Source organism: Tropicimonas aquimaris (genome assembly GCF_042676185.1).
Classification (GTDB): Bacteria; Pseudomonadota; Alphaproteobacteria; order Rhodobacterales; family Rhodobacteraceae; genus Tropicimonas; species Tropicimonas aquimaris.
Window position 1 is genome coordinate 615364 of record NZ_JBHTJT010000008.1, and the last position, 56605, is coordinate 671968.

Annotated in this window: 52 protein-coding genes (2 of these 52 running past the window's edge); 23 read left to right on the forward strand and 29 right to left on the reverse strand. The window is 66.5% G+C overall.

The window, feature by feature from the left end; genetic code table 11:
• Together ACFQ2S_RS09380 and mfd are read left to right on the forward strand one after the other, a co-directional pair.
• On the forward strand, positions 1 to 1515 hold the 3' portion of the coding sequence (locus ACFQ2S_RS09380; RefSeq protein ID WP_386074174.1) for a hypothetical protein. The gene continues 519 nt to the left of window position 1, outside the view; only the last 1515 of its 2034 coding nucleotides appear in the window; its start codon lies beyond the left edge, outside the window; it ends in the stop codon at positions 1513 to 1515.
• 123 nt (positions 1516 to 1638) lie between these two features.
• A complete protein-coding gene (mfd, locus tag ACFQ2S_RS09385; protein ID WP_386074176.1) occupies positions 1639 to 5097 on the forward strand; it encodes a transcription-repair coupling factor in 3459 nt (1152 codons plus the stop codon).
• On the opposite strand, the gene ACFQ2S_RS09390 is transcribed toward mfd, so the two are convergent.
• From ACFQ2S_RS09390 to ACFQ2S_RS09400, 3 genes are all read right to left on the reverse strand, one after another.
• Positions 5098 to 6342 (reverse strand): multidrug effflux MFS transporter, encoded by a 1245-nt coding sequence (locus ACFQ2S_RS09390; RefSeq protein WP_386074311.1) that lies wholly within the window; start codon positions 6340 to 6342, stop codon positions 5098 to 5100.
• An 84-nt stretch (positions 6343 to 6426) separates the two neighbouring features.
• Positions 6427 to 7059, reverse strand: coding sequence for a DsbA family oxidoreductase (locus tag ACFQ2S_RS09395; RefSeq protein WP_386074177.1), 633 nt, complete (start codon positions 7057 to 7059; stop codon positions 6427 to 6429).
• Between the two features lie 282 nt (positions 7060 to 7341).
• On the reverse strand, positions 7342 to 8856 hold the full coding sequence (locus ACFQ2S_RS09400; protein ID WP_386074178.1) for a class I adenylate-forming enzyme family protein: 1515 nt from the start codon (positions 8854 to 8856) through the stop codon (positions 7342 to 7344).
• 287 nt (positions 8857 to 9143) lie between these two features.
• Here ACFQ2S_RS09400 and ACFQ2S_RS09405 point away from each other — a divergent pair, with 287 nt between their 5' ends.
• The gene (locus ACFQ2S_RS09405) at positions 9144 to 9809 is read left to right on the forward strand and encodes a helix-turn-helix domain-containing protein (RefSeq protein ID WP_386074179.1); all 666 of its coding nucleotides are present in this window, start codon (positions 9144 to 9146) and stop codon (positions 9807 to 9809) included.
• A gap of 36 nt (positions 9810 to 9845) precedes the next feature.
• Here ACFQ2S_RS09405 and ACFQ2S_RS09410 read toward each other — a convergent pair whose 3' ends face one another.
• From ACFQ2S_RS09410 to ACFQ2S_RS09465, 12 genes are all read right to left on the reverse strand, one after another.
• The gene (locus ACFQ2S_RS09410; RefSeq protein WP_386074181.1) at positions 9846 to 10085 is read right to left on the reverse strand and encodes a hypothetical protein; all 240 of its coding nucleotides are present in this window, start codon (positions 10083 to 10085) and stop codon (positions 9846 to 9848) included.
• 248 nt (positions 10086 to 10333) lie between these two features.
• Positions 10334 to 10954, reverse strand: a complete 621-nt coding sequence (locus ACFQ2S_RS09415; protein ID WP_386074182.1) for a TetR/AcrR family transcriptional regulator — start codon at positions 10952 to 10954, stop codon at positions 10334 to 10336.
• A complete protein-coding gene (ppk2, locus tag ACFQ2S_RS09420) occupies positions 10947 to 11819 on the reverse strand; it encodes a polyphosphate kinase 2 (RefSeq protein ID WP_386074183.1) in 873 nt (290 codons plus the stop codon). The genes ACFQ2S_RS09415 and ppk2 overlap by 8 nt, the downstream gene beginning before the upstream one ends.
• Positions 11820 to 11860: 41 nt before the next feature.
• On the reverse strand, positions 11861 to 12763 hold the full coding sequence (locus ACFQ2S_RS09425) for an alpha/beta fold hydrolase (protein ID WP_386074185.1): 903 nt from the start codon (positions 12761 to 12763) through the stop codon (positions 11861 to 11863).
• A complete protein-coding gene (gene metA, locus ACFQ2S_RS09430) occupies positions 12738 to 13664 on the reverse strand; it encodes a homoserine O-acetyltransferase MetA (protein WP_386074186.1) in 927 nt (308 codons plus the stop codon). Before metA ends, ACFQ2S_RS09425 begins: the two co-directional genes overlap by 26 nt.
• 41 nt (positions 13665 to 13705) lie before the next feature.
• Complete coding sequence (locus ACFQ2S_RS09435) at positions 13706 to 14581, reverse strand: ATPase (RefSeq protein ID WP_386074188.1); 876 nt, start codon at positions 14579 to 14581, stop codon at positions 13706 to 13708.
• 408 nt (positions 14582 to 14989) lie between these two features.
• The gene (locus ACFQ2S_RS09440; RefSeq protein ID WP_386074189.1) at positions 14990 to 16219 is read right to left on the reverse strand and encodes an OmpP1/FadL family transporter; all 1230 of its coding nucleotides are present in this window, start codon (positions 16217 to 16219) and stop codon (positions 14990 to 14992) included.
• A gap of 122 nt (positions 16220 to 16341) precedes the next feature.
• Positions 16342 to 17226, reverse strand: coding sequence for a DMT family transporter (locus ACFQ2S_RS09445; RefSeq protein ID WP_386074190.1), 885 nt, complete (start codon positions 17224 to 17226; stop codon positions 16342 to 16344).
• Positions 17227 to 17303: 77 nt separating this feature from the next.
• Entirely contained in the window at positions 17304 to 18302 is a 999-nt protein-coding gene (locus ACFQ2S_RS09450) for a glycosyltransferase family 2 protein (RefSeq protein ID WP_386074191.1), read from the reverse strand.
• Positions 18299 to 18580 carry a putative quinol monooxygenase gene (locus tag ACFQ2S_RS09455; protein WP_386074192.1) on the reverse strand — a complete coding sequence of 94 codons (282 nt, stop codon included), beginning with the start codon at positions 18578 to 18580 and terminating at the stop codon, positions 18299 to 18301. The genes ACFQ2S_RS09450 and ACFQ2S_RS09455 overlap by 4 nt, the downstream gene beginning before the upstream one ends.
• Positions 18571 to 20136, reverse strand: coding sequence for a glutamine-hydrolyzing GMP synthase (gene guaA, locus ACFQ2S_RS09460; protein WP_386074193.1), 1566 nt, complete (start codon positions 20134 to 20136; stop codon positions 18571 to 18573). Before guaA ends, ACFQ2S_RS09455 begins: the two co-directional genes overlap by 10 nt.
• 177 nt (positions 20137 to 20313) lie before the next feature.
• Positions 20314 to 21240: a LysR family transcriptional regulator gene (locus ACFQ2S_RS09465; RefSeq protein WP_386074194.1), complete on the reverse strand. Its 927-nt coding sequence runs from the start codon at positions 21238 to 21240 to the stop codon at positions 20314 to 20316.
• 96 nt (positions 21241 to 21336) lie between these two features.
• On the opposite strand from ACFQ2S_RS09465, the gene ACFQ2S_RS09470 reads away from it, so the two are divergent.
• Positions 21337 to 22338, forward strand: a complete 1002-nt coding sequence (locus ACFQ2S_RS09470; RefSeq protein ID WP_386074195.1) for an NAD(P)-dependent alcohol dehydrogenase — start codon at positions 21337 to 21339, stop codon at positions 22336 to 22338.
• Positions 22339 to 22451: 113 nt separating this feature from the next.
• On the forward strand, positions 22452 to 23993 hold the full coding sequence (locus tag ACFQ2S_RS09475) for a trimethylamine methyltransferase family protein (protein ID WP_386074197.1): 1542 nt from the start codon (positions 22452 to 22454) through the stop codon (positions 23991 to 23993).
• A 58-nt stretch (positions 23994 to 24051) separates the two neighbouring features.
• On the opposite strand, the gene ACFQ2S_RS09480 is transcribed toward ACFQ2S_RS09475, so the two are convergent.
• A complete protein-coding gene (locus ACFQ2S_RS09480; RefSeq protein ID WP_386074198.1) occupies positions 24052 to 24345 on the reverse strand; it encodes a DUF6477 family protein in 294 nt (97 codons plus the stop codon).
• 208 nt (positions 24346 to 24553) lie between these two features.
• Between ACFQ2S_RS09480 and ACFQ2S_RS09485 the strand changes: the two genes are divergently transcribed.
• The 3 genes from ACFQ2S_RS09485 to ACFQ2S_RS09495 all read left to right on the forward strand — a co-directional run bounded on the left by ACFQ2S_RS09485 (position 24554) and on the right by ACFQ2S_RS09495 (position 27879).
• Positions 24554 to 25705: a DUF6456 domain-containing protein gene (locus ACFQ2S_RS09485; RefSeq protein WP_386074200.1), complete on the forward strand. Its 1152-nt coding sequence runs from the start codon at positions 24554 to 24556 to the stop codon at positions 25703 to 25705.
• Between the two features lie 187 nt (positions 25706 to 25892).
• Complete coding sequence (lipA, locus tag ACFQ2S_RS09490; RefSeq protein WP_089231722.1) at positions 25893 to 26843, forward strand: lipoyl synthase; 951 nt, start codon at positions 25893 to 25895, stop codon at positions 26841 to 26843.
• Between the two features lie 97 nt (positions 26844 to 26940).
• Entirely contained in the window at positions 26941 to 27879 is a 939-nt protein-coding gene (locus tag ACFQ2S_RS09495) for a carbon-nitrogen hydrolase family protein (protein ID WP_386074202.1), read from the forward strand.
• Here ACFQ2S_RS09495 and ACFQ2S_RS09500 read toward each other — a convergent pair.
• From ACFQ2S_RS09500 to hpt, 4 genes are all read right to left on the reverse strand, one after another.
• A complete protein-coding gene (locus ACFQ2S_RS09500) occupies positions 27876 to 28850 on the reverse strand; it encodes a homocysteine S-methyltransferase family protein (RefSeq protein WP_386074204.1) in 975 nt (324 codons plus the stop codon). The genes ACFQ2S_RS09495 and ACFQ2S_RS09500 overlap by 4 nt on opposite strands.
• A 69-nt stretch (positions 28851 to 28919) precedes the next feature.
• A complete protein-coding gene (locus tag ACFQ2S_RS09505; protein WP_386074206.1) occupies positions 28920 to 29807 on the reverse strand; it encodes a c-type cytochrome in 888 nt (295 codons plus the stop codon).
• Between the two features lie 143 nt (positions 29808 to 29950).
• Entirely contained in the window at positions 29951 to 30142 is a 192-nt protein-coding gene (locus ACFQ2S_RS09510) for a hypothetical protein (RefSeq protein ID WP_386074207.1), read from the reverse strand.
• Between the two features lie 3 nt (positions 30143 to 30145).
• The gene (gene hpt / locus ACFQ2S_RS09515; RefSeq protein ID WP_386074209.1) at positions 30146 to 30721 is read right to left on the reverse strand and encodes a hypoxanthine phosphoribosyltransferase; all 576 of its coding nucleotides are present in this window, start codon (positions 30719 to 30721) and stop codon (positions 30146 to 30148) included.
• Between the two features lie 84 nt (positions 30722 to 30805).
• Between hpt and ACFQ2S_RS09520 the strand changes: the two genes are divergently transcribed.
• Complete coding sequence (locus ACFQ2S_RS09520; protein WP_089231711.1) at positions 30806 to 31249, forward strand: type II toxin-antitoxin system RatA family toxin; 444 nt, start codon at positions 30806 to 30808, stop codon at positions 31247 to 31249.
• Between the two features lie 91 nt (positions 31250 to 31340).
• On the forward strand, positions 31341 to 31784 hold the full coding sequence (locus tag ACFQ2S_RS09525; protein ID WP_386074211.1) for an EF-hand domain-containing protein: 444 nt from the start codon (positions 31341 to 31343) through the stop codon (positions 31782 to 31784).
• 82 nt (positions 31785 to 31866) lie between these two features.
• Here ACFQ2S_RS09525 and ACFQ2S_RS09530 read toward each other — a convergent pair whose 3' ends face one another.
• The 5 genes from ACFQ2S_RS09530 to ACFQ2S_RS09550 form a co-directional block, all read right to left on the reverse strand.
• On the reverse strand, positions 31867 to 33738 hold the full coding sequence (locus ACFQ2S_RS09530; RefSeq protein ID WP_386074212.1) for a polysaccharide lyase family 7 protein: 1872 nt from the start codon (positions 33736 to 33738) through the stop codon (positions 31867 to 31869).
• Between the two features lie 237 nt (positions 33739 to 33975).
• The gene (locus ACFQ2S_RS09535; RefSeq protein ID WP_386074312.1) at positions 33976 to 34485 is read right to left on the reverse strand and encodes a CinA family protein; all 510 of its coding nucleotides are present in this window, start codon (positions 34483 to 34485) and stop codon (positions 33976 to 33978) included.
• 32 nt (positions 34486 to 34517) lie between these two features.
• On the reverse strand, positions 34518 to 35006 hold the full coding sequence (locus ACFQ2S_RS09540; RefSeq protein WP_386074213.1) for a phosphatidylglycerophosphatase A: 489 nt from the start codon (positions 35004 to 35006) through the stop codon (positions 34518 to 34520).
• Between the two features lie 5 nt (positions 35007 to 35011).
• Complete coding sequence (locus ACFQ2S_RS09545; RefSeq protein WP_386074215.1) at positions 35012 to 35512, reverse strand: phosphatidylglycerophosphatase A family protein; 501 nt, start codon at positions 35510 to 35512, stop codon at positions 35012 to 35014.
• Entirely contained in the window at positions 35509 to 36690 is a 1182-nt protein-coding gene (locus ACFQ2S_RS09550) for a bifunctional 2-C-methyl-D-erythritol 4-phosphate cytidylyltransferase/2-C-methyl-D-erythritol 2,4-cyclodiphosphate synthase (RefSeq protein ID WP_386074217.1), read from the reverse strand. The genes ACFQ2S_RS09545 and ACFQ2S_RS09550 overlap by 4 nt, the downstream gene beginning before the upstream one ends.
• 191 nt (positions 36691 to 36881) lie before the next feature.
• Between ACFQ2S_RS09550 and dusB the strand changes: the two genes are divergently transcribed.
• From dusB to hflX, 9 genes are all read left to right on the forward strand, one after another.
• Positions 36882 to 37856 (forward strand): tRNA dihydrouridine synthase DusB, encoded by a 975-nt coding sequence (gene dusB, locus ACFQ2S_RS09555; RefSeq protein ID WP_386074218.1) that lies wholly within the window; start codon positions 36882 to 36884, stop codon positions 37854 to 37856.
• The gene (locus tag ACFQ2S_RS09560; RefSeq protein ID WP_386074220.1) at positions 37856 to 38947 is read left to right on the forward strand and encodes a two-component system sensor histidine kinase NtrB; all 1092 of its coding nucleotides are present in this window, start codon (positions 37856 to 37858) and stop codon (positions 38945 to 38947) included. The genes dusB and ACFQ2S_RS09560 overlap by 1 nt, the downstream gene beginning before the upstream one ends.
• Positions 38948 to 40324, forward strand: a complete 1377-nt coding sequence (locus ACFQ2S_RS09565) for a response regulator (RefSeq protein WP_386074222.1) — start codon at positions 38948 to 38950, stop codon at positions 40322 to 40324.
• Positions 40325 to 40511: 187 nt separating this feature from the next.
• Positions 40512 to 42686 (forward strand): sensor histidine kinase NtrY-like, encoded by a 2175-nt coding sequence (locus ACFQ2S_RS09570; protein WP_386074224.1) that lies wholly within the window; start codon positions 40512 to 40514, stop codon positions 42684 to 42686.
• Between the two features lie 23 nt (positions 42687 to 42709).
• The gene (gene ntrX / locus ACFQ2S_RS09575; protein WP_386074226.1) at positions 42710 to 44122 is read left to right on the forward strand and encodes a nitrogen assimilation response regulator NtrX; all 1413 of its coding nucleotides are present in this window, start codon (positions 42710 to 42712) and stop codon (positions 44120 to 44122) included.
• Positions 44123 to 44263: 141 nt separating this feature from the next.
• Complete coding sequence (trkA, locus tag ACFQ2S_RS09580) at positions 44264 to 45640, forward strand: Trk system potassium transporter TrkA (protein WP_386074227.1); 1377 nt, start codon at positions 44264 to 44266, stop codon at positions 45638 to 45640.
• 13 nt (positions 45641 to 45653) lie between these two features.
• Complete coding sequence (locus tag ACFQ2S_RS09585; RefSeq protein WP_386074229.1) at positions 45654 to 47174, forward strand: TrkH family potassium uptake protein; 1521 nt, start codon at positions 45654 to 45656, stop codon at positions 47172 to 47174.
• A 162-nt stretch (positions 47175 to 47336) separates the two neighbouring features.
• Positions 47337 to 47570, forward strand: a complete 234-nt coding sequence (gene hfq / locus ACFQ2S_RS09590) for an RNA chaperone Hfq (RefSeq protein WP_089231689.1) — start codon at positions 47337 to 47339, stop codon at positions 47568 to 47570.
• The gene (hflX, locus tag ACFQ2S_RS09595; protein ID WP_386074313.1) at positions 47567 to 48862 is read left to right on the forward strand and encodes a GTPase HflX; all 1296 of its coding nucleotides are present in this window, start codon (positions 47567 to 47569) and stop codon (positions 48860 to 48862) included. Before hfq ends, hflX begins: the two co-directional genes overlap by 4 nt.
• 69 nt (positions 48863 to 48931) lie before the next feature.
• On the opposite strand, the gene ACFQ2S_RS09600 is transcribed toward hflX, so the two are convergent.
• Positions 48932 to 51394, reverse strand: a complete 2463-nt coding sequence (locus ACFQ2S_RS09600; RefSeq protein ID WP_386074231.1) for a penicillin acylase family protein — start codon at positions 51392 to 51394, stop codon at positions 48932 to 48934.
• A gap of 139 nt (positions 51395 to 51533) precedes the next feature.
• Between ACFQ2S_RS09600 and ACFQ2S_RS09605 the strand changes: the two genes are divergently transcribed.
• The 3 genes from ACFQ2S_RS09605 to ACFQ2S_RS09615 all read left to right on the forward strand — a co-directional run bounded on the left by ACFQ2S_RS09605 (position 51534) and on the right by ACFQ2S_RS09615 (position 55090).
• On the forward strand, positions 51534 to 52406 hold the full coding sequence (locus ACFQ2S_RS09605) for an NAD(P)-dependent oxidoreductase (protein ID WP_386074233.1): 873 nt from the start codon (positions 51534 to 51536) through the stop codon (positions 52404 to 52406).
• Positions 52407 to 52485: 79 nt separating this feature from the next.
• A complete protein-coding gene (locus tag ACFQ2S_RS09610) occupies positions 52486 to 53706 on the forward strand; it encodes a hypothetical protein (protein ID WP_386074235.1) in 1221 nt (406 codons plus the stop codon).
• Position 53707: 1 nt separating this feature from the next.
• Positions 53708 to 55090, forward strand: coding sequence for a cytochrome P450 (locus tag ACFQ2S_RS09615; RefSeq protein WP_386074237.1), 1383 nt, complete (start codon positions 53708 to 53710; stop codon positions 55088 to 55090).
• 5 nt (positions 55091 to 55095) lie between these two features.
• On the opposite strand, the gene ACFQ2S_RS09620 is transcribed toward ACFQ2S_RS09615, so the two are convergent.
• The 3 genes from ACFQ2S_RS09620 to ACFQ2S_RS09630 all read right to left on the reverse strand — a co-directional run bounded on the left by ACFQ2S_RS09620 (position 55096) and on the right by ACFQ2S_RS09630 (position 56357).
• Positions 55096 to 55320 carry a ribbon-helix-helix domain-containing protein gene (locus tag ACFQ2S_RS09620; RefSeq protein ID WP_386074238.1) on the reverse strand — a complete coding sequence of 75 codons (225 nt, stop codon included), beginning with the start codon at positions 55318 to 55320 and terminating at the stop codon, positions 55096 to 55098.
• A complete protein-coding gene (locus ACFQ2S_RS09625; protein WP_386074239.1) occupies positions 55317 to 56009 on the reverse strand; it encodes a Hint domain-containing protein in 693 nt (230 codons plus the stop codon). Before ACFQ2S_RS09625 ends, ACFQ2S_RS09620 begins: the two co-directional genes overlap by 4 nt.
• Before the next feature lie 144 nt (positions 56010 to 56153).
• Complete coding sequence (locus ACFQ2S_RS09630) at positions 56154 to 56357, reverse strand: DUF4169 family protein (RefSeq protein WP_386074240.1); 204 nt, start codon at positions 56355 to 56357, stop codon at positions 56154 to 56156.
• A gap of 125 nt (positions 56358 to 56482) precedes the next feature.
• Here ACFQ2S_RS09630 and ACFQ2S_RS09635 point away from each other — a divergent pair, with 125 nt between their 5' ends.
• Positions 56483 to 56605: the 5' end (the start) of a DUF4453 domain-containing protein gene (locus tag ACFQ2S_RS09635; protein ID WP_386074241.1), read on the forward strand. 471 nt of this gene lie beyond the right edge of the window; the window shows 123 of its 594 coding nt (coding positions 1–123); its start codon is at positions 56483 to 56485; its stop codon lies off the right edge, out of view.

A 56605-nucleotide genomic window follows, 5' to 3' on the forward strand; every position in this document is an offset into this window, starting at 1 on the left:
GGCACCCAACGGATCAAGGACATCGAACCCGGCTCGGGAGGCTCGTTCCCCCAACTCGACCAGGATGGCGTGCTCAACGGATCGCTGCTCTTCAATGCCTTCGAGTCCACCTCGGGTCGCGAACTCTGGATCACCGACGGGACCACTTCGGGAACCGTGCTTCTGCTGGACATCGAGTCCGGCTCAGGCAGCAGCAATCCCACCGACTTCGAACGGCTGGGCAATGCAATTCTGTTCTCCGCCCGCACTGCCTCCGACGGCTACGAACTCTGGCGATCCGATGGCACGACCGGCGGCACGTTCCAGATCGCGGATATCTACAGCGGCACCAACAGCTCGAGTCCGGACGAGATCACCACGCTCGGCAACCGGGCGGTCTTCGAGGCCTCGGACACGGGCACGGGCCGGGAACTCTATGTCACCGATGGCAATGCCGCGAGCCTCCTGCTCGACATCAACAACGGGTCCGGCAGTTCCAATCCGAGGTATATCACCCCCTTCGGAGACGGATCGAAAGCCGTCTTCACTGCCTATCGCCCGGGCGAGGGCACGGAACTTTGGGTGACCGACGGCACCACGGGCAACACGCGGCTGTTGAAGGACATCTATTCCGGCGCCTTAAGCTCCAGCCCGCTCAACCTGATCGCGGCGGGGGATCACGTGTTCTTCAGCGCGCGGGATGGCGTCAGTGGCGATTACGAGCTCTGGATGACCGACGGTACATCGAGAGGCACGGTCAAGGTGCTGGACGATGACGACAATCCGATCGTCGACCCCGACAACTTCGCCGTGCTCGCGATCGAAGGCGGCACCAGCGGAGACGACAACCTGACCGGCACGCCCGGTCCGGACACGATCAGCGGCCTGGCCGGCAACGACGTGATCGTCGGGCTCGGCGGCAATGACATGCTCAAAGGCAACAGCGGCGCTGACACGCTGCGCGGAGGGGGCGGCAAGGACACGCTGGACGGAGGCAAGGGCAACGACACCCTGCTCGGCCAAGGCGGGGCCGATGCGCTTCTCGGCAAGGCCGGGGCAGACACCATGAACGGTGGCGGCGGCAACGATATGGTCAGGGGGGACGCCGGCAAGGACACGCTTGAGGGTGGCAAGGGCAACGACACCCTGATCGGCAATTCCGGCGATGATACGCTTCGCGGCAACGGCGGCGCCGACGAGGTCCGGGGCGGGGAAGGCAATGACAGGGCCTTCGGCAATGCCGGGAACGACCGCATGATCGGCGGCGGCGGCAACGACGTCCAGACCGGCGGCGGCGGGGTCGATACCTTTGTCTACGGCACCAATGGCGGCCGGGACAGGATCACCGACTTCAACGTCAATCGCGACATGCTCGACATGGTCGATACCGGTCTGCAGTTCGAGGATCTGCGGTTCATCAAGCGCGGCGGCGGCGACGATACCCTGATCGTCATCAACGACGCGACGAGGATCCTCCTGGAGGATGTCACGCGGGCCGAAATCCGGGGTGCCGAAGACGCCTTCGACTTCGCCTGAAACCACCGAGGCCATCATGCCCGTGATCGGTGGCGCGTAATGCGCCGCCGAATCGTGCGCAGCGGGGCCGGTGGCGCGAATGCCCGTTGACACCGCGGGTCACTGGCATAGGTGACTGCGGTCATGAAAGCTCAAGCACATATCACTGTCGGCGGTGCGCCCGAAGGCTATGACGCGCTGCTCATCGCCCGCGAGCTGGAAAAGGGCGCGCCCGTCGTCCATGTCGCGCGCGACGACAAGCGGCTGGCAGAGATGCGGGCGGCGCTCGGCTTTTTTGCGCCCAACGCCGTGGTGCTGGATTTTCCGGGTTGGGATTGTCTGCCCTACGACCGGGTCTCGCCCAATTCCGAGATCTCGGCGCGGCGGATGGCGACGCTGGCGGCGCTGACGGCGGGCATTCCCGGCCCCTTCGTGCTGCTCACCACGCTCAATTCCGCAACCCAGCTCGTGCCGGCGCGGGCGGTGCTGCGCGAGGCGGCCTTCACCGCACGGGTGGGGGAGCGGATCGACGAGGCGGCGCTGAAATCCTTCCTCGTGCGGATGGGCTTCACCCAGGCGCCGACGGTGCTGGAGCCGGGCGACTACGCCGTGCGGGGCGGTATCATCGACGTTTTCCCGCCGGGCCATCCGGGCCCGATCCGGCTCGACCTGTTCGGCGATGTACTCGACGGCGCCCGCCGCTTCGACACCGCCAACCAGCGCACCACGGAGAAGCTGCAGGCGGTGGAGCTGGCGCCGGTCTCGGAGGTGATCCTCGACGAGGCGGCGATCACGCGGTTCCGGCAGACCTATCGCATCGAGTTCGGCGCCGCGGGCACCGACGATCCGCTTTACGAGGCGGTCAGCGCGGGGCGCAAGCACGCCGGCATGGAGCACTGGCTGCCGTTCTTCCACGAGCGGCTGGAGACGCTCTTCGACTATCTGCCCGACGCCGCGGTGATGCTGGACGACCAGACCGACGCCGCGCGTCTGGTTCGCTGGGACGGGATCGTCGACAGCTACGACAACCGGCTGGAGGCCATGAAGTCCAAGGCGCGGCTGGATTCCGTCTACAAGCCCGCGGCTCCGGCCACGCTCTATCTCGACGATGCCGGCTGGGAGGCCGCGATCGCCGGCCACCGGGTGCTCAAGCTGAGCGCGCTGCCGCAGGGCACCGGCCCCGGTGCGATCGACGCCGGCGGGCGGATCGGGCGCAATTTCTCGCCCGAGCGCCAGCAGGAAAACGTGATCCTTTTCAGAGCGCTGGCCGAGCACCTTAAGAAGAAACGTCAGGATGGGCAGGTCGTCGTCGCCAGCTATTCCGAGGGCGCGCGGGAGCGGCTCGCGGGCCTGATGGAGGACGAGGGCGTCGTCGGCGCGACCGAGATCACCGATTTCCGCGACGTGCCCGAGGGCAAGGGCGGGCTCTACCTCGTCGTCTGGGCGCTGGAGCATGGCTTCGAAGGCACCGGGCTGACCGTCATCTCCGAGCAGGACGTGCTGGGCGACCGGCTGATCCGCAAGCCGCGCAGCAAGCGGCGGGCGGAGAACTTCCTGACCGAGGCGCAATCGCTCAGCCCCGGCGACCTCGTGGTCCATGTCGACCACGGCGTCGGCCGCTACATGGGGCTGGAGATCGTCAACGCGCTCGGCGCGGATCACGAGATGATCCACCTCGAATACGCCGAGGGCGCGCGGCTCTACCTGCCGGTGGAAAACATCGAGCTTCTGAGTCGCTTCGGTCATGAGGAAGGGCTGCTCGACAAGCTCGGCGGCGGGGCCTGGCAAGCCAAGAAGGCCAAGCTCAAGGAGCGTATCCGCCAGATCGCCGACAAGCTGATGCGCATCGCGGCCGAGCGGGCCCTGCGCAAGGCGCCGGTCCTGCATATCGATCACCACGCCTGGGAGGAGTTTTCGGCCCGCTTCCCCTACCAGGAGACGGACGACCAGCTGAAGGCCATCGAGGACGTGCTCGATGACCTCGATCGGGGCATCCCGATGGACCGGCTGATCTGCGGCGACGTGGGTTTCGGCAAGACCGAGGTGGCGATGCGCGCGGCCTTCGTCGCCGCGATGTCGGGGATGCAGGTCGCCGTGATCGCGCCGACGACGCTGCTCGCCCGCCAGCATGCCAAGAGCTTTGCCGATCGGTTCCGGGGCTTCCCGGTGAAGGTGCGGCAACTTTCGCGTTTCGTCGGCACGAAGGAAGCTACCGAGACCCGCAAGGGCATCGCCGACGGCTCCGTCGATATCGCCATCGGCACCCATGCGTTGCTCGCCAAGCAGGTGAAGTTCCACAGCCTCGGGCTGCTCATTATCGACGAGGAGCAGCATTTCGGTGTGCAGCACAAGGAGCGGCTCAAGGAGATGCGCTCCGACATCCACGTGCTGACGCTCACAGCAACGCCGATCCCGCGGACCTTGCAGATGTCGCTTTCGGGTGTGCGGGACCTGTCGATCATCGGCACGCCGCCCATCGACCGCCTGGCGATCCGCACCTATGTCAGCGAGTTCGATACCGTGACCATCCGCGAGGCGCTCCTGCGCGAGCACTACCGCGGTGGGCAGAGCTTTTTCGTGGTCCCGCGCATCAAGGACCTGCCCGACATGGAGGCCTTCCTGAAGGACCATGTGCCGGAGGTCTCCTATGTCGTGGCCCATGGCCAGATGGCGGCGGGCGAGCTCGACGACCGGATGAACGCCTTCTACGACGGCAAGTACGACGTGCTGCTGGCGACGACCATCGTGGAAAGCGGCCTCGACATTCCGACCGCGAACACGATGGTGGTGCACCGTGCCGACATGTTCGGGCTCGCGCAGCTCTACCAGATCCGCGGCCGGGTGGGGCGTGCCAAGACCCGCGCTTACGCCTACCTGACCACCAAGCCGCGCATGAAACTGACCGATGCCGCCGAGAAGCGGCTACGCGTTCTGGGCTCGCTCGACACGCTCGGCGCGGGTTTCACGCTGGCCAGCCAGGATCTCGACATCCGTGGCGCCGGCAACCTGGTGGGCGAGGAGCAGTCCGGCCAGATGCGCGAGGTGGGGTACGAGTTGTACCAGACGATGCTGGAAGAGGCGATCGGCAAGATCAAGTCGGGCAGCTTCGAGGGGCTGACCGATGACGATGGCCAATGGGCGCCGCAGATCAATCTTGGCGTGCCGGTGCTGATCCCGGAGGATTACGTGCCGGATCTCGACGTGCGGCTAGGCCTCTATCGCCGGCTCTCCGGTCTCACCACCAAGGTGGAGCTGGAAGGCTTCGCCGCCGAGTTGATCGATCGCTTCGGCAAGCTGCCCAAAGAGGTAAACACGCTGCTGCTGATCGTGCGGATCAAGGCGATGTGCAAGCGCGCCGGCATCGCCAAGCTCGACGGTGGGCCCAAGGGCGCGACGATCCAGTTCCACAACGACAAGTTCGCCAACCCGGCAGGGCTGGTGGACTTCGTGCAGGGCCAGAACGGCCTCGCCAAGATCAAGGACAACAAGATCGTCGTGCGACGGGACTGGAAGAACAACGCCGACAAGATCAAGGGCGCCTTCGCCATCGCGCGCGACCTTGCCGAGCATGCCAGGGGCGCGGCGCCCGCCAAGGCGCGCTGATCAGGCGGGCAGGGCGCCCTGCACCCGCCTGATCCGCAGAACGAGGATCAGAGAGATTGCGGCCAGCAGCGCGGTGGAGACCATGAGCGGCAGCGGCGTGCCGTCGAAGGCCAGCCCGATCGGCACCGCCAGCGCCACGGCGATCACTGTGCCCACCGAGCCCAGCACCGAGGCCGCGAGGCCCGCGAGATGGCCCATCGGCTCCATCGCGATGGAGTTCAGGTTGCCGAGCGTCAGTCCGTTCAGGAAGAACACCGAGCAGGTCCAGAGCAGGTAGATGACGAAACCGCTGTTCGCCGGCAGCCAACCTTCGGCAAAGAGCACCGACACGATGGCTGAAAAGGCAAACTGCAGCGCGAGCGCATAGGTCGCCAGCCGGCGCATTCCGTAGCGGCCGACGAGGTTGGCGTTCAGCAGGCTGGAGCCGGCGGCAAACAGGCCGATCATGCCGAACCAGAGCGGGAAATGAGCGCCTTCGCCGAAAGTGATGTCAAAGATCGGCTGGATCGAGCTGATGTTGGCGAACAGGATCGAGAAGCAGAAGCCCTGCGCCGCGACGGCGATCAGCACGACGCGGTTGGACAGCACCTCGACGACGCCGCGATAGAGCGACGACGGGCGAAACGGACGTCGGTTGGCCGGCTCAAGGGTCTCTTCTTGCCGGAGCATCATCCAGGCGGCGCTGACCAGGGAAAACAGCAGGAACGAGCCGAAGATGCCGCGCCACCCGGTCAGGGCGATGATCCCAGCCCCGATCGTGGGCGCGACGGCGGGAACCAGCGTGAACACCATCATGACGAAAGACATCAGCCGCGCCATCTCGCGGCCGGCATAGAGGTCGCGGACGATGGCGATGGCGGCGATCCGCGGACCGGCGGCGCCGAAGCCCTGGACCAGACGCCCGAGCAGCATCATCTCGAGCGTGCTCGACCGCCAGGCGATGATCGCTCCCAGAATGTAGACCGCCGCGCCGCCCAGGATCACCGGACGCCGCCCGAAGGTGTCCGACAGCGGCCCGGTAAAGATCGTCGCCAGCCCCATGCCCAGCACGAAGCTGGTCAGGATCAGCTGCGCCCGGTTCGGGTTCTCGGGTGTCAGCTCCTGCGCGATCTCCGGCAGGGCCGGGAGCATGGAATCGATCGAAAAGGCAATGGTGGCGAACAGCATCGCGATGAGCGCGATGAATTCGACCCGGGGCAGGCGTTTTGGCATGTCAGGGATCCTTCTGAGCGTTGCCGCTAACACGAAGGGGTCTGATCCGCCAATTGTGAGAATCTGCACAGCGGCCTGTGCGCAAGCTTCCGCCGCCCCGTCCGGGCCGGGGCCGCGCTAGAGCTGGCCGTTGATCTCGTCGATCAGCTTCACCCAGAGATCCGGCTGCTGCGCGCCGGGCACGACATGGGTGTTGGCGATCACGAAAGTCGGTACGCCGGTCACGCCACGTTCGCGGGCATTCGCGTCGCGGGTGCGAATGTCCTCGATATCGGAATCGCTCTCCAGCAGGCGGTGCACCACGGCTGCATCCATGCCGGCGCTGTCGGCAATGTCCGCCAGGACGTCCACATCGCCGATGTCGCGCCCCTCGAGGAAGTAGGCGTCAAAGAGAGCGCCGGCCACGAGGGTCTGGCGCTGCTCGATCCCGGCCCAATGGATAAGGCGGTGGGCGTCGAGCGTATTGGGCGTGCGCTTGATGGCGCCGAAGTCGATCTCCAGCCCCGCAGCCTCGGCGGCCTCGGCGATCCGGGCATAGACCTCTACCGCCTGTTTCTTTCCACCGAATTTCGCCTCGAGATAGGCGCGGCGGTCCATTCCCTCGCGCGGCATGTCGGGGTTGAGCTGGAACGGGTGCCATTCGATCGCAAAGGGGTGGTCCGGGCGCTGCTCCATTGCGCGTAACAGCAAGGTTTTGCCGATGAGGCACCAGGGACAGATCGGGTCGGAGAGGATGTCGAGCTTGATCATGCCGCCTCGTGTAGCAGCCATGTGCCCGATGCCAAGGGAAAAGTCGCGGTCCCTCGTCGGCATGGCGGTGCGCCCGACCACAAGCCGGGCTCTCCCGCCCACTGCGCTCGCGTGCCCTTGCGGGCCCGCTCGGCAGCGGTTGGGCGTGGCCCGCCTGCGGCGGGTGGGTGGCGAGAGGGTCGGTGGAGCTGCGATCTGACGCGCGCGAAGCGCGCGCCCGGCCCAACGGGAGGAGGCGCATCTTTGATGCGTCGACGACGGGCGGGAGCCCTGCGGGCTGGATCAGGGGGCGCGACGCAGGCTCTTGCGGTCGATCTTGCCGTTGCCGGACCGAGGGAGGGCCGGCAGATGGGTGAAGAGGCGAGGGCATTTGTAGCGGGCGAGCCGTTCGGCGGCGAAGGCAGCGAGCGCTTCCGAAGACAGCGCTTCCGGGCCGGCGTAGAAGGCGGCGATGACCGTTGTGTCCGCTTTGACCTCGACCTCGACACAGGCGGCTTCGATAATGCCCGGGTGGCTGCAGAGGACCGCTTCTACCTCCAACGGGGAGACGCGGTAGCCGCCGGCATTCATCATGTCGTCGGCCCGGCCCAGATAGGTGATCGCGCCGTCTCCGGCCATTGAAGCCGTGTCTCCAGTCAGGAACCAATCGCCCTGGTAGCGATCCTCTGTCTCGCGATCGGCCTCGAAGTAGCCAAGCATCAACCCGGGATCGCTTCGGTGGATCGCCAGCGTCCCGGGCGTGCCGCGCGGCACGGGCTGCCCCGCGGCATCGAGAACCGCCAGCCGCCGGCCCCTTTGGGGATAGCCGGAACTGCCGGGTGGCGCGGTGCGAGCGGGGCTTCCGGAGAGGTAGGTCGAGCATTCGGACATGCCGAGCGCTTCGTGTACCTCCGTGCCGGTGGCAGCTTGCCATGCGTCGCGGAGCGCGTCCGGCATCTTCTCGCCAGCCGACACGCCGTGGCGCAGCCTTGGCAGGTCGAGGCGGTCGACGCCACGCAGCATCTGGCGATAGACGCCCGGCGCGGCGGCAAAGATCGTCGCGTCGTGGCGCTTGAGCAGGAGCGGCACCTGGTCGGGCGTCACGCCGGCGGTGGGGATCAGGGCGGTGGCGCCGATCGCCCAAGGATCGAGCAGGCCGGTGCCGAGCGTGTAGGTCCAGTTGAAGGCGCCGGCGTGGAGCAGGCGATCGGATTGCTGCAGCCCGTACCAATCCTCCCACATCATCTGCCGGGCCCAGATCGCGCGATGTGCATGGACGACGCCGCGCGGTCGACCGGAGGTGCCGGAAGTGTAGACGATATAGGCGGGCCGGTCGGGAGACCCCATCGCCGGCGGGCACGGCGGGGTCGTCTCCATCTCGCGCAGGGCAAGGGCCGGGATCAGCCGGGCGTCGCTTCCGTCCGGCAGGGCCACGTCGGGGGCGGCGACGATGGCGGAGGGGCGGAGTTCGGCGGCGATGGCGGTGATCTCCGGAGACGTCAGGGCGGCCGAGGTCGGCACCGGGATGATCCCGGCCCAGATCGCACCGAGAAAGGCGAGGGGAAATTCGACCTCGTTGCCGAGGCGCATCAGCAGCCGGTCGCCTGGAGTGAGCCCGGCGGCCAGAAGCCCCGCGCCGATACCTTCGACGGCCTGCGCCAGCGCCCCGTAGCGCCACCGCGACGCACGGGATGGCGAGACGATGGCGAGCGCCGTCTTGTCGGCAAGCCGGTCGGCCTGCGCCAGCACATGGGCGGCGAGGTTGAAGGAGGGGGGCGGGGGCACGGGGGCCGTCTCGAAATGGACCGAAGCTGTCATGTCATTCGGCTAGCGGAGGCGGGCGCGTGGGGCAAGCTTCGGAAGGCCGGATCGTCGCCTGGCGCGTTGGGGGTGCGGAGCCACCGGCGGTCGGCTCCCGCCCGTCGTCGACGCATCGGAGATGCGCCTCCTCCCGTTGGGCCGGGCGCGCCTTCGGCGCGTAGGGCGTCGTGCGAGGTTTAGCCATTGGGGCCACGATTGCAGAGAGGCGTTGGGCAGAAGGGTGACCGCCGTGCCCGGTGCAAGCATACCTTGCCGACTGGATGCGCTCGAAGCCGCGGATTGAAATGCCTCTGGGCATCCCCTATGACCCGTCCATGACCGACCAGAGCTATCCCTCCGACCCCAAGCACCTCATCCGGATCGCGCGTGAAAGCGGACAGGATGAGCGTGTCGAGCCGCTCGACCTCGGCGAGCGGGTGAGGGCGCTGCGCAAAGCGCAGGGATGGACACTGGAACAGGCGGCCGGACAGGCCGGGCTGGCGCGCTCGACGCTCTCGAAGATCGAGAACGGGCAGATGTCGCCCACCTACGACGCGCTCAAGAAGCTCGCCGAGGGACTCAACATCTCGGTGCCGCAACTCTTCACGCCGCCGCCGAAGGTCGAGGCCAACGGGCGCATGGTGGTGAACAAATCCGGCGACGGCGCTGCCCATGCGACGGCTACCTACGAGCACGAACTGCTGGCCGACGGACTTACGAGCAAGAAGATGCTGCCCTATAGGGCACGCATCCGGGCGCGCTCGATGGACGAGTTCGACGGCTGGGTGCGCCACGAGGGCGAGGAGTTCCTGCTGGTCCTGACGGGGGTGATCCGGCTGTTCACGGAGTTCTACGCGCCGGTCGACCTGGGCCGCGGCGACAGCGCCTATTACGACGCGACGATGGGCCATAACGTGATTTCTCTGAGCCAGGATGACGCCACGATCCTCTGGGTGACGTCGCTCACCTGATCTGTGCTCTCGACGTGCGGAGGTCTGCCAGCAGCCTCACTCCGCAGCGCAGGCGAAGGCTCCCACGTCCCGCGTCGCGGCGCCGGGCATGAGGCGCCACTCGATGGCTTCGGCACCTTCGGCTTCGGTCAGGTCATGAGTATCTGCAATATACTCCGCCAGCAGGCGCTTGTTGCCGCGAAACCGGGCCAACGCGACCGGATCGGCATGGGGAAAGAGGTCGTGAAGCCGTGAGAGCTGTCCGTGCCAATCCTGCAGGATATCGCTCCAAGTCATCACCATCCTCCCCATGGCCGTGATTGCTTGAAGTGCAGGATACCCGAGAAATGCTGCGATGCGGAAGCGTTTCGCGCGGTGAGCTAGGCGAATCGCGGCAATTCATTGGTCTGTTGGGAGAAATTGCCTTTTGGCCCGGAAGGCGAACCGCTGGAAAACCAGATAGTTAGCGCGAACATCCGAAGGCGCAGCGTGGCGAATCCGCCCTGCGATGATTCGCGCACCCCGTGCTGTCGACCATGTCAGGATCAGATGTCTGGCGGCAACAGGCCGAGGCCGCGCAGGTAGATTCCGATGCCGGTTTCCAGAAGGTCGTCCGCCGGGAACGGGGCGCGGCTGCCTGGCGCACCGCGGGCATAGAGTTCGACCACACCGTGGCTCATCGCCCAGATGTGGGCCGAGACCATCTGCGGCGGCGGCCTGCGCCCCGCGGGGAGCTGCTCCATCAGGCGCTCTGCTGCCTGCTCGAGGATCCCGCTGGCCCGCTCCGCCGCGCTTGCAAGCTGCGGGTCCGACTGAAGCGACAGCCCGGCCTCGAACATTGCCTGGTAATGGCCGGGATACTTGCGGGCAAAGGCCAGGTAGGCGCGGCCGGTGGCCTCGAAACTGGCGAGCGCCGAAGGCTGCCCCTTGTCGAAGGCGTATTCCATGAGATCGGCAAAGATCTCGAACCCCTGCCGAGCGATCTCGGTCAGCAGATCCTCGCGCCCCTGGAAGTGGCGATAGACCGCGGCCGGGGTTACGCCTGCGTCCTTCGCGGCTTCCGAAAGCGAAAAGCCCTGCGGTCCCTTATGTTCGATCAGCCCGAGCGCCGCATCGATCAGCGCCTCGCGCAGATTTCCGTGATGATAGCCCCGTTTCTTAGGCATGTATCAGGGCAGGGCCCCCGCAAATGAGATGATCCGGCTTCCCGACCACCTTCTCCTTCTTTCCGTCATAGTCGACCTGGCTCAGCACGAGGCGGATCGCGGCGATGCGGGCCCGGCGCTTGTCGTCGGCGCGGATCACGGTCCAGGGGGCATAGATCTCGTGGGTGAGGTGCAGGGTCTCCGAGATAGCCTCGGAATACTCTTCCCAGAACCTGAGGCCGTCGACGTCGATCTTGGAAAGCTTCCACTGCTTAAGCGGATCATGCTCGCGCGAAAGCATCCGGTTGAGTTGCTCGGCTTGGCTGATGTTGAGCCAGATCTTGAACAGCCGGATTCCATCCTCGACGATGAGTTTCTCGAAATCGGGGAGCTGCTTGAAGAATGCCTGCCGCTCCTGTTCCGTGCAGAAGTCGAACACCTTCTCGACGACCCCCCGGTTGTACCATGACCGGTCAAACAGGCAAATCTCGCCGCCCGCCGGCATCTGTTCGATGTACCGCTGGAAATACCATTGCTTGGCTTCGCGACTGGTGGGCGCAGACAGCGCAACCACGCGAGCCGAGCGCGGATTCATGTGCTCCATGAAGCGCTTGATCGCGCCGCCCTTGCCGGCGGTGTCGCGGCCCTCGAAGACGATGGCGATCCGCTCGCCAGCTCGATGCGCCCAGGCCTGCAGCTTCACCAGTTCGATCTGCAGCTTGTGCAGCGTGTCTTCGTATTCGTCGCGCCCCATCCGTTCCTGGTAGGGGTAGCTGCTGTTGAGGATCGGCTTGCCTTCGGAACCCTTGATCGCCTTGCGGACGCTTTCCGGGGCACTTTTCTTGTAGAACTCACTGATGGCACCATCGAAGGGCAGGCTGGACATCGAATTTCCCTCTTTTTTTCCAGTATGTCCGTGGATGGAGTTCAGTTCAATCCGGCCCGGACCGCGGCGCTTCGGATCGCGGCCAGCGTTGCATCCGGGGCAACGTGATGAGGCATGTGCCCGATGCCGGGCAGTTTGGTGAGCCGGGCATTGGGCAGCAGACGGGACATCGGGTGGGCATGGACCGCTGCCGGAACGATCGTGTCGGCGGTGCCGTGGACGATCTCGACCGGGATCGAAAGGCCCGGGTAGCGACGGGCCATGGCGGCGACATGGGGTTTCAGCCCCGCCACCTGCCGCACGTTGCTGCGCAGGACCGCCGCGCGGCGCAGGGTGAGCGGGATGCCGACATGCTCGAGGTATCCGTCGGGGGGCTGCTGTGGGGCGAAGATCGAGGCCACGGAGTTCCGGGCGTAGCTGTCCGGCAACCAGCCCGAGACCAGCGGCACCACGGTCGCGGCGCCGAAGGTAGTGGAGGCGATGCGATACCAGGGCCCGAGATCGCCCGGCCAGGGCATGGTGGCGCCGGCGAGCGTGACCACCGCCGCCACGCGTTCGGGATGCTCCAGCGCCCAGGCCATTGCGACCGAGCCGCCGAAGGAATGGCCGACAATCACCGCCCGGCCGAGGCCCAGCATCCCCGCGGCGGCATCCAGCACCGCGGCCTGCTCGGCGGGGCTCTCGCCGTCGGCGTGGAGCGGATCGGAATGGCCGAGTCCGGGCCTGTCGAAGGCGGTGACGCGGAAATCCCGCGCCAGCCGCCCGACAAGATCGAAGGTGAAATCGCGCAGGTTCCCAGAGGCCCCGTGCAGCAGCACCACGTCTGGTCCGCTGCCGGTGGTCAGGGCATGGACCACGCCCCCGCCGACGGGCAGGAGCCGGCCGACCGGCGGGTAGCCGTGATCCGGCCCGCCGCCCTTACCAGTGCCCGGTGCCGATGGCATTCAGGTCGAACGGCGTGGTCTGATAGATCTCGTTGATCCAGTTGCCGTAAAGCAGGTGGGCATGGCTGCGCCAGCGGTTGGTGGGCGGGTTGTGCGGGTCGTCGTCCGGGTAGTAGTTCACCGGCACCTTGATCTCGCGCCCCTCCGACACGTCGCGGTCGTACTCTTCCTTCAGCGTGCCGCTGTCGTATTCGAAGTGATTGAAGATATAGAGCGCCCCGTGCTCGGGGTCTTCCACCAGCGCCGGCCCGGTGTCGTCGGAGGACAACAGCGGGATCAGCGCCGGCACGGCCTCGACCTCGTCCTGCCGGATCTCGGTCCAGCGGCTGACCGGCATCAGCAGGTCGTCCGAGAAGCCGCGCAGATAGGGCGAGGCGGGGGCGAGGTTCTGGTGCCGGAAACAGCCGAAGGCCTTGTGGTCCAGCATGTGCTTCGCCACGCCGTGGAAATGGTTGATCATCGCCATCCCGCCCCAGCAGACGCCGAGGGTGGAATGCACGTTGGTCTGGGTCCAGTCGAAGATCTGCTGCAGCTCGTCCCAATAGGTCACCTCCTCGAAGGGAAGGTGCTCGATCGGGGCGCCGGTGATGATCAGGCCGTCGAATTTCTCGTCCTGCACCTCGACCCAGGGCTTGTAGAACGCCTCCATGTGCTCGGCGGCGGTGTTGCGCGTTTCGTGCGAGGAGATCCGGATCAGGTGCAGGTCGATCTGCAGCGGCGTCGCCCCGATCAGCCGGGCGAACTGCGTCTCGGTCTGGATCTTCTTGGGCATCAGGTTGAGCAGCGCGATGCGCAGCGGGCGTATGTCCTGCCGGGCGGCCCGGTCCTCGCCCATGACCATGACGCCTTCGTTCAGAAGGACATCATAGGCGGGCAGGGTTTCGGGCAGTTTGATCGGCATGGCTCTTCTTTCTGTTTGAGGCCGTTCAGATAGGTCAGGTCTCAGCCGCGCTCAAGGGCGCGCCCGACCAGCGAGATGAAAGCCTCGGGGCTGCCGGCCTCGGCGACCTCCTCGGCGGTGACGGTGACGCCCCAGTTTTCCGCCATCGCGGCATAGGCCGGCTGACGGGCCGCCATCGCGCGGCGATAGGCAAAGCGGACGAAGGCGTCGGGGTCGACGGCCTCCTCGCAGACGCCGTTTTGCTCGAGGAACTCGGTCCAGCAGGCCTCGGTGAACGGGTGGCGGTAGCACATCGGCTTGGGCGCGCGATTGAAGCGGCTCACCAGCTCCTCGGCATGATGATCGGACCCCTTGATCCACACCAGCAGCATCGAGTCCGCAAGCGCGGTCAGGATCGGGTCCTCGGGATCGGCCGGGTCCACCACCTCGCAGATCGAGCCGCCGGAATCGCAGACGAAATGCGGATAGCCGTAGATGTCGCTGGCCCGCTCGATGAAATGCGGCGTGTCGAGCAGGGCGGCCCGCTCGGCCACGTGGTGCTGCTCCTGCCGCTTGCGGTACTCCTCGATCGGCAGGCCGCCCTTTGCCTCGTCTCCCGGCTTGCCGAGATAGGTCGATAGCGGCGCGAGGTTCTCGAAGGTGATGTTGGATCCGATATAGATCGAGTCCGACAGCAGCAGCTCCCGCAGATGCGGCACCTTCATCGCGTGGCGCTTGAAGTCGTCGGAGATCAGCTCGCCCATGTAACGGGTGCCGATCCGGTAATCGACCGAGTAGTGGAACCAGGCGCCGTCGGCGCGCAGCATCCGGGACACATGCGTCTTGCCCAACCCGGACATGCCGAAGAGCAGGATGCGTTTCTGCGGAGCGGCGTCCCAGGTGGCGGCGTCCGGATAGAGGCGGGGCGGGTAACTCATGGCTCGATTGGTAGCGGCCCGGCCGGGTTTGATCCAGAGCGATTCGCCTGTGGTGTGCGGGTCCGGTGAAACGGCGCGGCCCTGCGATACGGCAGGACGTTTGCTCTGCAGGCAAGGGAACGGCACCAAGGGATGCCGAGGCCAAGGCATTGGCGGTGCGAAGTCGAGATCGGCCGCGGGCGGTGGATCCGGGGGAGGCTCGTCGCCGAGACGCTGCGTACCCATGCAAAAGTCACACGTCACCGGCTGGTGGCCGGAATGCGACCTCGGCAAGCTTCAGCGAAAGGGACATTGGGGCTATGCCAGTGCCGCAGGTGAGCCCGGGCGGCGGACTGGCGAAGCAGTCGAAGTGCGGCGTCGGTTGGACGGCCCCGCGAGGGAGGGGCCGTCCGGTCTGCTTGGTGGCGATCAGAAGGCGTAGGCGATCCGCATGCCGAGCGACAGCGCGGTGTTGTCCTTGAAGTCCGCGCGCGCCACGTCGGGCGTGCCGGTCTCGGGCGTCGCGTCGCCGAGCCAGGTGTAGCGGGCGCCGCCGGAGATCTTGATGTCGCCCATGTCGTAGGAGGCGCCGAGCGCCACGGCCCAGAGGCCGTTGGAGGGCGCGAGCGGGGAGACGAGCTTGTCGGTTTCCGCTTCGTAGCTGACCGCGAACGATCCCGCCCACTGGTCATTGAAACGGCGTCCGAGGCCGATCTGGTAGGTCGTCGTGTCCTCGAGTTCGACGAGCCCGCCGCCGGTGGCGTTCACGAAATTCTTCGGATCGATCCGGAACTCGCTCCAGTCCACCCAGCGAACCGAGCCGAAGAGCAGCGTGTCTTCCGCGATGCCGGTCTGCAGGTCGAGATTGACCGATTGCGGCGTCTTGACGTCGGTGGTCGAGGAACCTTCGTAGGGGTTCACGAGGATACCGCCGAGACCGGGAATGGTCACCTCGACGTTCGGACCGCTTTCCTTGGTCTTCATCTCGTGGGTGATCTCGGAGCTGTAGGTCAGCGACGCCCGCAGGGCGATTTCCGGGATCTCGTAGGCCGCGCCGATGACATAGCCAAGCGCGGTATCGCGGTCGAGGTCGACGCTGTAGCCGTTGGCCGAGCGACGGGCCTCCGACGGCAGCGCCGGGTACATCGCCTCGGTCGGGCCATAGGCGAGGCCGCTGAGGTCGATCTCGCCCTCGGCCGTCTGGATGCGCAGGCCGCCATAGGCGCTGAAACGCTGGTCGAACTTGTAGCGGACGAGCGCGGTGATCGCGTTGGTCTCGGCAAAGGCGCTGGTGCCGCCAAGCTCCGTGCTGCCCGGGTTTCCGGAATAGGAAACGTCGGCGCCATAGGGCTGGTCGAAGATCAGCGCGCCGGACAGCTTGCCGCTGAAGCGGACCTTCAGAGCGGTCCCGATGCTCCAGAAGCTGTTTCCGACATCCGAATAGCTGGTGCCGCTCGGCAACCCGGCTGCCGCGATCCCCACGCCCTTGCCCGACAGATCCGGGCTGGTCTGTGCGAAGGACAGCTCGAAATAGCTGCCGGTCGCGCCGCCTTCCTCGAACAGGACGTTGATCGATTGGCCGGTGCGATCGAGTCCTCCGGCATAGGCTCCACTGGCCATTGCCGCAATGACCGGAGCACCGGTCAGAAGCTTCTTCATGGTGGTCTCTTCCCTAGATTTTCAGTAAATGGCGCATGTTCACGCCGTCGTTTTTTGTCTTTTAGTCCGCAAACCCTATGAGGGGGGTTTATGGCTGCGTCAATTTTGACGCTCCGTCACATTCAAGTCGCAGTTTCCGGTCTGCGGTTTTCGGGACGCACGCGCAGGTTGAGCCAGTTGGCGCCGAAAATGACCAGCGCACCGAGCACCACCATCGCGTCGACGGGTTCGGAATAGAGAAGCAGCCCGATCAGCGCCATCACCGGCAGCCGCATGAAATCCATCGGCATGACCATGGCGGCGGGCGCGATGGCCAGCGCGCTCGACAGGCAGAAATGCGCGGCGAGGCCGGTGAGCCCGATCAGTGCCAGCCACGGCATGGCACGCGTCGAGGGCAGGGTGATGTCGCCGTCGATTCCGGCGCAGATCAGCCCCATGACGGCCTGCATCAGGGTCAGCCAGAACATGATGCAGGTGATGGTCTCGGTGCGGGTCAGGCGCCGGGTGAAGAGGGCCGATCCGGCGAAGCCCACCGCCGAGATCGCGACCGCCACCATCGCGGGCGAGATCCCCCCGACCTGTGGACGCACCACCATCAGGACGCCGACGAAACCGATCAGCGCAGCCAGCGCCCGCACCGCTGTCAGCCGTTCGCCCAGCACCAGAGGCGCCAGCAGCGCGACCCAGATCGGCGAGGTGAATTCCACCGCGATCACCTGCGCCAGCGGCAGGATAGCGAGGGCATAGAACCAAAGGTTCTGGCCCGTGAAGTGGCTGAGATTGCGGGCGAGATGCCATTTCATGTTGCGCGTCGTGATTTGCCCGAGCGCCCCCGCCGCGCCGCCCACGACCAGCACGATCAGGAAGGAGACGATGGAGCGGTAGAGCAGGATCTCGAACGTGTCATGCTCCAGCGACACGGCCCTTCCCGCCACGGCCATCAGCGAGAAGGAGGCGATTGCACCGGACATCCAGAGAGCCGCGCGCAGGGGATGGGCCTGGTACATGGGGGTCGCTTTCCGGGGTCATGATGGGGAGTCTCCAACGCGTTGCGCGAAATCGCGGAGGATGCAAGGGCGCAGTGTCAGAATCCCCGCGCGATACCCGCGGCCTTGAACCCCTCGAACCCGGTGTAAGGCCGGGACATTTCGCCAAGGAACGAGCCTCCTTGCTCTGAGATCACATCGAGAAGATCATCAAATACCTTGTATTGACCGGAATTTTTGGCGTAGGCGCCAGAGGCGAGGGCGAAATCTATCTTGGCCGAGAGGGCGGGCGTGAACTTGTAGTGCCGAATGGGAAGGATCATGCGGGCGGTGCGGGCCGGTCGGATGGTGTGTTCGTTCCGCATCGTCCGTTTGGGAGACCACTTGAGCAGAACGGCCTTGCGAAGCCGGTGCAAATAGGGCGCCGTGTTTCCCCAGATCAAGCCTGTCAGGCGGCGTCCGATGGGAATGGGCTTGTGCGGCAGGGCGTATTGCAGCGTCAGGCGGCCGCGGGTGCCGCCATAGACCTCGACAGGCGGCCCGAAGGGTTGAGGCACGACATGCGGAACGGCGTCGAAAAACCACGGCCAATCCAGAAGACTCCGAAGATCGCCTTCCATCTCATTTAAATCGTTCAGTTTTTCCGGGTAAAGGTCGACCATGGCGCCATAGGCCGTATCGTGGCCGCCGGCCTCGAGCCGCTCGGACAGCGCCGGCAGGTCCAGCCCGTCCGGCAGGTCCACGAACTCGTCGAGATCGAGATGCAGCGTCCAACGGTCGGAGCCCCAGCGTGCCAGCAACTCGCGCCGCCACAGCATCTTCGCCTTCTCCTGTCGGCCGTCCGGACCGGGAAGCATGTCACCGTAGCGGTGCGGGCTTTCCAGGAGCGTCACGTCGGGTTGGGCGGCGGCATAGTCGCGCGATCCGTCGGTCGAGGCATCGTCGAGCAGAGCGAAATGGGTGACGCCGAGTGCCCGGTAATGATCGAGAAACGCGGGCAGGAAGAACATTTCGTCATGCATCAACGCCGACAGTGTCAGCCCGCCGTCGCCGGTTTCGGCGGGCTTCGTGACCTGCAGCAGCGGCGTTCCTGTCACCCTTCGGTTTCCTCGATCCGGTAGTGGCGGTCGATGCCCTCGCTGGCCCCGGCCCAGTCCGAGCCGGCGATGCGCGCCTGGTGCGCCTCAAACGCGGCGCGGTCGACGAATTCCTCGGACACGGTGAAGCGGCCCGGAACTTCCGGATCGGCCTGAACGTCAAACAGACGGCAGCCGGGCTCGGCGCGGGTGAGCCGGATGTGGTCGAGCAGGGCGCGTGTCACCGCCGCCAGTCGGTCGGCGGGCACGTCGAAATGCCCGGTCAGTCTCACTCCCACTCGATCGTTCCCGGAGGTTTGGAAGTGATGTCGTAGGTGACGCGGTTGATCCCCTGCACCTCGTTGATGATCCGGGTGGCGGTTTCGCCAAGGAAATCGTGGGTGAAGGGGTAGTAGTCGGCGGTCATGCCGTCGACACTCGTCACCGCGCGCAGGGCGCAGGCGTAATCGTAGGTCCGCCCGTCGCCCATCACGCCGACGGTGCGGACGGGCAGGATGGCGACGAAGGCCTGCCAGATCTCGTCGTAGAGGCCGTGCTTGCGGATCTGGTCGATATAGACGGCGTCCGCCTCGCGCAGGATCTTGAGCTTGTCGCGGGTGATCTCGCCGGGGCAGCGGATGGCGAGGCCGGGGCCGGGGAAGGGATGCCGGCCGATGAACCGCTCGGGCAGGCCAAGCTCGCGGCCGAGCGCGCGGACCTCGTCCTTGAAGAGCTCGCGCAGCGGTTCCACCAGCTTGAGGCCCATCTTCTCGGGCAGGCCGCCGACGTTGTGGTGCGACTTGATGGTGACCGAGGGGCCGCCGGAGAAGGAGACCGACTCGATCACGTCCGGATACAGCGTGCCCTGGGCCAGGAACTCGGCGCCGCCGACCTCGTTGGCGTGCTCCTGGAAGACGTCGATGAACAGCCGGCCGATAGTCTTGCGTTTCACTTCCGGGTCGCTGATGCCTTCCAGTTCGCCCAGGAAGCGCTCGGAATCGTCGGCGGCGATGAGGGGGATGTTGTAGTTGTCCCGGAACATCGAGACGACTTCCTCGGCCTCGCCCTGGCGCAGCAGGCCGTGGTCGACGAAGACGCAGGTCAGCTGGTCACCGATCGCCTCGTGGATCAGCACGGCGGCAACGGAGGAATCGACGCCGCCGGAGAGCCCGCAGATGACCTTGCCGTCGCCCACCTGCTCGCGGATCTTGGCGATCGCTTCCTCGCGGTAGGCGCCCATGGTCCAGTCGCCCTTGAAGCCCGCGAGCTTCACGAAGTTCTCGTACAGGCGCCGGCCGTTCGGGGTGTGGTGCACCTCGGGGTGGAACTGCACGGCATAGAAATGGCGCTCGGTATCGGCGGTGATGGCGAACGGCGCGCCGGGCGAGGTGCCGTAGACCTCGAAGCCGGGCGCGATCGCGCTCACGTGGTCGCCGTGGGACATCCAGACCTGCTCGCGTCCGCCCTCGAACCAGCCATCGAGGATGGAGAGCTTCGCCGGCGCCGGGGTGACATAGGCGCGGCCGAACTCTGCCGTGGCGTGCTCGCCCGCTTCGACCTTGCCGCCGAGGTCCTGCATCATCACCTGCTGGCCGTAGCAGATGCCGAGGATCGGCACGCCCAGTGTGTAGGCGGATTGCGGCGGACGCGGGCTGCCTTCGCGGCAGACCGAGTCCGGACCGCCCGAGAAGATCACCGCTTTCGGCGCGAAATCGGCCAGGAAAGCGTCGGTGACGTTCTGGTAGGGGTGGATCTCGCAATAGACGTTCAGTTCGCGCAGGCGACGGGCGATGAGCTGCGTCACCTGGGAGCCGAAGTCGATGATCAGGAGGCGGTCGTGGATCTGGCTGGTCATGGCGACTGACTAGGGTGGCTTTGGGTTCGGCGCAAGAGGTCAGCGCAGGTCGCGCCCCCGGACGGAAACGATCTTTCTCCGAAAGATCGCGGCGGTGGCAGGGAGAGCTTCGATGGCCCCTCGGTCCGGTGCTTCTGTCGCCGGTGTCCCGGCCAACAAGGGGGCGGTCGTCGGACCTTATACCGGAGCGCTGTCCTGCAAGATGTCGGGACCGCCGGGCGTGGCAAGAAACTCCGCGAGCAGGTCGAAGACTGTGCGGACCCGGCGCGAGGTGGCGAGGTCGCGGTGGGCGACGAGCCAGATCGGGAAGGTGATCGGCGGCAGCTCGGGAAGGACCCGCGCGACAGCGGGATCGGCTTCACCGAGGGCCGTCGGAACGACGCCGATGGCCGCGCCCTGCCGGATCAGCTGCCAATGCACCACGTGGTCGGCGGTCACGATCGGGAAGTTGCCTTCCTCGAGCGCCAGGCCGAGAGCGTTCAACTGCTCCCGGTAGCGTGGGCCGTGGTCGAAGCCGATAAATTCCGCCTGGCTCAGCGATTCCAGCGTGACGGGCGTCGGCAGCCCGGCGATGTAGTCTGGCGTGGCGTAGAACCGGGCGGTGTCGTCGCGGATCTTCCGGGCGATCAGCGCGGGGTCTTCCGGCCGCGTGTTGCGGATAGCGATGTCGGCCTCACGGCGGCGCAGGTCGCTCAGCGCGTTGGAGGCCAGTATTTCGACCGTGATCCCGGGGTGGAGCTTTCGCAGCTGGGCGACGAAGGGCGGCACGAGGTAGGCCGAATACAGATCCGACGCGGTGAGACAAATCGGCCCCGCGATTTCCTCGCTCTGTCCGCTGGCGGCCAGCGAGAGCCGGGTGGCCGCGGTGCCCATCGCCCGGGCGTGCTCCAGCAGTTCCAGACCTGCCGGAGTGGGGGTCAGCCCGCGGCCGGCCCGTTCGAAGAGCGCGACGCCCAGTTCCTGCTCCAGCGCCGACACCTGCCGCCCCAGCGTCGGCTGGGCGACGTTGAGGGCGCGGGCGGCGGCCGAGAGCGAGCCTTCCTCGGCGGTGACGAGAAAGGCGCGGGCGCGGTTCCAGTCGAAGGTGACGGATCTCCAATCCATGCGAATATGCATAGCGATCCGACAGATTCGGTCAATTCACCGAATCCCTTCGCATGGATTATCCAGGTGCCAGGATAAGGATCGTGGAGCCTGGTTATGAAAGCGGTGGTCTACAGAAACTACGGAGGGCCGGAGGTCCTGTCGCTGGCGGAGGTTCCGTTTCCGGTACCCGGCGAGCGAGGGGTCGTCGTGGAGGTGGTCGCGGGGTCGGTGACGACCGGTGACTGGCGGCTGCGCGCGGCGGCCTTTCCGCCGCCGTTCCGCCTGATCGGGCGGCTGATGTTCGGCCTGTGCCGTCCCCGCAAGACGGTGCTGGGCGGGGAGTTCGCCGGCCGCGTGGTGGCGATGGGCAGCGGCGTGACCCGTTTCCAGAAAGGCGACGAGGTGTTCGGCTTCAGCGCGTTTGGCGCCCATGCGGAGCGCGTGTTGGTGTCGGAAGACGGGGCGATCGTGCACAAGCCCGCCGATCTTGGCTTCCACGAGGCAGCGGCACTGCCGTTCGGCGCCACCTCGGCGCTCGTGTTCCTGCGGAACTTCGCTGAGATCCGGCCCGGCGAATCGGTGCTGGTGCTGGGAGCCTCCGGCGGTGTCGGGGCCTATGCCGTGCAGATCGCCCGGGCGCTCGGCGCGCGGGTCACGGGCGTCTGCAGCGCGGCCCATGCCGATTTCGTGGCCGGGTTGGGGGCGGAGCGAGTGATCGACTATCGCGCGGAAGATTTCCCGGCGTCGGGAGAAAGCTGGGATGTCGTGCTCGACACCATCGGGGTCACCTCGTTGGCGAAGGCCCGCCCGGCCCTGACGCAGGAGGGGCGCTTCGTGCCGCTGAACATGGGGACGCGGGACATTTTGCACGCCCTGACCAACCGGTTTCGGCGGGGGCCTTCCGTTCGGGTCGGGGTGAACGAGGATCGACGGGAGTACCTGGAAGATCTGCTCGCGATGATCGCGGCCGGCCAGCTTCGCCCGGTGATCGACACGATCTACCCCCTCGAGCAGATCCGCGCCGCCTATCGGCACGTGGAATCGCGCCACCGGGCCGGTGCGATCATCCTCGATGTGAAGGGGAGCCTCACCGACGCGGAGGAACTTGCCGCCTGATCCGGACAGGCGCCCGGATGTCGCATTTGTCCTCCACAGGCCGCAAACTTTCGCTGAGAACGTGCGGCGAGAGGGTAGATACTGGTCGAACAGGATCCAGACGAGGGCGAGACATGTCGGAAGCAGCAGGGCGGCGGCGCGGACGCAGCGGTGGCGGCGGGGCGGCCCGACGGGCGGAGCGCTCGGCGGTCCGGATCGAATGCGCCAAGGTGATCGAGCGCCGGATTCCCGACGTGGAGATGCTGACCGAGGAGGTGCTCGGGATCATCGAGAACAATGCCGAGACCGTGCTGGAAGAGATCGGCGTCGCCTTCGTCGAGAACCCGGGCGCGTTGGAGCGCTGGCGGCAGGCCGGGGCGGATGTAAGGGGCGAGCGGGTGCATATCCCGCGCGGTCTGGCCCGTCAGCTCTGCGCCACGGCGCCGGGCAGCTTCGTCCAGCACGCGCGCAACCCGGAGCGGTCGGTGGAGATCGGCGGGCGCAACCTCGTGCTGGCCCCGGTCTACGGCCCGCCCTTCGTGCGCGACCTCTCTGGCGGGCGCCGCTATGCCACGATCGAGGATTTCCGGAACTTCGTGAAGCTCGGCCATATGACGAAATGGCTGCACCATTCCGGCGGCACCGTCTGCGAGCCGACCGATGTGCCGGTGAACAAGCGGCATCTCGACATGCTGCTCGCGCACATGACACTGACCGACAAGCCCTTCATGGGGTCGGTCACCGAGCCGAGCCGGGCGCAGGATTCGGTCGACATGTGCGAGATCCTGTTCGGCGGGCTGGACGGGCGAACGGTGATGACCTCGCTCGTCAACATCAACTCGCCGCTCACCTTCGACGCCACGATGATGGGCGCGCTCGAGGTCTATGCCGCGGCGAACCAGGCCTGCATCATCTCGCCCTTCATCGTCGGCGGGGCCATGGCGCCGGTCTCGGTGGTGGGTACGCTGACGCAGGTGCTGGCAGAGGTGCTGGCCGGCGTCGCCTATTCCCAGCTCATCCGGCCCGGCGCGCCGGTGATCTTCGGCGCTTTCGTCACCTCGATCGACATGAATTCCGGCGCGCCGACCTTCGGCACGCCCGAGGCCTCGCAGATCACCTATGGCGCGGGGCAACTGGCCCGGAGGCTCGGGCTTCCCTACCGCTCGGCGGGGTCTTTCAACGGTTCCAAGCTGCCGGATGCGCAGGCGGCCTACGAATCCGCCAATTCGCTGAATGCCGGCCTGTTCTCTGGCGTGAACTTCATGCTCCACGCCTGCGGCTGGCTGGAGGGCGGGCTGGTTGCCTCGTTCGAGAAATTCGTGATGGATGCCGACCAGCTCGGGGTGCTGCACAAGCTGGCAGCTGGCGTTTCGAGCGATGACGAGGCTCAGGCGATGGACGCGATCCGAGAGGTGGGTCCGGGCGGTCATTACCTCGGATGCGCCCATACCCAGCGGCATTTCAAGGATGCCTTCTGGCGCAGCGACCTGCTCGACTACAAGCCGTTCGAGACCTGGGACGAGGAAGGCGCGCGCGACACCGCGACCCTGGCCTCGGCGCGCGTGCGGCGGCTGCTGGAACAATACCAGCCGCCGGAGATGGACGCGGGCCTGTGGGAGGCGCTGGACGCCTTTGTCGCGCGTCGCAAGGAAGAGATGCCCGACGCCTTCGTGTGAGTGGGCTCCGGCGTCGGGGCAGGCTGGAGCAGGGGCTGACCGCTCCCAGTAGGCTTGGTCAGACGGCGGCGGTGGTTCGCAGCCAGAGCCGCGCCTCGGCCATCAGCGCGATCAGGATGTCGACATGGCGTGCCGGGGAATAGCCGGCGTCGCCGCTGCAACGCCTGTGTTCGAGATCCTCTTCCAGCGCCAGCAGCCGGGGCAGCACCCGGCCGGAGCCTTCGGCAACATCGCCGCGGGTAATCCGCTTCAGGTCCCGGCCGCGGTTATAGGACGTCATGCCCATCCGTGCGGCGCGGAGCAGAAGGCGCGGGCGGCGGAGGTTGGTGAGGGTCGTGGAAAGGTCATGCATCGCTTGTCTCCGTGAATGTGGCAAAAACGTGGCACGGATTTGGGCGGTGTTGCGGTCTTGTGGATAAGACCGCGCGCGGCACTTAGAATTGTTTGCGAATTTTAAACAATCCTGCCGTCAGGTTCTGAAATTAACCTGTGCGTAACCAATTCGCCGGACTTTCGGCCGGGCGAGGAAAACGGAAGGCAGGAGACGTCAAGGGGGCAGCATGGAAGGCCAGTCAAAAGAAACTCCGGCGGGCGACGTGCCCGGATGGGTGCCACAGGCCGCGATGCATTACCTTCGGCATACCGAGCAGGGGCTCTCGATCCGAGAGGTCGCCCGCGCCGAGGGATGCCATGCCTCGACCATCCTGCGCCGGAACCGCCGCTTCGAGCTGCGGCGGGACGATCCGTTGGTGGACGAGGCGCTCTCGAGCCTCGGCGCACGGCATTTCAGGACCGAACGATCCAATCGCCCCGGACCTGAGGAGCCCTTGCCCATGACTGCCCACTTCCCGATGCCCACCGACGCGCCCAAGACGGTCTGCGACGAAGCGACCGTGACGCGCGAGGCCCGCCGCATCCTGCGGCGCCTGTCGGAGAGCGGCGCCGTCCTGGCCGTCGCCGCCGACATGGAAAAGGCCGCGGTGCTGCGCGAGATGCCGGACGGGCGCACCACCCGGACCGCCGTGGTGGACCGCGCGGTGGCGCAGGCCTTTGCCCTCAAGGAATGGATCGGCTGCCGCAATCCGGGGCGGGTGGCGCGCTACACCATCACCGCGTCCGGCCGGTCCGCGCTCAAGCGGATGCTCTCCGAGGACGGGACGGCGGGCGGTTTCGCGGAGGCGGCGACGCCCTTCGGCGATCAGCACCGCGACTGGGGCAGCAAGGTCGTGCTGGACAGCGACAAGGGCGGCGCTCCGCGTCGCCGCCGCGTGCGTTACAACATGGCCGAAAGCCCGGTGGTGACGCTTGCGCGCCGCCGCGACCGGGACGGCACGCCGTTCCTTGAGCCCGAGCACGTTGTCGCCGCCGAGCGGCTGCGGGAAGATTTCGAACTGGCGCAGATGGGGCCGCGCGTGGCGCAGAACTGGGAGCGCTTCCTGACTGGCGGCGCCCGCGGCGGTTTCGGATCGGGCGACCCGGCCTCCGGCCCCTCCGGCGCCCGGGACCGGGTGGCCCGCGCGCTGCACGAACTGGGCCCGGGTCTTGGCGACATGGTGCTGCGCTGCTGCTGTTTCCTGGAAGGGCTCGAAGCGACCGAGCGCCAGCTCGGCTGGTCGGCCCGGTCCGGCAAGATCGTCTTGCGCATCGCGCTGGCGCGTCTGGCGCGGCATTACGAGGAGACCTATGGCCCGGGCCGCGGCATGATCGGCTGACACTGCACTCCAAGGATCGAGAGAACTCACAGGGCCACCCGGCGGGTGGCCCTTTTCCGTTGGTGCGGCGCTACGCCCGGCGCCCTGCGGTCGTTTCGTCTGGATGCATGGCGGGGTTGCGCGGTACAAAGGGGAATTGGTTTTGTGACGCCGGACCTATATGAGGGATGGAACTGCGAGGTATCACATGCGCGACCTGAAGATCCCCGGCCAACGCCACCCGGAAAAGGCCCACCGGCCCGACAATGCCCAGCCGAAGAAACCCAGCTGGATCCGTGTGAAGGCGCCTGGCGGCGAGGGCTACAACTCGACCCACAAGATCCTGCGGGAGAACAACCTTCCCACGGTCTGCGAAGAGGCCGGCTGCCCGAACGTCGGCGAGTGCTGGTCCCGCGGCCACGCCACCATGATGATCATGGGCGAGATCTGCACCCGTGGCTGCACCTTCTGCAACGTGGCGACCGGCAAGCCCTCGGCGCTCGACGCCTTCGAGCCCGGCCGCGTGGCCCATGCCGTGCAGAAACTCGGCCTGAAGCACGTGGTCATCACATCGGTCGATCGCGACGACCTTGAAGACGGCGGGGCGGACCATTTCGCACAAACCATCCGCGCGATCCGCCACCGCTCCCCCGAGTCGACCATCGAGATCCTGACGCCCGATTTCCTGAAATGCGATCCCTCGGTTCTGGAGACCGTGGTGGAGGCCAAACCTGACGTTTTCAACCACAACCTCGAGACGGTGCCGGGCCTGTACCCGACCGTCCGCCCCGGCGCGCGCTACTTCCACTCGCTGCGCCTGCTTCAGCGGGTCAAGGAGCTCGACCCAACGATGTTCACCAAGTCCGGCATCATGGTCGGCCTCGGCGAGGACAAGCAGGGCGTGCTGCAGGTGATGGACGACATGCGGGCCGCCGATATCGATTTCCTGACCATCGGCCAGTATCTGCAGCCGACGCCCAAGCACCACGCGGTCGAGCGGTTCGTCACGCCCGAGGAGTTCAAGTCCTACGAGCAGGCCGCCTTCGGCAAGGGCTTCCTGATGGTCTCGGCAACGCCGCTCACCCGGTCCAGCTATCACGCCGGCGACGATTTCGAACGCCTTCGCACGGCACGGCTGGCGAAGCTCGGGCAAGCCTGACGGTTCGCCGCCACGGGGTCGCCGCAGAACGTCCCAAGCCGGTGCGTTTTGATTAACGCTACGGAAGCGGTTAAGGTTGCTCCCCGGAGGAACCCTCATGAAAATCGCTGTCGTACAGTATCCGCCCGTCTATCTCGACAAGGCGCGCTCCATCGAGCGCGCCGTCGAAATTGTGGCCGAGGCCGCAGGGCAGGGCTGCGGCCTTGTCGTGTTTCCGGAAACCTGGCTGCCGGGCTATCCCACCTTTGTCTGGCGGCTCAGCCCCGGCGCCGGGATGCAAAAGACGGACGAGTTGTTCGCACTGACCCAGGCCAACTCGATCGACCTGAGCAAGGACGACCTCGCGCCCATCAAGGCGGCCGCGCGGGAGCATTCGGTGGTGGTGGTGCTCGGTCATCAGGAACTCGATGGCGCGGTCAGCGGCAGCACGCTCTTCAACAGCGTGGCGATCATCGATGCCGACGGGGCGATGCTCAACAATCACCGCAAGCTGATGCCGACCAACCCCGAGCGCATGGTCTGGGGTTTCGGGGATGGATCCACGCTCAACGTGGTGGAGACCGCCGTCGGCCGGGTGGGTGCGCTGCTCTGTTGGGAAAACTATATGCCGCTGGCGCGTTTCGCGCTCTACGCCCAGAACATCGATATCTACTGTGCCCCGACCTGGGACAGCGGCGCCACCTGGCTCGCGACGATGCAGCACATCGCGCGCGAGGGCGGCTGCTGGGTGGTCGGCTGTGCCAGCGCGATAAAGGCCTCGGACGTGCCCGAGGCGGTGCCGTTTCGCGACGAGCTCTTCCCGAACCCCGACGAATGGGTCAACCCCGGCGACGCGGTGATCTACAAGCCCTTTGGCGGCGTGCTCGCCGGGCCCATGCACAAGGAGCAGGGGCTGCTGGTCGCCGAGATCGATGTGGCCGAGGCACGGGCGTCGCGGCGCAAGTTCGATGTCTGCGGACACTACGCGCGGCCGGACGTGTTTACCCTCAGGGTCAATCGCGCCCGGCAGAGCCCGATCGCATTCGACGACGACTAGGTTCGCGCAGCGCCTTGCGCCACCGCCTGCCGCGCCGCCTTTACCTGGCCGGCCATCAGGTCGAGATGGGTGTCGCAGGTGCCGCAGCACCCGCCCCAGATGTCGACCTGCGGCATCCGGCGGGCAAGATCGCCCATCATCCGCCCGAGTTCCTCGGGGTCGCCTTCCTCGAGGTGGCCGAGCTTGCAGAGCGCGATCTTCTCCATCTTCGAGGCATTGGGCCGCAGCGCCCGGATGCGGCCTTTCCAGTCGCCGCCGTCGAAGGCCGGTTCGAACTCGACGGGATGCGAGCAATTGATCATGTAATACTCCGGCCCGCCCTCGGGGGCGGCGTCGATCGCCTCGATCGCCTGCCGCAGGGTGGGGCCGGACCGGAGGCGGGAGGTGCTGTCGAGCGTCAGGCCGATAACGATGGGAAGACCCACCGCCCGAGCCGCCCGTACCGCGCCGATGGCCTCGGGGATATTGTTGAAAGTCATCCCCCAGGCCATATCGGCCCCGGCGGCGCGCAGGTTGGTCAGCTGCACGGCGTGGTAATCCTCGGCGCTCCGCTCGGTGATATCGCGGTTCAGACCATAGGCATCGCCGCGCGGCCCGAGCGTGCCGCAGACGAGCATCTCGTCGATCCGGCCGGCATATTCGTCCCGCAGCTCACGAAGGAAATCGATGCAGCGGTGCTGCATCTCGGCCAGCCCGTCGAGCGAATAGCCGAGCAGCGCCGCCCAGTCGGGGCTGGCGCGATAATCGAGCCCGTTCATCACGAAAGAGAACCCGTGCCGCGCTGCGACGTCGAGCGAGCGCCGCCACATGTCCTTCATCGCCTGCAGGGCTGCCGGATCGTCGAGCAAGGGGAACATCGCGAAATGGGGCAGGTCGAACCCCCATTTGTACATGATTTCGGTCTCGATCCCGCCCTCGGTCAGCCAGAGCCGCCCTGGTTGCGGCTGCGGCATTCCCATTCCCGTCGGCATGGCGCCCTCCTGTCCCGCGTTCGCGACGCAAGGTAACATGTGGCCACGGTCGGCCAAAGGGCGGGGCGCTTATTCCATCGGAGCGAGCCCGGCGAGGTAGGCCGCGATGGCCTCCCGGTCTGCCTCGGGCAATTGGCTCAGCCCGGCGATGATCGATTCCATCTCGCGGCTGACCTCGTCGTGGTCAGGGGCGAAGCCGCTCTGCAGGTACCAGGTCATCTGGTTCAAGGTCCAGTCGAGCGCGGCGGGCGTAATGTTGGGGATCATGCCCTGGCCGGCGGGATTCGGGGCACCCGCCATCCAGCGGGACCGGTCGAGCGCGCCGAAGCGGTTGCGCGGGGTGTGGCACTCGGCGCAATGGCCAAGCGCCTCTACCAGGTAGCGGCCGCGTTCGAGCTGCTGGCTCGGGGCCGCGGCGACGAAGCTATCGGTCAGGTACGCCTTTTTCCAGAAACCGAGCAGCGGGCGCAGCGAATAGGGGAAGTCGAGCTGGTTGGCCTGTCGCGGGGTGCTGTCGGCGGGCAGGGTGTCGAGATAGGCCTTGAGGTCCACGATGTCGGCGACGTTCATCCGGGTGTAGGTCGTGAAGGGCATCGCCGGGTAGAGGTGCCTGCCGTCCGGGGTCACGCCGCGCTTCAGGACGCTCGCGAGATCGGCAATCGAATAGCCGCCGATCCCGTGCACGGGGTCCGGCGATATGTTGGGCGAGATGAAAGTGCCGTAGTCGGTCGTGAGCCGCCGCCCGCCGGAAAGCAGCGGCGCCTCCTGCGCCTCGGCACCGCGGTCGGCGTGGCAGGAGGCGCACCCCGCCGCAAGAAACACGTTGCGCCCGGCCCCGGCATCCCCCTGCACCCCGGTGACCAGATCGCTCGGCAGGGGATCGGGCCGGGTGAACCACAGCCCGGCGCCGACAATGGCCAGCACCAGAAGGAGGAGGATGGTGAAAAAGCGACGCATGTCAGCCCCTTGCGGTGGTGGGGAGATGCAGGCGCTCGCCCCCGCGGGGCTGGCTGGGCTTCTCCCTGTCGTCGGCACCCTATGGAATTCTGCGATGCGGCGCAAAGGGTCGGCGGCTGACTTTTAGGCAGGTTTCCGCACAATCAGAAACCGCCGCGCCCCGGCATCCGGCCCACCCGTTCGGCCGTCATCCACTCCGGCCAGTATCCCAGCCGCTCCAGCGTCACGATCAGCAGGCAGGCCGCCACCACGCCGAACACCAGCGCCACGCGGCGTCCGGACGGAGGGTGCTGCACCCAGCGCTTCATGCGCAGAAACCAGTGGGGACCGAGCATGGATCAGGCGTCGCAGCCGTCTCCGGCGGGGCTGCTGCCCTCGTCGATGAACCGCACCGAGCCGATGAAGGGCAGGTTGCGGTTGCGCTGCGCGAAGTCGATTCCGTATCCGACGACGAACTTGTCGGGGATTTCGAAGCCGGTCCAACTGGCCTTGTAGTCGACTTCCCGCCGCGCCGGCTTGTCGAGCAGGCAGATGGTGCGCAGGCGCGCGGGGTTGCGGGCGCCGAGGAAGGCCACGACCCGCGCCATCGTGTGCCCGGTGTCGATGATGTCCTCCACCACCAGCACGTCGCGTCCCTCGATCTCGCCGCGCAAGTCCTTGAGAATCCGTACTTCACGGCTGGGTTTCATGGAGTTGCCGTAGGAGGACGCCTCGAGGAAGTCGACCTCCAATGGCAGTTCCACCTCCCGCACCAGGTCGGCAATGAAGACGAAGGAGCCGCGCAGCAGTCCCACGACCACCAGCTTGTCGGTATCTGCGAATTCCGATTCGATCTCCCGCGCCAGCTCCTCGATTCGGGCGGCGATGGATTTGGCGGAGATCATCTGGTCGATGACGTATGGTCGCGAAGACATTGGCTTCCCTTGATCTTGCCGACATTGTCTACGACATCTTGAACCTGACACGGGAACCAACCGACAGGGGCCAATCGCCGCACGATGCTCACCCATTCCGACAAGCGCGTCATGCCGTACACGGCACAACAGATGTACGACCTCGTGGCCGACATCCAGTCCTATCCGAAATTTCTTCCCTGGACCGCGGCGGCGCGGATCCGTGGGCGGCATCCGGAGGGGGACGTGATGATCGAGATCGCGGACCTCGTGATTTCGTTCAAGGTGTTCCGGGAGAAGTTCGGTACCCGCGTGACGCTGGACGAAAAGGCCGGCACGATCGTGAGCGAATATATCGACGGGCCGTTCAAGTTCCTGATCTCGAAATGGGCCTTCCGCGATGTCGAGGGCGGCTGCGAGGTGGATTACCACGTGGAGTTCGAATTCAAGAACAGGATCCTGCAGAAGGCCGCCGGCATGTTCTTCACCGAGGCGCAGAAGCAGATCATGGGCGCCTTCGAAAAGCGCGCAAAGGAACTCTACGGCTGAGGTCTGTCTGACGGGCGGAATATTTTCGACGGAACTCGGCTGCAAAATGCGTATCATGGATATGCATTCATGATGCGCAGGAGGCCATCCCATGAAACGCTTCGCACTCCCGACCCTTGTTCTCCTTCTCGCCGGCTCCGCGGCCGCCGCTCAACAGGCCGTGCCTGGCGCAGCGGCTATAGACCGCTGGGACGCCAACCGCGACGGCCGGGTTACGCTGGCGGAGGTCGAGAAAGGCCGCGCGGGACAGTTCGCGAGCCTTGACCGCAACGGCGATGGCGTCCTCTCGGTCGCCGAACTCGGGCGCAACAGCGCTCAGGGCAACCGCGGCGTCCAGCGCTACGCGCTCGACGGCAATGGCGACGGTGTCGTTTCACGGTCCGAATACGTGGCTGGGTCGAAATCCTGGCTGCAGAGGATGGACAGCGACAGCAATGGCGTGCTGACAACGGCCGATTTCGGGCGCCGGGGCGGTGGCAAGGGGCCCGGCAACTCTCAGGGAGCCGGGCAGGGCTATCGCTGGAACAACGGGTAAACCGAGGAACCGCGATCCGCGCATGAAAGGGCCCGCCGTGCAGGTCGCGCGGCGGGCCTTGTTTCGTGAGTGGACGGGACGGTCAGTGCTGCACGTCGAGCTTGTAGAAGGTCACCTGGTCCGCATCCCGCGACCCCGGCAGCGAGGTGTTGTTCTGCGAATAGGCGCCGGCCTTGAAATACATGAAGTCGTCGGAGACGTTGTAGCCGCTCTCGTACATGTCGTAGCTCGAGGTGACCTCGGTGCCGTCATCCCGGATGATCTTCACTTCCAGGATCGGATGGACCGCGCCGTCGATCTCCTTGCCCGAAACCTTGATCTCGTAGGAGAAGATCTCGTCAAGCGCGATGCCGTCGGCCGGGTTGTCGGCGTTGTCCTTGCGGGTGCCGATCATTTCGAACCACTTGTCATCCTCGCCCACCGGCTCGTGCGCATAGTAGATCGAGCCGAACTTGTGGTGCGGCAGCTTGCGATAATAGAGCCTTATCGGCTCGTCGTCCTTGGCGTGGATCTGGCCGATGATGACCCGACCGACCTTGCCGGTCTCGCCGGTCTTGGTCACCTGGTTGACCGCAAGCGTCGCGGTCATGACGCCGTCGACGCCGCCTGCCATTTCCTGCGCCTCCGCCGGGGCCGAGGAAAAGACCCAGCCGTTCTTGTTCGGGGTGCCATCGTCGTTGCGGGTCGAGATCGAGGTGTCGCCGGCCCGCATCATTTCGCGCAGCTCCGAGCGTGGATAGCTGGAGCCGGAGGTGGTCGTGCCGCCCGGGATCGAGCGGAACACCATGCCGCCGGTGGTGGGATCGGTGTAGAAAACCTCCGGATCGGTCCAGCCGGAGGTCAGCTCCTGTTCGTGGATCTCGTCCACCTTGCCGTCGCCGTCCTTGTCGTAGGGCACGGTGATCTTCCAGGCGGAGAGATCGAAGTTCTCCGACGGCGGAACGTCGTTGAACAGACCGTAAAGGCCCTTGTTGGAATAGGCGCCCACGTCCGAGCCGTCGCCGGTGGACTCGATCATGCCCATGCCGCAGCCGTAGGGCTGGATCTCGATGATCGAATTCCAGTCGTTCGATTCGTTGCCGAATCCGATGACCTTGACGTAGCGCGCCACCATGTCGTCGAAGTCGAACCGCTGGATTGCGGTGGTCTTGCCGGCCGATTCCGTCCGCGGGATCAGCGGCAGCCAGGTCTCGCCGTCCGGGGACGCGGCCATCTCGAAGAAGTTCTTGCGCTCGTGGCCCTTGTAGAAGGCGAGCCCGAGTTCCTTCAGCGTCTGCGGCATCCCGAGGTCGAGAATGATCTCGCGTCCGGCGCCCTGGGCGGACCATCGGGAATCGACGATGAACTCGTGGTCGATGGCCAGCTCCGGCGCGTAGTCCTTGTCGTAATCGCCCTCCGCCGACACCGAGACGACGCGCAGCTGGCTCATCTCCTCGCAGGCGTCTGGCAGGGTGGTGTATTCGCGCGGCCCCTTCGCCGCTTCTTCCGCTGCCGCAAGGGCCGGACCGGAGATCGCCACCAGCTCGAAATCGTCAAAGCGGCCTTCCGCGCCGCCCCAGCCGCCAAAGACGCGGCCGTCGATATCGGAGGAGGTGCTGAAGGGCACGCTCAGCGGCACCCAGGTGTTGCCGTCGCCCTCGGAGGCGGCGGTGTGCTCCTGGCCGGCGACTTCGATACCGATGACGCCCGGGCCGCGCACGTATGCCTTCAGCTCGTATTCGGAATCCGGGTAGAGCGTGATCGCCTGCTCGAAATGCCCGGTTTCCTTGCTGATCTTGCCCGCTTTCGCCCCGCTGTTGAAATCGCCGGAGATCGAGGTCGCGTCCTTGTTCGGATCGACATCCGTCCAGCCGCCCCAACCGGATTCGAAGCCCGGGTTGGTCAGCGTCTGGGCCATCGCCGCACTCGCCAGAACCGACAGCGCGACACTGCTCAAAAGCCAGATTCGTCTCATGGTATCCTCCCGAAAGCCACCTGCTCAGGCCCTCCCGCCGAGCATTCCGAATTTGAAAATATTTGTAAAAACGACCTGAAGGTTTGTAAACAGTTGATATCTTACCGGACGCAGCGGAAGCCACAGAATTCTTGCGGCGGGCTGTCGCATGGCTTTAAAATGACTTTATTACAAGAGGTTGGGCCTCGCAGCCTTGCATGCCAGAAGTGGGGCCAGTTCCGGGCCCGAGGTGGCAGCTCAGGGGCGGGGCGGCGCGATCCGTTCGGGCGGCAGAGGGGCGTCTTCGAGCGCGCCGATCAGCAGTTCCAGCGCGTGGTTCACCGTGTATTGCCGCACCGCCGTCCGTCCGAGGGCGCCGAAATCGACCGTCTTGGCGACCGTGGCGTGCCCCTTGCGGGCCAGGCCGAAACAGACGCGGCCCTCGGGCTTTTGTTCGCTGCCGCCGGGGCCTGCGATGCCGGTGACAGACACGGCAAGGTCGGCCTCCGAGCGGATCAGGGCGCCGGCGGCCATTTCGCGCGCCACCGCTTCCGAGACCGCACCGAACGTATCGAGGCTCTGCTCGGAGACGCCAAGAAGCTGCCGCTTGGCGGCGTTGGAATAGGTCACGAAACCCCGGTCGAAGATGTCCGAGGAGCCGGGTATCTCTGTGATCGCGCCGGCGATCAAGCCGCCGGTGCAGCTCTCGGCGGTCGCCACGACAAGGCCACGGGCGCGGGCACGGGCGAGCAGGGTCTCGGCGCTCACGGTGGTGAGATCGGCGATCCGGATCAGGTCGGTCACGGCATGGCTCCGCTTCTGGCGATCAGCGCTGCCATCATGCCGATCGCGAGCAGCAGCGTCAGGGTCGCGGCGATCAGGTCGTCGGCGAGCTGGAGCAGTGGGCGGGAGCTGGCGCCCATGCGTCGCAGCGGGCCGGCGAGGATCAGGTTGTAGATCACCAGCGGCAGCCCGAGCGCCAGCAACCCCGTCTGACCGAGTTCGGTGGTGGCGATTCCGATGAACGGGAGAACCGGCGCCGCGGCGAGCCAGATGCCGGTGAAACGGTCGAGCACGATCTGCCGCGGCGGCGTGCCGGCCGCGAGCGCGCGCGGCACGCTGAGCATCGCCAGCGTCAGCAGCAGCGCCCAGACGACGATCAGCGCCCTCGGCGCCTCGACCAGGCTGTGCATCCCGATGGCCGCAGCAAGGCCAGCAACCGTCGCAAGGAGGCCGCCGACCACGGGCAACCGTCCGAGCGGACCGAGGGTCGCGAGTTGGACCAGCACGGCGCTCATCCCATAAGCCAGGTGTGGGAGATGAAGGCGGCGACCGAGACCACTAGCGCGGCAAGGAAGCCCGCGATCACGTCGTCCAGCAGCACGCCCGCAGGCCCGTGCCGGCGGTCTGCCCAGCCAACGGGCCCCGGTTTCCAGACGTCGAACAGACGGAACATGACGAAGGCGCCGATCCAGCCGGGATAGGGAAAGACTTGCGGATCCACACCGGCATGCCAGAGTCCGGCCGAGAGCGGCCAGAGCGCGATCCACATGCCGATGAGTTCGTCGATCACGATCTCGGAGGGGTCGGGGTGGCCGACCGCCTGGCTGTGTACCGCCGTCGCCCACCAGCCGATGGCGAGCGCGGCGAGGGTGGCAATCAGCAGCAGCGGAAAGCCACCCAGCACATGCAGCCCATAGGCCAGCGGGATCGCGGCCAGCGAGCCCCAGGTGCCGGGCGCGGGGCGCAGCAGGCCGACCCCGAAGACGGTGGCAACGAAGCGCGCGGGGGTCATGCCGAGACCAGCGCGGCGGTGGCGATCGCGGCGATGCCTTCCTCGCGTCCGGTGAAGCCGAGCCGCTCGGAGGTCGTCGCCTTGACGCTGATCCTTCCGGCCTCGAGCCCCATGATCGCGGCGAGGGCTTCGCGCATCGCCTCGGCATGGGGGCCGATCTTGGGGCGCTCGCAGACCAGCGTGCAGTCGACATTGGCGATCCGGTACCCGCGCTCGGCGACCCGGCCGACCGCGTGGCGCAGGAAGATCTCGCTCGCGGCGCCCTTCCACTGCGGATCGCTTGGCGGGAAGTGCTGCCCGATATCACCCTCGGCCAGCGCGCCGTAGAGCGCATCGGTGATCGCGTGCATGCCGACATCGGCATCCGAATGGCCTTGCAGTCCACGCGGATGCGGCACCTCGACGCCGCAGAGCACCACGTGGCCTCCCGGCCCGAAGCGGTGCACGTCGTAGCCGTTGCCCAGCCTCACATCCATCGGCATTCCTTTCGCCAGCATCCGTTCGGCACGGGCAAAGCAGCCCGGCAATGTGACCTTGATATTGTCTTCGTGCCCCTCGACGATCGCAACGTCCAGCCCGGCCAACAACGCGACCTCCACGTCATCGGCGGCGCCGCCGGGATGGGCGGCATGGGCGGCCCGGATCGCGGTGAGGTCGAATCCCTGCGGCGTCTGCGCCCGGAAGAGGCCGTCGCGCGGGGTCGGGGCCAGAACGCGGCCGTCCTCGCCCCGCCAGAGCGCGTCCGTCACCGTCAGCGCGGGCGCCGCGCCGGGGTGGGTTTCCAACGCCGCGAGCACCCGGTCGATCACCGCATCCGGCACCAGGGGTCGGGCACCGTCGTGGATCAGGACGTGGGTGATGTCCCGGGGCAGGGCGTCCAGCCCGGCCCGTACGGAGGCATCGCGGCTGGCGCCACCCGGGGTGCGTGCCACATCTTCGGGCAGGGCCGAAGCCGCCAGCGCGTCATCCTTGGCCCCGATCACCACCAGAAGGCTGTGAACGCCGGGGTGGGCGCGAAAACGCTCGACCGTATGCGCCAGTACAGATTTTCCCGCAATAACCTGATATTGCTTGGGAATATCTCCGCCGGCCCTCGTGCCGCGACCGGCGGCGACGATCAGTGCCGCGACCTTTCTGGAAGGGGCCGGGGAAGCGGATGGCAATGAGGGCTCTGTCATGGCTTCCGTCTAATCGGTGACTGAAGGCAGGGCAACGGGCAAGCCGACCGGGCGGAAGTTCGCCTGTTTTTTGTGCAATGTTCGTTTGGCGGTCATATTGATGTGCTCTTCAGCTTGGAACCGGCCCCAGCTTCGCTATACGACGATTTGACTGCACAAGGATTGAGCAATTGACGGTTTGCTTTGCAAACTTGACCCTGACACCCCCGGTTCTTCTCGCGCCACTCGCGGGCATCACTGACCTGCCGTTCCGGCAGCTCGTGGCCCGCTTCGGCGCGGGGCTCGTGGTGTCCGAGATGGTTGCCAGCCAGGAGATGGTGCAGGCCAAGCCCGGGGTTCGAGAGAAGGCGGAGCTGGGTTTTGGCGAGGCCAACACCTCGGTGCAGCTCGCCGGGCGCGAGGCGCACTGGATGGCCGAAGCGGCGCGGATGGTCGAGGCCAACGGCGCGGCGCTGATCGACATCAACATGGGCTGCCCGGCGAAGAAGGTGACGAGCGCCAGCGGGGCCGGGGCCTCCGGTTCGGCGCTGATGCGCGATCTTGACCACGCGCTTTCGCTGATCGAAGCGGTGGTCGGCGCGGTGTCGATCCCGGTGACGCTCAAGACCCGGCTCGGCTGGGACCATGACTGCCTGAACGCGGCCGAACTGGCCCGGCGGGCCGAAGGCGCGGGGGTGCAGATGGTGACGATCCACGGTCGCACCCGCCAGCAATTCTACAAGGGACGTGCGGACTGGGGCGCAATCGCCGCGGTGAAACAGGCGGTTTCGATCCCGGTCATCGCCAATGGCGACATCGTCGACGTGGCCACCGCCCGCTCCGCGCTGGCCCAATCCGGCGCCGATGGCGTGATGGTCGGCCGCGGGGCACAGGGCCGTCCGTGGCGGCTGGCCGAGATCGCAGCGGGCCTGTTCGGCACGCCCGCGCCCGAGGTGCCGCGGGGGCGGGCACTGGCCGAGATGGTCGGCGCGCATGTCGAGGCGATGCTGTCGTTCTACGGTCCGGTGCTGGGCAACCGCATGGCCCGCAAGCACCTTGGCTGGTACCTCGATCATGCCGGTGACCCTGCCGGGCTGCGCCGCCGTCTCCAAACAGAAACCGATAACGAAGAGGTTCAACGGCTGGTGCTGCAAGCCTTCGACACTGACGCCCGGGAGGCCGCATGATGCCGGGCTCCGGAGTAATCTGGGCGTCGCTTCCCATTCCTGCGCTGGTTCTCGACCCGCAGGACCGGATCACCGCCATCAATCCGGCCGCCGAGCTGTTCCTGAACAAGACGATCAAGGGGCTGGAAGGCGAGCTGGTCTATGACCGGCTGGTGATCGATGCGCCGATCGAGGAAGCGCTGGCGCGGGTCCGCAAGAACCGTTCGCCGCTGTTCATCAACGACGTGGACGTGGGCACCGGCGAGCGCGCTCCGGTGGAGTGCAACCTGCAGATCGCCCCGATCAGCAACGACACCAACCGGCTGCTGTTCCTCGTTTCCCCGCGCGAGATCGCCGGGCGTCTGGGCCGCTCCATTTCGGCCGACAAGGCGGCGAAATCCGCCATCGGCATGGCGGAGATGCTGGCGCACGAGATCAAGAACCCGCTCGCCGGCATCACCGGGGCGGCGCAGCTGCTGTCGATGAATCTGTCCAAGGAAGACCTGGAACTGACGGACCTGATCGTCGCGGAGAGCCGGCGCATCGTGAAGCTACTGGACCAGGTCGAGCAGTTCGGCAATTTGCGCCCACCGCAGGCGAAGCCGGTCAATATTCACGACGTGCTCGACCGTGCCCGCAAGTCGGCGATCATCAGCTATGCTGCCCACATGGCAATCAAGGAGGATTACGACCCCTCCCTGCCGCCCGCCTATGGCGACAGCGACCAGTTGCTGCAGGTGTTCCTGAACCTGCTGAAGAACGCCGCCCAGGCCTCCGGCACCGAAAGCGGCACGATCACCCTACGGACCTTCTACGAGCCCAGCCTCCGGGTCCGCCGCAAGGGGGAACAGGCTTTCCGCGTGCCGTTGCAGGTCGAGGTCATAGACAGCGGCCCCGGGCTACCGCCCGACATCGCCGACGAGATCTTCGAGCCCTTCGTGTCCGGCCGCGAAAACGGGACCGGGCTCGGGCTGGCGCTTGTGAGCAAGATCATCGCTGAGCACAGGGGCTGGATATCGGTCGATTCCGTGCCGGGGCGCACGGTATTCCGGATCTCTCTTCCGATCGCCCCCAAACACATCCAGCAGGATTCTGACAAGGAGACCCCATAGATGGACGGCACCGTTCTTGTCGCCGACGACGACCGCACGATCCGCACCGTACTGACCCAGGCGCTGACCCGCGCCGGCTGCAAGGTGCACGCAACCTCGTCCCTCGTCACGCTCATGCGATGGGTCGAGGAGGGCAAGGGCGACCTCGTGATCTCCGACGTCATCATGCCCGACGGCAACGGGCTCGACACCCTGCCCAAGATCGCCGAGGAACGGCCCGGCCTGCCGGTGATCGTGATCTCGGCGCAGAACACGATCATGACGGCGATCCAGGCGGCGGAGGCGGATGCCTACGACTACCTGCCCAAGCCCTTCGACCTGCCGGATCTGATGAAGCGTGCCTCCAAGGCACTGGAGACCAAGCGCCGGGTGCAGCAGACACGACCAGTGGCCGAGGAACGGCCCTCTGGCGGCACCGAGGATCTGCCGCTGGTGGGCCGCACACCGGTGATGCAGGCGCTTTATCGGCTGGTGGCGCGGGTGATGAACACCGATCTCGCGGTGCTGATCACCGGCGAATCCGGCACCGGCAAATCGCTGATCGCTCGCGCGATCCACGATTTCTCCGACCGCCGTACGCTGCCATTCGTGGTGGCCGGAGCGGAGGAGCTGTCGACGCTCGACGGCCCGGCGGCGATCCTGTCGCGAGCGCGCGGCGGTTCGGTTCTGTTCGACGAGGTCAGCGACCTCGACTCCGACACCCAGGGCCGGATCGTGCGGATGCTGGACGCGCTTTCCGACACGGCGCCACGCGTCATGGCGACTTGCCAGGGCGACCTGATGCGGCAGATGGAGGCCGGGAATTTCCGGCAAGACCTGTTCTACCGGTTGAGCGGCGTCACACTCACCGTGCCGAGCCTGCGGGAGCGGGTGGACGACATCCCGCTGCTGGCCGAGCACTTCCTCGCCCGCGCCGAACGTGACGGCGTTGGCACGCGGCGGTTCTCCGGCTCCGCGATGGACCTTATCCGCGCCTATTCCTGGCCGGGCAACGTGCGGCAACTCGAAAACACCATCCGCCGGCTTGTCGTGACCTCGCCGGAAGAGGAGATCGGCCGCAGCGAGGTCGAGATGGTGCTGGGCAACCAGCCCGAGATCGAGCCGCTGGTCGGCGGGGGCGACGGCGAGAAGCTTTCGGCCTCCGTGGCCAAGCACCTGCGGCGCTATTTCGACCTGCACGGCGGAGTCTTGCCGCCCCCGGGCCTGTACCAGCGCATCCTTAAGGAAGTGGAAATACCGCTTATCGAGATCGCGCTGGACGCAACCGGCGGAAATCAGGCGAAATGCGCCGATCTTCTCGGCATCAACCGCAATACCTTGCGCAAGAAGATCACCGACCTCGATATTCGCGTGACACGACGCCGCAAGTTGATGTAAAACCGCAACAGAGCCGTGGCATCGGGGGCACGCCCTCCGGAACGATCACGGGATATGGCGGTCACGTCACCGGGTCAAACCAGATCTGGGTGGCGCAAACATCACGAGGCGAAGCTTGGCAGGCGTTCTCTCGCGGCTGAATTTGGAGTCCTTCGCAGAGCTCAGGCGCTCGCGAACGGTGCAGACCATGGCCACCCTGGCCCTGGTTGTGCTTGGCCCTTTGCTCGTGGTCTGGACCTTCTTGCTGATGGGTCCGCTGGGGCAGGGGGCCGGATCTCCCGGCTTGCGCCTCATTCTGCTTGTTGATCTCGTGTATATCCTCGTCGTGGCGGCCCTCGTGCTCCGTCGCGTCGCGGCGATGTTCGGTGCCCGGCGCAAGGATTCCGCAGGCTCCAAGCTGCACCTCCGACTCACCGGCGTCTTCGCGCTGATAGCCCTTATTCCCGCGGTTCTGGTCGCGATCTTCGCCGGGCTGACGATCAACATCGGCCTTGAAGGCTGGTTTTCGGACCGGGTGCGGAACGTGGTGGGCGCATCGCTTTCCGCGGCCGAGGCCTACGAGGGCGAACACCTGCGGGACCTGCGCCAAGACGCTCAGGGCCTTGCCAACTATCTCGATGCGGCCGGTGGGGTCGGCCTGGGTCTCACGGATGGCGAGGTCCGGCAACTGCTGACTCAGGGGCAGGCTCAGGTTCAGCGGGGCCTGCGCGAAGCCTATGTAATCGACTCCACGGGCCAGCTGCGCTCGCGGGGCGAACGATCCTACCTCTTCGACTACGAACAACCCTCCGTCGAGGAGATTGCCCGCGCCGAGGCCGGCGAGATCGTGGTGATCGAGGACTGGGACATCAACGAGTTCCGCGCGCTGGTGAAGCTCGACGCCTTCGCCGACCGCTATCTTTACGTCAGCCGCGATGTCGACGGCGATATCCTGTCGCTGCTCGACGAAACCCAGGAATCGATCCGGCTCTACAACCAGCTGGAGGACGAGCGCGGGCGGATCCTGTTCGAATTCTCGCTGCTCTATCTCGGGTTCGCGGTGATCCTGATACTGGCTGCGATCTGGCTTGGCCTGTGGTTTGCCGAACGTCTGTCGCGGCCGATCGGGCGGCTGGCCGCTGCGGCGGAAAAGGTCGGCAAGGGCGATCTTTCGGTGCAGGTCCGCGAGGAATCCAGCGACGACGAGATCGCCACGCTGGGACGGATGTTCAACCAGATGACCCGCCAGCTCGAGGCGCAGCGCTCGACCCTTCTGGAGACCAACGCCCAGATCGAGGCGCGCCGCCGCCTGTTCGAGACCGTGCTGACCTCGATCACGGCGGGGGTTATCGGCCTCGACCCGGACGGGCGGGTGGATTTCATGAACCCCGCCGCGGTGAACCTGCTGCGACTCGACCCGGAAGCCGGCGACCACCACGAGGCAATTGCCAAGGCGGTCCCGGAATTCGCAGGGTTGCTCGCGCGCCTGCGCAACGATGAGCGCACCGTCACCCAGCAGGAGATCCGCCTGACCCGCGACGGCAAGGTCGAGAACCTGCTGGTCCGGCTGGCCGAACGCCGCTCGGTGGAGGGCGAGCTCGAGGGCTATGTGGTCGCCTTCGACGACGTGACCGAGCTGGTCTCGGCGCAGAGGATGGCCGCCTGGGGCGACGTGGCGCGGCGGATCGCGCACGAGATCAAGAACCCGCTGACCCCGATCCAGCTCTCGGCCGGACGGCTCCAGCGCAAGTTCTCGCGCAAGCTAGATGCCGAGGATGCCGAGGCGCTGACCTCGATGACCGACGTGATCGTTCGCCAGACCGAGGATCTGCGCCGCATCGTCGATGAATTCTCCAAGTTCGCCCGTATGCCCGAGCCCGACCGGCGTCAGTCCGACCTGACGCGGCTGGTTCGCGATGCGGTGACACTTCAGAAACAGCAGCTCGGCAAGACTCTGAGCTGGGATCTTCCCGAGGCGCCGACACCGGCGCTGGTCGACGAGACGATGATTGGCCAAGCGCTCACCAATCTCATCAAGAACGGCGGAGAGGCCATTGAAAGTCTTGAGGAAGCGGGCGCTCCGGATGGCTTTGTGCCGGAGGTGCGGGTGAGCCTTGAGACCGGTGGAGGACATGCCGTGATCCGTATCGCTGACAACGGCATCGGCCTGCCGGAGGATCGCAGCCGGCTGTTCGAGCCCTATGTCACGACGCGGGCCAAGGGCACCGGGCTCGGTCTGCCGATCGTGAAGAAGATCATCGAGGAACACGGCGGCACGCTCGAATTGCTCGACGCGCCGACGTTTGAAGGCAACGCGCACCACGGTGCGCTGGCAGAAATCAGGTTGCCGTGCGCAGCCACGCTCGACCAGGCGGCCGAGTGAAACAATTGAGGGAGTACAGGAATATGGGCGACATACTTATTACTGACGACGAACGCGATATCCGCGAGCTGATTGGCGATATCCTGCGCGACGAGGGGTTCTCGGTCCGGCTGGCCGCGAACTCCGAGGAATGCATGGGCGCCATCGAGCAGGAACCGCCGGCGCTGATGATCCTCGACATCTGGCTGAAGGACAGCAAGATGGACGGGATCGACATCCTCAAGGCGGTGAAACGCGACCGGCCCGAGATTCCGGTGGTCATCATCTCGGGGCATGGCAACATCGAGATCGCTGTCGCCGCGATCAAGCAGGGCGCTTACGATTTCATCGAAAAACCGTTTAATATAGACCAGTTGCTGGTCGTCATTCGACGCGCCATGGAAACCTCGCGGCTGCGGCGCGAAAACTCCGAACTGCGCCGCAAGGACGTGACCACCTCCGAGATGATCGGCTCCAGCGCCGCTTTCAAGGCGCTCAGGGCCCAGCTTGACAAGGTGACCCGCTCCAACGGCCGCGTGATGCTGACCGGGCCGGCCGGGTCGGGCAAGGAAGTCGCCGCGCGTTACATCCACGCGAATTCCAACCGCGCCAACGCGCCCTTCATTTCTGTCAACTCGGCGTCGATCGAGCCGGAACGGATGGAAGAGGTGCTGTTCGGCCGCGAGGCGGGCGACCGCGGCGTCGAGCCGGGCTTGCTGGAAGAGGCGAACGGCGGCGTGCTCTATTTCGACGAGATCGCCGACATGCCTCTCGGCACACAATCCAAGATCCTGCGGGTGCTTGTCGACCAGCAATTCCAGCGGGTGGGCGGCTCCGACAAGGTGCGTGTCGATATCCGGGTGATTTCCTCGACCAATCGCAACCTGCAGGACGAGATCGACGCCGGCAACTTCCGCCAGGAACTCTTTCACCGGCTGAACGTGGTGCCGATCCGGGTGCCTGGCCTCGACGAACGGCGCGAGGACATCCCCGAACTGGCGCGGCACTTTATCGAGAACCTGAACGCCACCCAGGGTCTGCCGGTGCGAGAACTGAGCGATGAGGCGGAGGCGTTACTGCAGACGATGCACCTGCCGGGCAACGTCCGCCAGCTCAAGAACGTGATCGAGCGGGTGCTGATCCTGGGCGACTCGGGGGAATTGATAGGGGTGCGCGAGCTCGAAGGCGCCGAACGGGGCGAGGCGGATGAAGGGCGCGTCGTTCTCTCTGGCGCGCTTGCCACGCTGCCTCTGCGCGAGGCGCGCGAGCTTTTCGAGCGGGAATACCTGCTGACCCAGATCAACAGGTTCGGCGGAAACATCAGCCGCACGGCAACTTTCGTCGGCATGGAGCGCTCGGCGCTGCACCGCAAGCTGAAGTCGCTTGGCGTGGTCACATCCTCAAAGGCCGGCACGCGCGTTGCCCATGTGGAGGAGGCCTCTCAGGCGGCTGAGTGAGGTCCGATCTTACCTGCCGCCGGATGGTCCCCAGGGAGCACCGGCGGCCGGGTTCATCGCCGGGCGGTGTCGCGAGGCGTTGACGCTCCCTCCGGGCTCTGCCATCCCTGTGCCAACCGCATGAGGCAACAGGCTGGAGCGATGAAAGTCATCATCTGTGGGGCAGGGCAGGTCGGCTGGCAGATCGCCCGGCACCTTTCCAGCGAGCAGAACGACGTTACCGTCGTCGACAACAACCCCGATCTTGTTCGCAGGGCCACCGATACGCTCGATGTCAGCGGGATCGCAGGATTTGCAAGCTATCCCGACGTGCTCGACCGCGCCGGCGCGCGCGACGCCGACATGGTGATCGCCGCGACCCATTCCGACGAGGTCAACATGGTCACCTGCCAGGTGGCCCACTCGGTCTTCGGCGTGACGCGAAAGATCGCGCGGCTCCGGGCTCAATCCTATCTCGAGGCGATCTACCGCGATCTCTACAAGCGGGATCACCTGCCGATCGACGTGGTGATCAGCCCGGAGAAGGAGGTCGCCGAGGCCGCGCTCCAGCGGATCGCTGCGCCGACGACCTTCGACACGGAGAGTTTCCTTGATGGGCGCGTTCAGCTCCTCGGTATCCAGCTCGACGAGGATTGCCCGGTCCTGAACACGCCGCTCCGGCAGCTGACCGACCTGTTCTCGACCCTGCGCGCGGTCGTGGTGGGCATCCGCCGCGAAGGCACGCTGTTTGCGCCCGAACCGAACGACCAGCTCTTCGCGCAGGACCAGGTCTACGTGGTTTCCGTCTCCGAGGATGTGAACCGCACGCTGGAGATCTTCGGCAAACCCACGCACCGGCAGGAGCGGGTGGTAATCATCGGGGCCGGCAACGTCGGGCTCGCGGTCGCCAAGGCGCTGGAGAAGGGCCAGACCCGGATCCGCGCCCGGGTGATTGAACGCAACCGCTCCCAGGCCGAACGCGCCGCCGACGCGCTGGAGCGCACCATCGTTCTGCATGGAGACGGGATGGATTCGGAGGTGCTGGCGGAGGCGAGCATCGACCGCGCGGATGCCGTCGTCTGCGTGACCGACGACGACAAGGTGAACCTGCTCGCGGCCGTGCGCGCCAAGTCCGCCGGGTGCAAGATGGCGATCGCGCTGGTCAACGACCCGACGCTGGTGAGCCTGATGGAGCCGCTCGACATCGACGCCTACGTCAACCCGCGGGCCACCACGGTCAGCTCGATCCTGCGCCACATCCGGCACGGCCGGGTCCGCAGCGTCTATTCGATCGGCGATGCGGAAGCCGAGATGATCGAGGCGCAGGTGCTGTCGACCTCGCCGATCTCGGGCCGCGTCATCAGCGAGATCGAGTTCCCCGAGGGCGCGCTCGTTGGCGCGATCAAGCGGGGCGACGAGATCCTGAAGCCGCGTGGGACGACTCGGATTCTCGAAGGCGATATCGTGATGATCTTTGCCATGGCAGACGACGTGCGCGAGGTGGAGCAGTTGCTGCAGGTCTCCATCGACTTCTTCTGAGCCGCCCCGGACGATGGCCCGCCTTCTCGAACTCCCACTGATCGTGCTCCTCATGGGCATCGGCGCGTTGGCAATGCTGGTGCCCGCGATCCACGGGATCGCGATCGAGGATTACCGGGTGGCGCATGTCTTCGGCCAGTCGGCGGCGCTCTTCTTCTTTCTGACCGCAATCATTGCGCTTGCGATGGCGAACCACCGCTCCCGCAGCCTGGTGCGCAGCCACCTCGCGGCATTGGTGGCGGCCTACACGCTGCTGCCGCTGATGCTGGCGGTGCCGTTCCAGCAGGTCGTGCAGTCGACGACCTACATGAACGCCTGGGTGGAGATGGTCTCGTCGCTCACCACCACCGGCGCCACGCTCTTCGAAGCCTCTCGGCTGCCGGACCCATTGCACCTGTGGCGGGCCCTGGTCGGATGGATGGGCGGGTTCCTGTTCTGGGTGGCTGCCTACGCGCTGATGGCTTCGATGAACCTCGGCGGGTTCGAGGTGATCTCGGCCGCGCGGCTCGGGGCCGGCGCACGGCCCGGCCGGCGGGGAACGGGCTTTGAGGCGAATGCCCCGCGCGAACGCCTCTGGCGCTACACCCGGCAACTCCTGCCCATCTACACCGGCCTGACGCTCGTGCTCTGGATCGGCCTGCTGGCGCTCGGCGAGGCTCCGCTGGCCGCGATCTGCCACGCGATGTCGACGCTCGCCACCAGCGGCATCAGCCCGCTCGGGAGCATGGAGCAGTCGCAGGCCGGCACGGCGGGCGAGGCGCTGATTTTCCTCTTCTTCGCCTTCGCGATCACCCGGCTGACCTTCACCGGCTCGCTCAGCAAACGGGGGCTGCAGGCCATCGCGGCAGACCCGGAGGCGCGGATCGGCGCGGCGCTGGTCATCCTGGTGCCAAGTTTCCTGTTCCTGCGCCACTGGATCGGCGCCTACGAGGTCAATACGATCGACGCGCTGCCTTCCGCCATCGACGTGCTCTGGGGCTCGACCTTCAGCGTGCTGTCGTTCCTGTCGACCACCGGGTTCGTCAGCGCCGACTGGGACATCGCCAGCGCCTGGTCGGGGCTCCAGACGCCGGGGCTGGTGCTGCTTGGGCTCGCGCTGATCGGCGGCGGCGTCGGGACAACGGCGGGCGGCGTGAAACTGCTTCGGGTCTACGCGCTCTACAAGCATTCCGAGCGCGAGCTGGAACGGCTCGTCTATCCGCACTCGGTCGGCGGCGCCGGCGCTGCCGCGCGGGGCATCCGCACTCAGGGGGCCTATGTTGCCTGGATCTTCTTCATGCTCTTCGCGGTTTCCTTTGCCGCGGTGTCGATGGCGCTGTCAGCCAGCGGCGCGAATTTCGAGCAGTCGATGGTGATGGCGGTGGCCGCGCTCTCCACCACCGGTCCGGCGGGGCACGTGGTGCTGGATCATCCGGTCAGCTACGCGGCGCTGAACGATCCTGGAAAGGTGATACTCGCGTTCGCCATGGCGCTCGGCCGGCTGGAGACGCTGGCCCTTCTGGCGCTCTTCAATCCGCAGTTCTGGCGCAGATGAGGCGTGAGAGATTGCCGCAGGTGCGAAATACCTTTGAGGGTTATGCGGGATCGGGGCTGGAATCTGCCGCGCTCCCATATAATAGTGAGTCGCGAAGGGTGGGTTGTCGCCCGGAATCGAAAGATGGCGATCCGCTAACTATAACAATACAAGGCAAGAATAATGGCTGCAGATAAGCAGAACTTGCAGGATGCATTCCTTAATCACGTCCGGAAGACAAAGGTCCCCGTGACGATTTTCCTGATAAACGGAGTCAAGCTGCAAGGCGTGATCACCTGGTTCGACAATTTCTGCGTGCTGCTGCGCCGCGACGGACAGTCGCAGCTCGTCTACAAGCACGCGATCTCCACGATCATGCCGTCCCAGCCCATCAATCTCTACGAAGGTGACGACTGACCCAGCCCGCCGGCGGGGAAGGGGCGCGTTCCGGACCGGATGAACGCGCGCTCGTCCTGCATCCCGATATCCAGTCCGACCAGCACCGGCGCCCCGCGGCGTCCGGCTTGGCCGAAGCCATCGCCCTGGCAGAGGCTCTGCCGGGGCTTGATGTCGTGCGCGGCGCCGTCGTGCCGGTGCGGATGCCGCAGCCCGGCACGCTGTTCGGCACCGGCAAGCTCGAGGAACTCAAGCAGCAGATCAAGGCTGAGGAGATCGGCCTGGTCCTGATCGACGGCCCGGTGACGCCGGTCCAGCAGCGCAACCTCGAGAAGGAATGGGGCGTCAAACTGCTCGACCGCACCGGCCTGATCCTCGAGATCTTCGCCGATCGCGCCGCCACCCGAGAGGGTGTGCTGCAGGTCGAACTGGCCGCGCTCAGCTACCAACGCACCCGCCTTGTCCGCGCCTGGACCCACCTGGAGCGCCAGCGCGGCGGACTAGGCTTTGTCGGCGGCCCCGGCGAAACCCAGATCGAGGCCGACCGGCGCGCCATCGACGAGGCGATTACCCGGATCCGCCGTCAACTCGGCAAGGTGGTCAAGACCCGCGCCCTGCACCGCGCTTCCCGCGCCAAGGTGCCGTTCCCGGTGGTGGCGCTGGTGGGCTACACCAACGCCGGCAAGTCGACGCTGTTCAACCGCCTGACCGGGGCGGAGGTGCTGGCCAAGGACATGCTCTTCGCCACGCTGGACCCGACGATGCGGGCGGTGAAGCTGACGACCGGACAGAAGGTGATCCTGTCGGACACGGTGGGCTTCATCTCCGACCTGCCGACCCAGCTCGTCGCCGCCTTCCGCGCCACGCTGGAAGAGGTCCTCTCCGCCGACCTGATCATCCACGTGCGCGACATCAGCCACGTCGAAACAGAGGCCCAGGCGCGGGACGTCGAGGCGATCCTGCAGGACCTCGGCGTCACCGAGGACACGCCCCGGATCGAGGTCTGGAACAAGATAGACCTGGTGCCGGCCGGGAGCCGGGAGGCGGTGGAGACCCTCGCCGCCCGCCGGCCGGAGGTGCACACGCTGTCGGCCTGGACGGGCGAAGGGCTCGACGTGCTGGTCGAGGCCGTCACCGAGGCGCTGGACGGCATCCGGAGCGACGACACCGTGCGGCTCGCCTTCTCCGACGGGCGCAAGCACGCCTGGCTGCACGAAAACCGCCTTGTGACATCCGAGCGGCAGGATGACAGCGGCTGGGATATCGAGGTCCGCTGGACCGCCCGCCAGAAAGACACCTTCGAGCGGCTCTGAGCCGCTCCTTTCATCCTTTTTCGAGATACCTAGGGAGCGAGAGGGGCTGACCTCTCGCTTCCTGCGGGCTCAGCGCGGCTCCAGCATCGTCGTGCCAACGGCGCCGGCCCGCGCCAGCTCGGGGTTCAGCGACATCGGGATGTATTCGCCGCGCCGCCATCGCTCCCCGAGGTCGTCGTAATGCCGGCTCAGCGGGTGCCCCGACTGGCCGGTCGCGGTCACGAAGACCGAGGCGTCGGGATCGGCGAAATCATAGACCCCGCGATAACCGGCGGCATGAACGTTGTCGAACGGGTTCGGGCCGGTTCCGGCGGTCAGCGCCCGTTGCAGCGTGTTGTCGCCGCCCGAGGTCGACTGATGGATGTTGACGAACCAGCGCAGCACCGGAATGTCGCCAAGGATCAGGTGATCGTGGCGTGCCTGGTGCGCGTCGCCCCATCTCAGGCTCTCCAGCGCCGTGCCATAGCGCTCCCCGATCCAGAGCAGCGCCTCGTCCAGAGCAATGCGGGCGGTGTCGGCGCAGGTTTCGGTGATCGTCGACTGCTGGATGTCGCACCAGGCCGAGGCGCCGTCGATGTCGCGGAAGACCCGTTCGATGAAGATTGGGTCCGGATGAGGAAACTCGCTTTCCAACTGACCGATCTCGTCAACGATGAGCTTGTGCTGCAGCTGTCTCAGCCAGGCGGCGTAGATCAGGGGCTCCGGCAGGTGCTCGTTCATCTCGCCATTCCAGTTGGCGAGCAGCTCAAGCGCGACCTGACGCTGGCGTTCCGGCGTGCCGTCCTCGGCCGCCTCGCCGGTGTACCACAGCTCGCGCGCGATCAGCGGCAGCAGGGAGCGGGCGGTGACGGACACGGTGTCGAGCTGGGCCGCGATGAAGCTCTCGCGGGTGTGGACCTCGCGCTCGGCCATCAGCTTGCGCCAGCGCTGGATCCGCTGCGTGTCGCCCCAGACAAAACTCACATGATCGGGGAAGGGCGCCTCGGTGGTGCGGTTGTTGGTGTTGCCGACGATGCCCGAAGCCGGCGAGATCCGGCGCGGGTTGCTGTTGTAGGGTTTCCGGCCACGCCAGATGTTCTCGGGCATCCAGCCAAGCGAGGGCATACGGCCCTGGCTGTAATGCGCCGGATCGCGGTCGGGTATGGCGCCGAAGACCTGCAGCCCGACGGTATCGCCGTCGGCCAGGACGACGTTGAGCGCGGGGGCGATGAAATCCCGTCCGGCTTCGACCGCCTCGGCCACGCTGGACGCCCGCATCAGCCGCATCGCCGCGCTGAGCGAGGTATCGGCAGCGTCGAGACCGGTCCAGGAGAGGGAGGCCACATGTCTGGCCGGCGTCACCTGGTCGAGGTCGAAATGACTGCGTGGCAGGACCGGGCCATTGTCGGACCAGCGCAGGGTGATTGTCACCGGCGCCTCCTCGGCGACCCGGATGATCGAGCGTTCGGTGCGGAAGTCCTTCCAGCCGTTCGGTGTGCGGTACTGCTGGGTGTTGGCGGGGTTCAGCTCCTCCATGTGGAGGTCCTGATCGTCCGCGTAGGCCACGGCGATGCCCCAGGCGAGCCGGTCGGAGCGACCCGAGAGCACGATCGGCATGCCAGGAATCGTGCCGCCGATCACGCCGACGGAAGAGAGTTCCAGCCGGGCGAGATACCAGATCGAGGGCGCAGTCAGCTTCAGGTGCGGGTCGTTGGCGAGCAGCGCGGCGCCTGCCGCCGCGCGTTCCGGCGCCGCAGCCCAGGCATTGGACGCCCCGGCGAAGGCGGCCGGTCCGACCGGCGAAAGCGGATCGGGCTGCCAGGTGGAGGCGCGGGCATGGCGAGGCAGGTCGGGAAAGAGCGCGCCGTAATCGGCGGGCAACGTGCCTTCAAGGCCGGCGGGCACATCGGGCATCAGGTCGATCAGGCGCTCGGAGGGCAGCAACAGCGAGGCCCGGGCACGCAGGATCTCGTTCTGCATGTGGGCGGTCATGTCGAGCGCCATGAGTTTCGCGATGGCGATGGAATCGGCCGGCTGCCAGGGCGCGATCTCCGGCGAGAACAGGAAGAACTCGGGCGCGCCGCGGCCGAGAGCCTCGCTGTTCACCGTTTCGATCCAGGCGTTCACCCCGGCGGCATAGGCCCGCAGCGCGCTCTGTGTGTCGGCGTCCTGCGCCTCGACCGACGCGCTGGCGAGGCGGTAGATGTCCAACCGCCGCATCAGCTCGTCAGTCTGCACGGTGCGCGCGCCAAAGAGCTCCGACAGCCGTCCTTGCGCGGTCCGGCGCAGCAGCGTCATCTGCCAGAGACGATCCTGGGCATGGACGAATCCAAGGCCAAAGAAGCTGTCCTCGTCGGTCTGGCCGAGAATATGGGGCACGTTGGCATTGTCGCGCACGATCTCCACCGGGGCCGAGAGTCCCTTCAGCCGGTAGCTCGCGTTGTAATCCGGCAATGAGCCCGCCGCGAAGTAATAGGCGAGCGATGCCGCCCCCGTGATCAGCACGACAAGCACCATGAACAGCCGCAGCGTCCAGCGGAAAAGCCCTTCCATTCTGCCCCTTTCTATTGACCGCCGCGACAAGCCGGGTAGGTCTTTGGTGAACCTAAAGCGCCAGTTCGGCGGTTGGAACCGCTTTTGCGGTGCCATCGCGCGGGACCGGCGGAGGCACAAGCCTGACGAAAGGGAAAACATGGCAAAGGTTGCGTTTCTGGGGCTGGGGGTGATGGGCTATCCGATGGCCGGACACCTCGTGAAGGCTGGTCACACGGTGACGGTCTACAACCGAACCGCCGGGAAAGCGGAGGCCTGGGCGGAGGCGCATGGCGGCTCGGTGGCGCCGACCCCGGCCGCGGCCGCGGCCGGTCAGGATTTCGTGATGTCCTGCGTCGGCAACGACGAAGACCTGCGCGAGGTCTGCGCGGGCGAGGCCGGGGCGCTGGCCGCGATGCAGCCGGGCTCGGTCTTCGTCGATCACACCACGGTCTCGGCCAAGGTCACGCGCGAGATGGCGGCCCTGGCCGACAGCCATCAGGTGAGCTTCGTCGATGCGCCGGTTTCGGGAGGCCAGGCCGGCGCCGAGAACGGCCAGCTCTCGGTGATGTGCGGCGGCGACGCCGGCGCCTACCAGCGGGCCGAGCCGGTCATCGCGGCCTATGCCAAGATCTGCCGGCGGCTGGGCGAGAGCGGCGCGGGCCAGATGACCAAGATGGCCAACCAGATCGCCATCGCCGGGCTGGTACAGGGGCTGAGCGAGGCGCTGCATTTCGCAGAGAAGGCCGGGCTCGACGGCCGCGCTGTGGTCGAGGTGATCAGCCAGGGCGCCGCCGGTTCCTGGCAGATGTCCAACCGCTACGAGACCATGCTGGACGACAAGTTCGAGCACGGTTTCGCCGTCGACTGGATGCGCAAGGATCTGAACATCTGCCTGTCGACCGCCGACGAGACCGGCGCCAGCCTGCCGGTGACCGCGCTGGTCGACCAGTTCTACAAGGATGTGCAGAAGATGGGTGGCGGGCGTTGGGACACGTCGTCGCTGTTCAAGCGGCTGCGGCGGATGGGCTGAGGGGCAGGGGGCGCTGCCCCCGCCGCCACCGGCGGGGCCGGTGGCGACTCCCCCGGTATATTTTTGGACAGAAGAAGAGATGGGCCAGAGCCTTGATCCAGCGGCAGGCGGCCCGGTGCGGCGGCGGCGGGTGATCTATGTGCCCGGCTACGATCCCTTCCATGCTCGGCGCTATCGTGAACTCTACCGCAAGGAGGCGCAGGCGCAGGCCGAAATCTCGGGCTACGAGATCGCCATTGCCGGACGGGGCGGTGACCCCTACGGCTGGTCGGTGTGGGCCCGCATCGAGGGTACGGAGGTCGAGAGCGAGATCTCGGTGCTCGGCTGGTCCGACATCGTCAAGGCCTCGATGGACCGCGGGCTGGTCCAGACCTATCTGCAGGCGCTGCGTACGTTGCGCATCTATGTCAGGTCGGGGGCGCTTGGCGGCGTCCTGCGGCTACGCAAGGGGCCGGCCATCGCGGCGATCTATCCGCTGGTGGTTCTGATCCTGCAACTGCTGGTCGCGCTGGTCTTTGCCGCGGCGGTCGGCTGGGCGATCGCCCGCGTGGCGCCGGGGGGACTCGGGCTGGCCGGCCTGGCGGTGGTGCCGCCGGTGCTCACCTGGTTCGCCCGGCACGACAATCTCGTCCTCGCCCGCTACCTCATGCACAACTACGCCTTCTCGGCCAAGTTCGGCGGCGCGAACCCGCCGGAGTTGGAGACGCGGATGGCCGAGTTCGCGGACGTGGTGGAGGCGGCGTGCCGAAGCGACGTCGACGAGGTGCTGGTGGTGGGCCATTCCTCCGGCGCCCATCTCGCGGTGTCGATCCTGGCCGATCTGATCCGGCAGGGGCGGGTGGCGGCGACGCGTCCGGCGCTGTCGCTGCTGACCCTGGGCGAGGTGATCCCGATGGTGTCCTTCCTGCCCACGGCGGATCGGTTGCGGGCGGACCTGCATTTCCTCTCGGCCAGCGAGGCGCTCGTCTGGGTCGATGTCACCGCGCCCGGGGACGGCTGTGCCTTCGCACTCTGCGATCCTGCGGCTGTCAGCGGGGTGGCGCCGGACGGGCAACGCTGGCCGCTGATCCTGTCGGCGGCCTTCAGCCAGACGCTGAGCCCGGAGCGCTGGAGGGCGTTGCGCTGGCGGTTCTTCCGGCTGCATTTCCAGTATCTCTGCGCCTTCGACCAACCGGGCGATTACGACTATTTCCGCATCACCGCAGGGCCACAGACGCTCGGGGCGAGGTTCGCCCACAGGACCCCGTCGGCGGGCGCGATCCGGCGGCCGGTGTCGCGGCAAAGATCCATGGCGGCCTGAGATGACCGACGCGTTGCCCCCCAAGCCGACCGCCCGGGCCGACCGGGTCTCGTTGCTGCGCTACCTGCGCCTCTTTCGCGAGGACATTCTGTCTGCCCAGCCGCAGCGGCTCTACCGTGCGTGGATGGCGGAGTTCCGGACGCCGTTCTTCCGCAGCTTTCTCGTCAACCAGCCCGACCTGGTGAAGACGGTGCTGAACGTAAGGCCGGAGGATTTTCCCAAGTCCGACCGGCTTCGGGAGGGGCTGGCGCCGCTCTTGGGCAACAGCGTCTTCGTCACCAACGGCGCGACCTGGGAGCGGCAGCGGCGGATCATCGACCCGGCCTTCGAGGGGGGGCGGCTGCGCGAGGCCTTCCCGGCGATGCTGGCGGCGGCCGAGGCGGCGGTGGACCGGCTCGCCGTGCGGGCCGACGGACAGCCGGTGGAAATCGAGGCCGAGGCGAGCCATGCGGCGGCGGATGTGATCTTTCGCACCCTGTTCTCGATCCCGATCGAGCACGAGGTCGCTGCCGAGGTGTTCGGAGAGTTCCGCGCTTTCCAGCGGAGCCAGCCGCTGGTCAATCTCGCGGCCTTCCTGCCTCTGCCGCGCTGGCTGCCGCGGCCACATGGCACCCGGGCCCGGCGCAGCGCGTCGCGCATTCGTCAGCTGATTTCGCGGCTGACCGAAGAGCGAATGGCCAGCATAAGGGCAGGCACCGCGCCCGACGACCTTGCGACCAAGATCATGACCACGCCGGACCCGGAGACGGGAAGACCGTTCGACACCGGGGAGATGGTCGACCAGGTGGCGATCTTCTTTCTGGCAGGACACGAGACATCGGCCTCCGCGCTGGCATGGGCGCTCTACCTGCTGGCGGAGTTCCCGGAGGTGCAGGCGCGCGTCGCGGCGGAGGTCGAAGCGCTTGGCGCGGGAAGTCTCGGTTTTTCAGACCTTTCCCGCCTGAGCTTCACACGGGATGTGTTCCGCGAAGCACTGCGGCTCTATCCGCCGGTGCCGATGATGGTGCGCCAGGCCACGCGGCTGGAGCAATTCCGCGACCGGGCGGTGCCGACCGGCAGCCAGATCGTACTTTCGCCCTGGCACCTCCATCGGCACACCCGGATCTGGGAGAATCCAGATAGCTTCGACCCGGACCGCTGGAAGACGGAGGACGGTCGGCGGTGCCAGCGCGACGCCTTCATCCCGTTCTCTTCCGGCCCGCGGGTCTGCCCGGGCGCGGGGTTCGCGATGATCGAGGGAGTGTTGCTGTTGGCGCTTCTGGTGGACCGTTTCAGGTATGAAACCGTCGCCGAGCGAGTGCCGGTGCCACAAGCGCAACTCACCGTAAGGGCGCGGGACGGGATCTGGCTGCGCCTGCACGAGCGACGCCACGCAAGTCTCTGAAAAATCTACAGATCAAGCCGTCTGCGATATTCCGCCAGCACAAACAACCGGATCGCCGAGGCAAGGCCCATGTCCAGCCCCCTGTCGCGGTCGATCTCCGCGGCAAGCGCGTTGATCGGTTGCCCGCGTTCGGCGGCGATCTCGCGGAATGCGCGCCAGAACTCGTCCTCGAGCGAGACACTGGTGCGGTGCCCCGAGAGGGTCAGCGAACGCTTGACTGGACGGCTCATTGCCGGCGCGTCGCCCGGCCGCGGGCCTCGGGGCCGTAGAGGCCGAGGTCATGCTCCAGGTCCGGCAGCACGCTCAGAATCTCGGCGCGAAGACCGCAGTTCCAGGGGCCTTCATCGAGAGCGCCGGGATGAAAACTCTCCACCGGCAGGCCGTCTGCCACGATCACCGCGTGCCGCTCCAGCAGCAGCTGGACATAGGTGACGGTCGCGGCCGGGGCCATCGTGATGCCGGCATGGCCGCAGAGATCGCGCGCGGGGACCAGCACCCCCTCCGCCGGTCCGCCCTCGGGAAACACCAGCACCCCGGCATGAGGTGAGAGCCGCAGCGGACGCCGCGGCGCGCCGCCGCCGAATGCCCCCTCGGGCACCACGACCGCGCCGAAATTCGGGGAGTCCGCAAGCTGAGCGCCGGTCACGCAGCGCCGTCCGGTCCACAACACGCGGCATGCGCCGGCGCCAAGGGTCAGAACACATTCGCCCGGCACGAGCCGTCCCGCGGGGCACGGGCCGGTCGGCGTCATGATCCGCGCCTCGGCGGCGACTGCCGAAACCAGCCAGGCACCGGGACGCAATTCCCTCGCCGGTCCGTCCGACAGATGTTCCGGGCGCAAAACCAGTGGTTTTGGAATACGCTCCGCATGCGGCACGGGATGCGCCCGTGCAAAGGCTCTCTTGGGGGCGTTTTCCATGCCCTTGGGGTCCGATCCTGCTCGTGGCCGTCGTCGCGGCGCGGGCGCGTGGCGCGCCTCGTTCTTGTGAGATCAGGATTGCCCCTGCCGCTCCATCGCGCAAGTCCCTCGAATCAGGCGTGGAATCCTTGTGGCGGAAAAGCCCTAGTGGCCGGTCTCGTCCCGCGGGGAGCCGTCCTCGCGCCGACCGCCCTCGTGCAGGCGGGCAATCCGCTCCGCCTCGGCACGCGCGCGCGCCGTCTCTGCCTTTGGCAGGCCGTACAGAACTGCATTACGGTCCGCGTCCTCGCGCGCCTGCTTGCGGGCCTTGGTCTTGCGAAACCGGTTGAGATTGATCGGGTCTGCCATGTGCACATCCTAGCGCCGTGGCGGCGCTGGTGAAAGATATCATCGACAGGTCTCGACCGGCATTGGCTTCCCATGAATACTGGCGGCACCCCAAGGCGTTCCGCCATTTTCATGAGGTGTTTTCAATGTCCCTTCGCCGCGTATTCCTCGCCGCCTTCCTGACCCTCGCATCGCCCGCCGGCGCCGATGTCTGGCCCTACGGCCAGACTGAGTGCAACCAGCTCTGGTTCATGCGCAACCTCATCATG

Coding starts and splice junctions, on each gene's coding strand:
- mfd (WP_386074176.1), top strand. CDS start 1,639: ATGAAAGCTCAAGCACATATCACTGTCGGCGGTGCGCCCGAAGGCTAT.
- ppk2 (WP_386074183.1), bottom strand. CDS start 11,819: ATGTCCAGCCTGCCCTTCGATGGTGCCATCAGTGAGTTCTACAAGAAA.
- ACFQ2S_RS09505 (WP_386074206.1), bottom strand. CDS start 29,807: ATGCGTCGCTTTTTCACCATCCTCCTCCTTCTGGTGCTGGCCATTGTC.
- ACFQ2S_RS09415 (WP_386074182.1), bottom strand. CDS start 10,954: ATGCCTAAGAAACGGGGCTATCATCACGGAAATCTGCGCGAGGCGCTG.
- ACFQ2S_RS09615 (WP_386074237.1), top strand. CDS start 53,708: ATGACCGACGCGTTGCCCCCCAAGCCGACCGCCCGGGCCGACCGGGTC.
- ACFQ2S_RS09605 (WP_386074233.1), top strand. CDS start 51,534: ATGGCAAAGGTTGCGTTTCTGGGGCTGGGGGTGATGGGCTATCCGATG.
- ACFQ2S_RS09525 (WP_386074211.1), top strand. CDS start 31,341: ATGAAACGCTTCGCACTCCCGACCCTTGTTCTCCTTCTCGCCGGCTCC.
- ACFQ2S_RS09445 (WP_386074190.1), bottom strand. CDS start 17,226: ATGTACCAGGCCCATCCCCTGCGCGCGGCTCTCTGGATGTCCGGTGCA.
- ACFQ2S_RS09395 (WP_386074177.1), bottom strand. CDS start 7,059: ATGATCAAGCTCGACATCCTCTCCGACCCGATCTGTCCCTGGTGCCTC.
- hfq (WP_089231689.1), top strand. CDS start 47,337: ATGGCTGCAGATAAGCAGAACTTGCAGGATGCATTCCTTAATCACGTC.
- ACFQ2S_RS09465 (WP_386074194.1), bottom strand. CDS start 21,240: ATGGATTGGAGATCCGTCACCTTCGACTGGAACCGCGCCCGCGCCTTT.
- ACFQ2S_RS09500 (WP_386074204.1), bottom strand. CDS start 28,850: ATGCCGACGGGAATGGGAATGCCGCAGCCGCAACCAGGGCGGCTCTGG.
- ACFQ2S_RS09440 (WP_386074189.1), bottom strand. CDS start 16,219: ATGAAGAAGCTTCTGACCGGTGCTCCGGTCATTGCGGCAATGGCCAGT.
- ACFQ2S_RS09630 (WP_386074240.1), bottom strand. CDS start 56,357: ATGGCAGACCCGATCAATCTCAACCGGTTTCGCAAGACCAAGGCCCGC.
- guaA (WP_386074193.1), bottom strand. CDS start 20,136: ATGACCAGCCAGATCCACGACCGCCTCCTGATCATCGACTTCGGCTCC.
- ACFQ2S_RS09530 (WP_386074212.1), bottom strand. CDS start 33,738: ATGAGACGAATCTGGCTTTTGAGCAGTGTCGCGCTGTCGGTTCTGGCG.
- trkA (WP_386074227.1), top strand. CDS start 44,264: ATGAAAGTCATCATCTGTGGGGCAGGGCAGGTCGGCTGGCAGATCGCC.
- ACFQ2S_RS09470 (WP_386074195.1), top strand. CDS start 21,337: ATGAAAGCGGTGGTCTACAGAAACTACGGAGGGCCGGAGGTCCTGTCG.
- ACFQ2S_RS09410 (WP_386074181.1), bottom strand. CDS start 10,085: ATGACTTGGAGCGATATCCTGCAGGATTGGCACGGACAGCTCTCACGG.
- ntrX (WP_386074226.1), top strand. CDS start 42,710: ATGGGCGACATACTTATTACTGACGACGAACGCGATATCCGCGAGCTG.
- ACFQ2S_RS09485 (WP_386074200.1), top strand. CDS start 24,554: ATGGAAGGCCAGTCAAAAGAAACTCCGGCGGGCGACGTGCCCGGATGG.
- ACFQ2S_RS09585 (WP_386074229.1), top strand. CDS start 45,654: ATGGCCCGCCTTCTCGAACTCCCACTGATCGTGCTCCTCATGGGCATC.
- ACFQ2S_RS09620 (WP_386074238.1), bottom strand. CDS start 55,320: ATGAGCCGTCCAGTCAAGCGTTCGCTGACCCTCTCGGGGCACCGCACC.
- ACFQ2S_RS09570 (WP_386074224.1), top strand. CDS start 40,512: ATGGCCACCCTGGCCCTGGTTGTGCTTGGCCCTTTGCTCGTGGTCTGG.
- ACFQ2S_RS09550 (WP_386074217.1), bottom strand. CDS start 36,690: ATGACAGAGCCCTCATTGCCATCCGCTTCCCCGGCCCCTTCCAGAAAG.
- ACFQ2S_RS09610 (WP_386074235.1), top strand. CDS start 52,486: ATGGGCCAGAGCCTTGATCCAGCGGCAGGCGGCCCGGTGCGGCGGCGG.
- ACFQ2S_RS09495 (WP_386074202.1), top strand. CDS start 26,941: ATGAAAATCGCTGTCGTACAGTATCCGCCCGTCTATCTCGACAAGGCG.
- lipA (WP_089231722.1), top strand. CDS start 25,893: ATGCGCGACCTGAAGATCCCCGGCCAACGCCACCCGGAAAAGGCCCAC.
- ACFQ2S_RS09405 (WP_386074179.1), top strand. CDS start 9,144: ATGCCTCTGGGCATCCCCTATGACCCGTCCATGACCGACCAGAGCTAT.
- ACFQ2S_RS09600 (WP_386074231.1), bottom strand. CDS start 51,394: ATGGAAGGGCTTTTCCGCTGGACGCTGCGGCTGTTCATGGTGCTTGTC.
- ACFQ2S_RS09625 (WP_386074239.1), bottom strand. CDS start 56,009: ATGGAAAACGCCCCCAAGAGAGCCTTTGCACGGGCGCATCCCGTGCCG.
- ACFQ2S_RS09560 (WP_386074220.1), top strand. CDS start 37,856: ATGCCGGGCTCCGGAGTAATCTGGGCGTCGCTTCCCATTCCTGCGCTG.
- ACFQ2S_RS09545 (WP_386074215.1), bottom strand. CDS start 35,512: ATGACCCCCGCGCGCTTCGTTGCCACCGTCTTCGGGGTCGGCCTGCTG.
- ACFQ2S_RS09565 (WP_386074222.1), top strand. CDS start 38,948: ATGGACGGCACCGTTCTTGTCGCCGACGACGACCGCACGATCCGCACC.
- ACFQ2S_RS09475 (WP_386074197.1), top strand. CDS start 22,452: ATGTCGGAAGCAGCAGGGCGGCGGCGCGGACGCAGCGGTGGCGGCGGG.
- ACFQ2S_RS09510 (WP_386074207.1), bottom strand. CDS start 30,142: ATGCTCGGTCCCCACTGGTTTCTGCGCATGAAGCGCTGGGTGCAGCAC.
- ACFQ2S_RS09480 (WP_386074198.1), bottom strand. CDS start 24,345: ATGCATGACCTTTCCACGACCCTCACCAACCTCCGCCGCCCGCGCCTT.
- ACFQ2S_RS09520 (WP_089231711.1), top strand. CDS start 30,806: ATGCTCACCCATTCCGACAAGCGCGTCATGCCGTACACGGCACAACAG.
- ACFQ2S_RS09425 (WP_386074185.1), bottom strand. CDS start 12,763: ATGCCATCGGCACCGGGCACTGGTAAGGGCGGCGGGCCGGATCACGGC.
- ACFQ2S_RS09400 (WP_386074178.1), bottom strand. CDS start 8,856: ATGACAGCTTCGGTCCATTTCGAGACGGCCCCCGTGCCCCCGCCCCCC.
- metA (WP_386074186.1), bottom strand. CDS start 13,664: ATGCCGATCAAACTGCCCGAAACCCTGCCCGCCTATGATGTCCTTCTG.
- ACFQ2S_RS09435 (WP_386074188.1), bottom strand. CDS start 14,581: ATGAGTTACCCGCCCCGCCTCTATCCGGACGCCGCCACCTGGGACGCC.
- hpt (WP_386074209.1), bottom strand. CDS start 30,721: ATGTCTTCGCGACCATACGTCATCGACCAGATGATCTCCGCCAAATCC.